Origin of the sequence: Gluconobacter sp. P1D12_c, from assembly GCF_018812105.1 — a bacterium.
GTDB lineage: Bacteria > Pseudomonadota > Alphaproteobacteria > Acetobacterales > Acetobacteraceae > Gluconobacter > Gluconobacter oxydans_A.
In genome coordinates this window covers 229869-275219 of the sequence record NZ_JACSIQ010000006.1, presented here as the reverse complement: position 1 = coordinate 275219, position 45351 = coordinate 229869, and the positions used below count along the sequence as shown (strand labels likewise).

43 protein-coding genes, 2 tRNA genes and 1 pseudogene (1 of these 46 cut by a window edge) are annotated in these 45351 nt (G+C 54.8%); 19 read left to right on the top strand and 27 right to left on the bottom strand.

Annotation, left to right across the window (positions count from 1 at the left end):
* Window positions 1–160: pseudogene (locus KP705_RS20070) on the bottom strand (glycerol dehydrogenase); the annotation flags it as partial.
* A 159-nt stretch (window positions 161–319) separates the two neighbouring features.
* Window positions 320–1447, bottom strand: coding sequence for a hypothetical protein (locus tag KP705_RS09265; RefSeq protein ID WP_198150548.1), 1128 nt, complete (start codon window positions 1445–1447; stop codon window positions 320–322).
* A 231-nt stretch (window positions 1448–1678) separates the two neighbouring features.
* Here KP705_RS09265 and dnaK point away from each other — a divergent pair, with 231 nt between their 5' ends.
* Entirely contained in the window at window positions 1679–3580 is a 1902-nt protein-coding gene (dnaK, locus tag KP705_RS09260; RefSeq protein ID WP_046900582.1) for a molecular chaperone DnaK, read from the top strand.
* A gap of 118 nt (window positions 3581–3698) precedes the next feature.
* Window positions 3699–4841: a molecular chaperone DnaJ gene (gene dnaJ, locus KP705_RS09255; protein ID WP_064275651.1), complete on the top strand. Its 1143-nt coding sequence runs from the start codon at window positions 3699–3701 to the stop codon at window positions 4839–4841.
* A gap of 149 nt (window positions 4842–4990) precedes the next feature.
* On the opposite strand, the gene KP705_RS09250 is transcribed toward dnaJ, so the two are convergent.
* From KP705_RS09250 to KP705_RS09230, 5 genes are all read right to left on the bottom strand, one after another.
* Complete coding sequence (locus KP705_RS09250) at window positions 4991–7786, bottom strand: DUF4132 domain-containing protein (RefSeq protein ID WP_215764349.1); 2796 nt, start codon at window positions 7784–7786, stop codon at window positions 4991–4993.
* Between the two features lie 147 nt (window positions 7787–7933).
* Window positions 7934–9085, bottom strand: a complete 1152-nt coding sequence (gene lldD / locus KP705_RS09245) for an FMN-dependent L-lactate dehydrogenase LldD (protein ID WP_215764348.1) — start codon at window positions 9083–9085, stop codon at window positions 7934–7936.
* A 148-nt stretch (window positions 9086–9233) separates the two neighbouring features.
* Window positions 9234–9797 (bottom strand): histidine phosphatase family protein, encoded by a 564-nt coding sequence (locus KP705_RS09240; RefSeq protein WP_064275653.1) that lies wholly within the window; start codon window positions 9795–9797, stop codon window positions 9234–9236.
* A 124-nt stretch (window positions 9798–9921) separates the two neighbouring features.
* Window positions 9922–10818, bottom strand: a complete 897-nt coding sequence (locus KP705_RS09235) for a fructose bisphosphate aldolase (protein ID WP_215764347.1) — start codon at window positions 10816–10818, stop codon at window positions 9922–9924.
* Window positions 10819–10953: 135 nt separating this feature from the next.
* Complete coding sequence (locus KP705_RS09230) at window positions 10954–11424, bottom strand: Rrf2 family transcriptional regulator (RefSeq protein ID WP_215764346.1); 471 nt, start codon at window positions 11422–11424, stop codon at window positions 10954–10956.
* A 79-nt stretch (window positions 11425–11503) separates the two neighbouring features.
* Between KP705_RS09230 and KP705_RS09225 the strand changes: the two genes are divergently transcribed.
* On the top strand, window positions 11504–12682 hold the full coding sequence (locus KP705_RS09225; protein WP_215764345.1) for an FAD-binding oxidoreductase: 1179 nt from the start codon (window positions 11504–11506) through the stop codon (window positions 12680–12682).
* A gap of 3 nt (window positions 12683–12685) precedes the next feature.
* On the opposite strand, the gene KP705_RS09220 is transcribed toward KP705_RS09225, so the two are convergent.
* Complete coding sequence (locus KP705_RS09220; RefSeq protein ID WP_046900573.1) at window positions 12686–13291, bottom strand: FMN-dependent NADH-azoreductase; 606 nt, start codon at window positions 13289–13291, stop codon at window positions 12686–12688.
* A gap of 93 nt (window positions 13292–13384) precedes the next feature.
* On the opposite strand from KP705_RS09220, the gene KP705_RS09215 reads away from it, so the two are divergent.
* Both KP705_RS09215 and dapB read left to right on the top strand, forming a co-directional pair.
* Window positions 13385–13765 carry a helix-turn-helix domain-containing protein gene (locus KP705_RS09215; protein WP_046900572.1) on the top strand — a complete coding sequence of 127 codons (381 nt, stop codon included), beginning with the start codon at window positions 13385–13387 and terminating at the stop codon, window positions 13763–13765.
* 45 nt (window positions 13766–13810) lie between these two features.
* Window positions 13811–14557 carry a 4-hydroxy-tetrahydrodipicolinate reductase gene (gene dapB / locus KP705_RS09210; RefSeq protein WP_215764344.1) on the top strand — a complete coding sequence of 249 codons (747 nt, stop codon included), beginning with the start codon at window positions 13811–13813 and terminating at the stop codon, window positions 14555–14557.
* Between the two features lie 24 nt (window positions 14558–14581).
* Here dapB and KP705_RS09205 read toward each other — a convergent pair whose 3' ends face one another.
* Entirely contained in the window at window positions 14582–15379 is a 798-nt protein-coding gene (locus tag KP705_RS09205; RefSeq protein ID WP_064275659.1) for an SDR family NAD(P)-dependent oxidoreductase, read from the bottom strand.
* A 287-nt stretch (window positions 15380–15666) separates the two neighbouring features.
* Between KP705_RS09205 and metK the strand changes: the two genes are divergently transcribed.
* From metK to KP705_RS09165, 8 genes are all read left to right on the top strand, one after another.
* Window positions 15667–16851, top strand: a complete 1185-nt coding sequence (gene metK, locus KP705_RS09200; RefSeq protein WP_064275660.1) for a methionine adenosyltransferase — start codon at window positions 15667–15669, stop codon at window positions 16849–16851.
* Window positions 16852–16855: 4 nt separating this feature from the next.
* A complete protein-coding gene (locus KP705_RS09195; RefSeq protein WP_215764359.1) occupies window positions 16856–17551 on the top strand; it encodes a tRNA (guanosine(46)-N(7))-methyltransferase TrmB in 696 nt (231 codons plus the stop codon).
* A gap of 41 nt (window positions 17552–17592) precedes the next feature.
* Window positions 17593–19233: an electron transfer flavoprotein-ubiquinone oxidoreductase gene (locus tag KP705_RS09190; protein WP_046900567.1), complete on the top strand. Its 1641-nt coding sequence runs from the start codon at window positions 17593–17595 to the stop codon at window positions 19231–19233.
* 106 nt (window positions 19234–19339) lie between these two features.
* Window positions 19340–20089, top strand: a complete 750-nt coding sequence (locus KP705_RS09185; protein ID WP_046900566.1) for an electron transfer flavoprotein subunit beta/FixA family protein — start codon at window positions 19340–19342, stop codon at window positions 20087–20089.
* Window positions 20089–20994: an electron transfer flavoprotein subunit alpha/FixB family protein gene (locus KP705_RS09180; RefSeq protein ID WP_215764343.1), complete on the top strand. Its 906-nt coding sequence runs from the start codon at window positions 20089–20091 to the stop codon at window positions 20992–20994. Before KP705_RS09185 ends, KP705_RS09180 begins: the two co-directional genes overlap by 1 nt.
* An 89-nt stretch (window positions 20995–21083) precedes the next feature.
* Window positions 21084–21815 carry a signal peptidase I gene (lepB, locus tag KP705_RS09175; protein ID WP_252348314.1) on the top strand — a complete coding sequence of 244 codons (732 nt, stop codon included), beginning with the start codon at window positions 21084–21086 and terminating at the stop codon, window positions 21813–21815.
* Between the two features lie 59 nt (window positions 21816–21874).
* A tRNA-Pro gene (locus tag KP705_RS09170) sits at window positions 21875–21951 on the top strand.
* A 115-nt stretch (window positions 21952–22066) separates the two neighbouring features.
* Window positions 22067–22438, top strand: coding sequence for an NUDIX domain-containing protein (locus KP705_RS09165; protein WP_215764342.1), 372 nt, complete (start codon window positions 22067–22069; stop codon window positions 22436–22438).
* A gap of 89 nt (window positions 22439–22527) precedes the next feature.
* Here KP705_RS09165 and KP705_RS09160 read toward each other — a convergent pair whose 3' ends face one another.
* The 4 genes from KP705_RS09160 to KP705_RS09145 all read right to left on the bottom strand — a co-directional run bounded on the left by KP705_RS09160 (window position 22528) and on the right by KP705_RS09145 (window position 25792).
* On the bottom strand, window positions 22528–23139 hold the full coding sequence (locus KP705_RS09160; RefSeq protein ID WP_046900564.1) for a hypothetical protein: 612 nt from the start codon (window positions 23137–23139) through the stop codon (window positions 22528–22530).
* Window positions 23136–23888: a hypothetical protein gene (locus tag KP705_RS09155; protein WP_046900563.1), complete on the bottom strand. Its 753-nt coding sequence runs from the start codon at window positions 23886–23888 to the stop codon at window positions 23136–23138. The genes KP705_RS09160 and KP705_RS09155 overlap by 4 nt, the downstream gene beginning before the upstream one ends.
* A gap of 201 nt (window positions 23889–24089) precedes the next feature.
* Complete coding sequence (locus tag KP705_RS09150; protein ID WP_252348313.1) at window positions 24090–25427, bottom strand: glycoside hydrolase family 68 protein; 1338 nt, start codon at window positions 25425–25427, stop codon at window positions 24090–24092.
* Between the two features lie 86 nt (window positions 25428–25513).
* Complete coding sequence (locus KP705_RS09145; RefSeq protein ID WP_308267311.1) at window positions 25514–25792, bottom strand: hypothetical protein; 279 nt, start codon at window positions 25790–25792, stop codon at window positions 25514–25516.
* Between the two features lie 271 nt (window positions 25793–26063).
* On the opposite strand from KP705_RS09145, the gene KP705_RS09140 reads away from it, so the two are divergent.
* Window positions 26064–26435 (top strand): hypothetical protein, encoded by a 372-nt coding sequence (locus tag KP705_RS09140; protein WP_215764340.1) that lies wholly within the window; start codon window positions 26064–26066, stop codon window positions 26433–26435.
* Window positions 26436–26493: 58 nt separating this feature from the next.
* Here KP705_RS09140 and hemH read toward each other — a convergent pair whose 3' ends face one another.
* Complete coding sequence (hemH, locus tag KP705_RS09135) at window positions 26494–27525, bottom strand: ferrochelatase (RefSeq protein ID WP_215764339.1); 1032 nt, start codon at window positions 27523–27525, stop codon at window positions 26494–26496.
* Between the two features lie 466 nt (window positions 27526–27991).
* On the opposite strand from hemH, the gene KP705_RS09130 reads away from it, so the two are divergent.
* Window positions 27992–28414: a host attachment protein gene (locus tag KP705_RS09130; protein ID WP_215764338.1), complete on the top strand. Its 423-nt coding sequence runs from the start codon at window positions 27992–27994 to the stop codon at window positions 28412–28414.
* 24 nt (window positions 28415–28438) lie between these two features.
* Here KP705_RS09130 and KP705_RS09125 read toward each other — a convergent pair whose 3' ends face one another.
* The 5 genes from KP705_RS09125 to KP705_RS09105 all read right to left on the bottom strand — a co-directional run bounded on the left by KP705_RS09125 (window position 28439) and on the right by KP705_RS09105 (window position 32627).
* Window positions 28439–29539 carry an anhydro-N-acetylmuramic acid kinase gene (locus tag KP705_RS09125; RefSeq protein WP_252348312.1) on the bottom strand — a complete coding sequence of 367 codons (1101 nt, stop codon included), beginning with the start codon at window positions 29537–29539 and terminating at the stop codon, window positions 28439–28441.
* Window positions 29540–29552: 13 nt separating this feature from the next.
* Complete coding sequence (locus KP705_RS09120; RefSeq protein WP_215764337.1) at window positions 29553–30440, bottom strand: N-acetylmuramic acid 6-phosphate etherase; 888 nt, start codon at window positions 30438–30440, stop codon at window positions 29553–29555.
* 79 nt (window positions 30441–30519) lie between these two features.
* A complete protein-coding gene (locus tag KP705_RS09115) occupies window positions 30520–31563 on the bottom strand; it encodes an aspartate-semialdehyde dehydrogenase (RefSeq protein ID WP_046900554.1) in 1044 nt (347 codons plus the stop codon).
* Window positions 31564–31590: 27 nt separating this feature from the next.
* Complete coding sequence (locus KP705_RS09110; protein ID WP_086633562.1) at window positions 31591–32229, bottom strand: 2OG-Fe(II) oxygenase; 639 nt, start codon at window positions 32227–32229, stop codon at window positions 31591–31593.
* 80 nt (window positions 32230–32309) lie between these two features.
* The gene (locus KP705_RS09105; protein WP_211509525.1) at window positions 32310–32627 is read right to left on the bottom strand and encodes a hypothetical protein; all 318 of its coding nucleotides are present in this window, start codon (window positions 32625–32627) and stop codon (window positions 32310–32312) included.
* Between the two features lie 204 nt (window positions 32628–32831).
* Here KP705_RS09105 and KP705_RS09100 point away from each other — a divergent pair, with 204 nt between their 5' ends.
* On the top strand, window positions 32832–33806 hold the full coding sequence (locus tag KP705_RS09100; protein WP_215764336.1) for an alpha/beta hydrolase: 975 nt from the start codon (window positions 32832–32834) through the stop codon (window positions 33804–33806).
* An 84-nt stretch (window positions 33807–33890) separates the two neighbouring features.
* Window positions 33891–36536: a 2-oxoglutarate dehydrogenase E1 component gene (locus tag KP705_RS09095; RefSeq protein ID WP_215764335.1), complete on the top strand. Its 2646-nt coding sequence runs from the start codon at window positions 33891–33893 to the stop codon at window positions 36534–36536.
* A 22-nt stretch (window positions 36537–36558) separates the two neighbouring features.
* Here KP705_RS09095 and KP705_RS09090 read toward each other — a convergent pair whose 3' ends face one another.
* From KP705_RS09090 to KP705_RS09070, 5 genes are all read right to left on the bottom strand, one after another.
* A complete protein-coding gene (locus tag KP705_RS09090) occupies window positions 36559–36717 on the bottom strand; it encodes a hypothetical protein (protein WP_167386119.1) in 159 nt (52 codons plus the stop codon).
* Between the two features lie 63 nt (window positions 36718–36780).
* Window positions 36781–38094 carry an ATP-dependent RecD-like DNA helicase gene (locus KP705_RS09085; protein WP_215764334.1) on the bottom strand — a complete coding sequence of 438 codons (1314 nt, stop codon included), beginning with the start codon at window positions 38092–38094 and terminating at the stop codon, window positions 36781–36783.
* A 199-nt stretch (window positions 38095–38293) separates the two neighbouring features.
* Complete coding sequence (locus KP705_RS09080; protein WP_046900547.1) at window positions 38294–39337, bottom strand: Ldh family oxidoreductase; 1044 nt, start codon at window positions 39335–39337, stop codon at window positions 38294–38296.
* The gene (locus tag KP705_RS09075) at window positions 39334–40647 is read right to left on the bottom strand and encodes a cation:dicarboxylate symporter family transporter (protein WP_046900546.1); all 1314 of its coding nucleotides are present in this window, start codon (window positions 40645–40647) and stop codon (window positions 39334–39336) included. The genes KP705_RS09080 and KP705_RS09075 overlap by 4 nt, the downstream gene beginning before the upstream one ends.
* Before the next feature lie 83 nt (window positions 40648–40730).
* Window positions 40731–43067, bottom strand: coding sequence for a TonB-dependent receptor (locus KP705_RS09070; RefSeq protein WP_215764333.1), 2337 nt, complete (start codon window positions 43065–43067; stop codon window positions 40731–40733).
* 53 nt (window positions 43068–43120) lie between these two features.
* Here KP705_RS09070 and KP705_RS09065 point away from each other — a divergent pair, with 53 nt between their 5' ends.
* Entirely contained in the window at window positions 43121–43960 is an 840-nt protein-coding gene (locus KP705_RS09065; protein WP_235271753.1) for a GntR family transcriptional regulator, read from the top strand.
* Window positions 43961–44101: 141 nt separating this feature from the next.
* Here KP705_RS09065 and KP705_RS09060 read toward each other — a convergent pair.
* Window positions 44102–44177 (bottom strand) — tRNA-Lys (locus tag KP705_RS09060).
* Between the two features lie 132 nt (window positions 44178–44309).
* Between KP705_RS09060 and KP705_RS09055 the strand changes: the two genes are divergently transcribed.
* Window positions 44310–44690, top strand: a complete 381-nt coding sequence (locus tag KP705_RS09055; protein ID WP_046900544.1) for a DUF6525 family protein — start codon at window positions 44310–44312, stop codon at window positions 44688–44690.
* Window positions 44691–44726: 36 nt separating this feature from the next.
* Here KP705_RS09055 and KP705_RS09050 read toward each other — a convergent pair whose 3' ends face one another.
* The gene (locus KP705_RS09050; protein ID WP_046900543.1) at window positions 44727–45212 is read right to left on the bottom strand and encodes a peptidylprolyl isomerase; all 486 of its coding nucleotides are present in this window, start codon (window positions 45210–45212) and stop codon (window positions 44727–44729) included.
* A gap of 31 nt (window positions 45213–45243) precedes the next feature.
* Window positions 45244–45351, bottom strand: partial view of a pantetheine-phosphate adenylyltransferase gene (gene coaD / locus KP705_RS09045; RefSeq protein WP_215764355.1) — the end only. It continues 411 nt past the right edge of the window; 108 of the gene's 519 nt are visible here — the last part of the coding sequence; the start codon falls outside the window, past its right edge — the gene reads right to left on this strand; the stop codon is at window positions 45244–45246.

Sequence of the window (45351 nt, the reverse complement as noted above, 5' to 3'; positions counted from 1 at the left end):
CAACCAGCACGATCCCGCAAATGACATAGTAAACAGAGCCGCCCAGCATCGCGAGGTCAGCCCCCATGATGACAAAGATCAGGCCCACAAGAAGAATAACGACCCCCAGAAGCAGCGTCAGCCACTCCGTCAGAGTCTTCGTGCCGTTAATATTCGGCATAACCGGATGCCTCCCAGACTGAATACCCGGGACGGTATGTCGATTATCCAGCGAGGTCCATTAGAGTTATTCTGAATATCCTTTAACAAAGGCGTATTTGCGGTAAAAAAAATGTGCTTGGAACCATTCGACAAATGATAATTTGAGTAAATATCCGCATTATCCAGCTGGAATCGTGACCACTGCGCCACCTGTATGGTTGGTGGCGGCGAGGGCACTGAGGACCTGAACCATTGTGAAGGCAAGCTTGCTCTGGAAGTCTTTCTCATCAATCCAGAACCACATGTCATTATATTCAACCGCCGCATATCGGCGGTCGGGAACCTTGTGTCCTGAATGGATGACGACTTCCGGCCGGTTCTCGATACCCACCTGCCCGATCGTCGGCGGTGTCCGGCCAACCTTGATGTCCTCTTCAGGAACCTCAACCTCATAAGCAAGCTGCGTGAGCATCGCGAGCATCGAGCGCGTCAGAATGGCAATCTGACCGGGGTGCTTGGGATAGGGGCCGTAAACAATTTCCGCCTCTTCAGCCTGGGCATCCAGATGCAGGAGGCGACGCACTTCTGCCTGTGTCGAAAGAAGGCTGCTATCAGATGTCGAAGACAGCACCAGATAGGAATGCTCTTGGCCGTTGCCGTTTTCCGGCTTGGACGAACTCTTCTTGTTATTGTTGTCATCGGTCGGAGGCGGCGCATCGGTCGTAATACGGATTGTCATCGCGCCTGCGATCTGAAGCTGACGCAGATCATGCAGGAGGAGATAAAAGCGGACAGAACCTCCACCAAACGGCCCTGCTCCCAGCCCTCGCACGTTGGACAGTCCATCGATCGACTGCGCTGTCAGGCGCAAGAGGGTGTCAATGGGAAGACCACCGAGACTCAGGGGCATGATAACAGTGGGAGAAATTGGCCGCACGATATTCTCGGCGTATTGCTGCCCTGTCACGGGCTGATAGGTGAAGGTGGGGCTTTCCCCCGCCGTCATCGTCCCTGTTCCAAAGAGATAATTTCCGACCGCCGTAGCGGGATAGGCATAGAACCCGCCGCTGACACTTTTGGATACGCTATATCCGGCAATCACCTGCGTCGTATCCAGAAACGTCGGCGGATCAGCATAACGCAGGCGCACAATATTCAGGAGCATCTCATGCTTCTGGGATTCGCCCAGAGCGCGCGAGTATTCAAGCTCGTCATGCTGAAGCCTGGATGGCCCTATCGGCCCACAGGCAGCAAGACAGATAAGTGCAGCCAGGGGCGTGGCCCGGAATATCAGATTAATTTTCATGACTTATCTCAAAGTGGACCATTCCGTGGCCAAGCGGAAGTCACAACCGTTTCCTGAATGATGCGAACGTATATTTTTCATGAAAGATGTTACCGCCAAGGCTTGAAACACTTTGCTGCCCCGCCTAAATCTGGTCTCGGAAACACGATCCCTTGATGGATCGGATTTTACGTCACAAGGGCTCGCCCCGGTGCCTGACAGGGCCGAAGCGAGCCGCTGAAAGGACATATTATGAGCAAAGTCATCGGTATTGACCTCGGCACGACCAATTCCTGCGTTGCAGTGCGTGAAGGTGACGAGACCCGCGTTATTGAAAACAGCGAAGGCGCCCGTACGACGCCGTCCATGGTTGCCTTCACCGAAAACGGTGAGCGCCTTGTCGGACAGGCCGCGAAGCGTCAGGCTGTTACTAACCCATCCAACACGCTCTATGCCGTCAAACGCCTGATCGGTCGTCGTTACGACGACCCGACCGTCGCCAAGGACAAGGGCATGGTCCCTTACGAAATCGTCAAGGGCGACAACGGCGACGCATGGGTTCGCGCTCGTGGCGAAGATTACGCCCCGTCCCAGATCGCTGCATTCGTTCTTGGCAAGATGAAGGAAACGGCCGAGTCCTACCTCGGTGAAACGGTCACACAGGCTGTCATCACGGTTCCGGCTTACTTCAACGACGCACAGCGTCAGGCAACTCGTGACGCCGGCAAGATTGCTGGCCTTGAAGTCCTGCGTATCATCAACGAGCCGACCGCAGCTGCACTGGCTTATGGCCTTGGTAAGCGCGACTCTGGCACGGTGGCTGTGTATGACCTTGGTGGTGGTACGTTCGACGTTTCCATCCTCGAGATCTCTGACGGCGTGATCGAAGTGAAGTCCACGAACGGTGATACGTTCCTGGGTGGTGAAGACTTCGATAACCGCGTGATCGACTTCCTAGCTGATGAGTTCAAGAAGGACCAGGGCATCGACCTGCGTGGCGACAAGCTTGCCCTGCAGCGTCTGAAGGAAGCCGCTGAAAAGGCCAAGATCGAGCTTTCCTCTTCCAAGGAAACCGAGATCAACCTGCCGTTCATCACGGCTGATGCGTCTGGCCCGAAGCACCTTGTGGTCAAGCTGTCCCGTGCCAAGCTGGAGAGCCTGGTTGACGATCTGGTTCAGCGTACGCTTGGTCCGTGCCGTTCCGCTATCAAGGATGCTGGCGTGTCCACGAGCGAGATTGACGAAGTCATCCTCGTTGGCGGCATGACCCGTATGCCGAAGGTCATCGAGACGGTTAAGGAATTCTTCGGCAAGGATCCGGCACGCAACGTCAACCCTGACGAAGTGGTCGCTATCGGTGCAGCCGTTCAGGGCGCCGTCCTGAAGGGTGATGTAAAGGACGTTCTGCTCCTCGACGTGACGCCGCTGTCGCTGGGTATCGAGACGCTGGGTGGCGTGTTCACCCGTCTGATCGACCGCAACACGACGATCCCGACCAAGAAGAGCCAGACCTTCTCCACGGCTGAAGACAACCAGAACGCCGTGACCATCAAGGTCTATCAGGGCGAGCGTGAGATGGCAGCGGACAACAAGCTGCTTGGCAACTTCGACCTGCAGGGCATTGCTCCGGCACCGCGTGGCGTTCCGCAGATTGAAGTTACGTTCGACATTGATGCCAACGGTATCGTCAACGTGTCCGCCAAGGATAAGGCGACGAACAAGGAACAGCAGATCAAGATCCAGGCTTCTGGTGGTCTGTCCGACGGTGACATCGATCGCATGGTCAAGGAAGCTGAAGCGAACGCTTCCGCTGACAAGGCCAAGCGCGAGCTGGTCGAGCTGCGCAACAGCACCGAGAGCATGATCCACCAGACCGAAAAGTCCCTCACGGAAGGTGGCGACAAGGTTCCGGCTGCAGACAAGTCTGAAGCAGAAGCCGCTATCGCAGCAGCCCGTGAAGCTCTGGGTGGCGAGAACGTCGAAACGCTGAAGAGCGCAAGCGAGCGTCTGACGCAGGCTGCCATGAAGGTTGGTCAGGCCATGTATCAGGCAGATCAGGCCCAGCAGGGTGGTGAAGCTGCGGGTGCGGAAGCCAAGGACGAAAACGTTGTCGACGCCGACTTTGAAGACGTCGACGACAGCAAGAAGCACTGATCGGGTGACTTCCCCAGGTGGGGCTTCCCGCCCCGCCTGACCTGTTTTCCGAAGGGCGCCCGTTCCCGCAAGGGGGTGGGCGCCATTCTTGTTTCCGGCCCTCAGACAAGGACCGATCATGGCCACGAAGATCGATTACTACGAAAGCCTCGAAGTTTCGCGTACTGCTTCCGGAGATGAGCTGAAGAAAGCTTTCCGCAAGCAGGCCATGCGCTATCACCCGGATCGTAACCCTGGGGATGATGCAGCCGAGCAGAAATTCAAGGAAATCAACGAAGCCTATGACGTCCTGAAGGACGAGCAGAAGCGCGCAGCCTACGACCAGTACGGACACGCAGCCTTCGACGGCGGCATGGGTGGAATGGGCGGCGGCGGAGGCTTTGGTGGTTTCGGCGCTGGTGGTCTTGGGGACATCTTTGACCAGATGTTCGGAGACATGATGGGCGGCCGCCGTGGCGGCGGACGTCGTACAGGCGCTGACGTTCAGGTTCAGGTTGAAATCAGTCTGACCGAAGCCTTCTCCGGCGTAACCAAGAGCGTTGAAGTCCGCACGCGCGTTGCCTGTGAATCCTGTCATGGTTCTGGCTCCGCGGATGCCGGTGGTGGCAGCACGACCTGCGCTACCTGCCATGGTGCGGGTAAAGTCCGCGCGCAGCAGGGTTTCTTCCTTGTCGAGCGTCCCTGCCCCACCTGTCATGGGTCAGGCCGTACGGTTCGCAATCCGTGCAAAGTCTGCCAGGGCACAGGCACCCAGGCAAAGACTGAAACCCTTCAGATCGAAATTCCGGCTGGCGTTGAGGATGGCACGCGCATCCGCATGGCAGGCCGCGGTGAAGCCGGGGGAGAAGGTGTACAGCCCGGCGATCTGTATGTGCACGTCTCGGTCCTGTCGCATGACATCTTCCAGCGTGACGGCGCCAATATCTACTGCCGCGTTCCGCTGCGCATGACGCAGGCTGCACTGGGGACGGAGGTTGAGGTTCCTGTCATTGACGGCAGTCGCACCCGTGTCCGCATTCCTGCAGGGACGCAGACAGGTGAAACCTTCCGCCTGCGCGGCAAGGGGTTCTCCGTATTGCGGTCTTCTGCCCGTGGGGACATGTACATTCAGGTCTCGGTGGAAACACCGCATCACCTGACCAAGCGCCAGCGCGAACTTCTTGAAGAGTTCGAGAAAGAAGCAGGTGACGATCACGCCAAGGCAAGCCCTGAAAACAGCGGCTTCTTTGCCAAGGTCCGGGATTTCTTCGAAGGTCGCTGATAACAGAAAAACCCCTCCTGAAACGGAGGGGTTTTTTTATGCTTTTTTCATAGCTGTCCACGACAGTTGTCTTCCATTAAAAAACTAACGGTCGCTTTGAAGAGTTGAAATAATACCGGACCAGTTTCAGATTAAACGCAGTGTCAAATTCAATCCGACAGTGACGCCAACTGGTCCAGAATATCCTGATCACGAATACGATTATCTTTTAAAAGCATCGTGATTCTATTAAGAATTAAATCCAACTGATCGTCATCATGCAGTGGTATATACTCAGAACTTTCATCATATGAAAATTTCCCAATATCAGACCGCAGGACAAGATGACGATTATAGGGAATAACCATTACATCACCGGTTCCGATATTAATTTTATAATTATGCCGAATGCCGTTTATAAATACATAATTTCCGTCAACACTAATCGCGTCCCCAGCTTTGAACGACGGCAATAAAGAGACAATTGCCTCACGGCGACTTTGAGCGAGGCCGCCGAAGTGTGACTCATTTGATATGGAGATGTTCGCCAGACCCGACTGGCGGCGCCATACCCCGAGATCTGGAATGGACGAGATCGTTTCCAAGTCAAAGGAAAGATTGCTCGCAGCCGTGCTGACCATCAGATCAACATCACGCATGATCTCGGAAAACACGACTTGAGAGATATCGCCAAGACGAAGCGGCGTTTTCATCTCAGTCAGTTTACGGCCTCCGTCATAGAGCCAGTTTCCTTGATCTTTCAGAACACAGAACCTGATTCTGTCGGTCATGACGTGAGTAAAAGTCCCGGCACCATGTTCAAGATCGTTGATCCCTACACCTCCGGTTCTTATTTCAGCATAAATACCATGCGCAGGGAGCCCGAACGTCCAGGGAGCGCTTTCGGATGATGGTATATGAGGAGAAAGGTTGCGGATACGCCATCCTCTTTTGCGCCCGACTTCGACCACCTGAGCCTGATTTAAAATTCGTCCAGCATAGCGATAGGATGCCGGAGAGCTTTCACGCTCTGCCTGAGTAAGTGTGTATGTTTCCCGCCAGGCTTGGCGAATTGGCTGGCTGATTTTCAATCGTTCCAGAGTTTCTTTCCAGCGTGCAACAATAGATTTTCCGTCAGCATCTTTTCCTTCACCATGAAGAGGATGCCACAAGCTCAGAAGTACTCCGGCCTTAAGGGGAAGGTGCTTATTTCCATCGGGGTCATATACTTCCCCATTGTCCCCAAACAGGCAGGTGAAAACCACCGTCCCGTCTGGTTCAGCAACAAGCCATATCTGGCGCCGCGCGAGCCATCCGAGAACGGGATGAGAAAGCCAGCGCTCCTGAAACACGGAGTAAAGCCAAGTTTGCCCCGTCAGCCACGACCGCTCCAACCTCAGACGGTGAATGGACATATCGGCTGTCAGCATTTTTGCGTCTGCTCTTGCCGCGCGAAAAATCGCTTCAACTCCCGGGGCTTTACGCACCATAACGGGAAGCCTGCTTAAATGTTTACCTTCTGCATCTTCGTAGTGGATCACACCTTGACCTGAACCCGTTAGGCTCAAAACCACTTTGAGGCCATCAGATAATTCATCCATGCGACAATGAGATTCATTCAACCCATATTGCAGCGCAATAAGTTCCTCTGCTTCAACTGTCGTCAGCCCGGATGCCGACGCCGCATATGCAAGAGCCGCGTTCAACTGACCTAACATCGTCGAATGCCGGACTTGGGATCGAAGTCGTGCAAGTCCACGAATGGCATCAATCGTGGCAAGTTCTCCAACAGTTGCTACAAGGCGATTAAACTTCGCAACATCCTCTTTTTTCAAAGCTTGTGTACACAGAGACAATAACCATGAGACATCGGATAACTCTTTCGCTGCAGCAACCATACAAAGACAGCCAGGAAAGATGGATATTGTAATATCCGGCTTGTCAGAAAAACTCTCACAACATGACGACTTTGCCGGGAGTCGCTTCCTGGCAGGAAGTTTTGTTCGCAGGCGATGGAATTTGCCAAACGACATAACATCCGCATCGTTCGGGTGCCCACGCCGAAAAGTATAAAGATCAGGATTTTGGATAAGTGCTTCAGCCACCTTAATGACTGAACCGGCTTTCGAAAAAACCAGATTAATCAGCCGCACAAAGCGCGGAAAAATAGCGGCACGATAAAGGGGCGGCACACCCAGTAGATTATAATGTACTCGATGAATTTCAGAAATTTTTCCATATTCCTGCAGAAAAAATCTTGCAAAATTGAGCTCTTGATGTCCGTCCGGTTCACTTAATCGAGTAGAAAACCGTGCCAGTGTTTTCTCGGAAGGCTTTGGTGAATCGGGAACCTGAAAAAGCTCAAGCCGACTATTCATATCATTGACTGAAGAAGCCGGATCTTCTCGAATTACTCCCTCACGCGCAACCCACAGAAGATGTGGAAAGTCCCGGCTCATATCTTCAATATCAAGAAGAGCCTGATCGAACCATCGTTCATTAGGAAGGCTACGCCCCGAACTCCTGAACAAACGCATATAACTGGCCATTCCACGCTTCGCCGCATGAAGCGGAGCAGCTTCCGATAATCTATACTTTGAGGGAAATAACCGTGACGTTTCTATTCCAAGCGTATGGCTAGTTTCCTGTTTCGCGTATCGCCGGAACCAGTTTGGAGGACGAGGAAGACTTCCAATTCCCAAGAGTTCTCCCGCCATACATGTTGTTAGGGGAACATGATGAATGGTTATATTATCGAGAAGTGGCTGCTTAATAATTCCGTAATACGATGCGATTTTTGATTTATGGCGTTCGACCCATGCATTATTGAGTTTCCAGAAAATTTGCCCATCAATTTTTTCCATTTCCGTCATCCAGAGGATCAATTGATTTTCGAGAATTCCGACCTCGGTCAGAACCATCCGTGCGAGTGCGACGTCTGTGTCGAGAAGGTCAGTCTGGGGCATTGTCTTTCCCGGGCATGGATTTCAATTAGTATAAATTTTTAAATATATAGAGATCTACTTCGATCCAACTCTTTAATTAGACAGTAATACATATTTATGCATCGTACCAACAACGCCGCAAGTTATGCGGCGCCTGCCAGCAAAAATTCAGCCAAATTCCGGAGCCAAACGCGCCAGGCTTTCTGATGTCAGGTCCGAAACAGCGCTCGCACCCGTGAGGGTCATTGCAACGCGCAGTTCCTTTTCCATGACGTCAAGCACATTCTCCACACCTTTCTGGCCCCCGGCAGCAAGCGCGTAGACGAAGGCGCGCCCCAGCAGAACAGCATCGGCCCCCATCGCAACCATCCGAGCAATGTCGAGGCCGGATCGAATGCCTGAATCTGCCAGGATTTTCAGGTCGCCCTTCACGGCATCCACGATCGGCGGGAGTGCGCGAGCGCTGGAGAGGACACCGTCCAGCTGGCGACCACCATGATTGGAAACAACAATGCCATCCGCACCAAAACGGACAGCATCTTTGGCATCCTCAGGATCGAGAATACCCTTGATAATCATAGGTCCATCCCAGTACTCGCGGATCCATTCCAGATCTTTCCAGCTAATGGACGGATCAAAATTATTAGCGAGCCAGCCGATATAATCTTCCAGCTTGGTTGGATTTCCGCGATAGCGCGAAATATTGCCCAAATCGTGCGGTCTGCCACGAAGACCCACATCCCAAGCCCACATAGGATGGGTCACAGCCTGAAGATAACGCCGAATGTTGGCATGGGAGCCGGACATTCCCGAATGGGCATCGCGATAACGCGCGCCCGGTGTGGGCATATCCACGGTGAACACCAAAGTCGTAATGCCAGCAGCCTTCGCGCGCTCCAAGGCATTCTTCATGAATCCCCTATCTTTGAGAACATAAAGCTGAAACCAGATGGGCACCGGGCTTCTGCCCTGCACTTCCTCGATGGGGCACACCGATACTGTGGACAACGTGAAGGGAATACCTTTACGGGCCGCGGCCCTTGCTGCCTGCACTTCCCCGCGACGAGCATACATGCCTGTCAGCCCCACAGGGGCAAGAACCGCAGGAATATGCAGTTTGCGCCCGAACAACTCTGTCCCAGTCGTCAAACCGGACACGTTTTTCAAGATGCGTTGCCGCAGGGAAATATCTGCAAGGTCCGTAATGTTCCGACGCATTGTCTGCTCTGCGTAGGAACCGCCATCAATGTACTGGAACAGAAAAGGCGGCAGACGGCGTCGGGCTGCCTCACGATAATCAGTGGCTGAAGAAATAATCATCTGGCAGCTTCCATTAGTGTGCTTCGTATTCAACGAACGGGAGACTGCCAGCCTGTTTGATGATAACCAAGGGACTATCGTTTTCCCTGGCACTGTGTTGCACAACACTCCAAACAGGAATTCGGCAATATCTCCTCATTCTAACCAATCAGGCATTGAGTCTGCGCAAAACGCGTACACCTCGGTGAACATCAAGAACAGACACTGATGCTGTATCCAAGGCCAGATTTTCTCCAAGCCGCACATCATTATGAATCCACACACCAATCAAGCTGCGAAGAATATGACCGTGCGCAAACAGGGCAATCGTTCCTCCCTGTGCCGTCAGCCTATCGAGCAAGCCATTGATCCTTTTCTGAACCTGTGCTGCCGTTTCTCCATTTTCCACGTCAGACGTCCACAAAGACCAGTCGGGCTCGGCTTTCAAAATCTCTGGCGTGGTGAGCCCTTCATAAACGCCGTAATTCCATTCCATGAGATCAGGCTCGATCTGAGCCTGCTCGCCCAGCCCGGCAAGAACGCAGGTTTCATGCGCCCGCTGTAGCGGGCTGGTAAACACCCGATCAAAGTTCTGATGTTCTAACCGGCCCTTAAGAGACAGCGCCTGCTTACGTCCATTTTCCGTCAGGGCAATATCCGTACGCCCCGTATGCTGGCCGCTGATGGTCCATTCTGTTTCGCCGTGGCGAATTAGCCAGAGGGTGGTGCTCATGGCGCATGCCTTCCCTATGGGCTTTCAGTAATTGAAAGCCCTTTGCCAGCCCGAAGCTGGATTGCTGAAATTTCTGGATCAGAGGCGAATGATTTGTACGCTCACCCGCCTCTCAAGCCGCTGTTCAGATCTTGTGAACAGAAGCGTCGTAAATCTTGTCCACGACCTTACTCAGGGTTTCGTTGAACGCCTGATCGGACTGTGAAACGCGCAGATCATCCACGAGAGCCCGCGAGAAGCTGGCGATCATGCCATGATTGGCTTTGAGCTTCTGGCACGCTTCATCGAGAGGATAACCGCCTGAAAGCGCGACAACACGCTGCATGCGCGGATGCTTCATCACGCGGGCATACAGGTCCGGCTTTTCAGGCAACGTCACCTTCAGCATAACCGGATAATCTCCCGGTAATGCTTCCAGTCCACTCAGAACAGCGTCTTCAAGGAGCGCTTCAGCCTCAGCCTTTTCCGGGCTCTTCACCAGCACTTCCGGCTCAAGGATGGGGACGAGTCCGTGCGATGCCACCTGCGCTGCAATATCGAACTGCTGCTGAACAAGGCTCTTAATGGCAGCAGGATTGGCCAGACGGATCACTGACCGCTCCTTGGTACCGTAAATACCAAGCTTCGCTGCCCGCTCCAGAAGTTCATCCAGGTCCGGAATGGGCTTCATGAGCTGAACACCGTCCTTTTCGTCTTCCAGACCTTTATCGATCTTCAGAAAGGGGACGATTCCACAGGTTTTCCAGAGATAGGACGGCACTGGCGCACCCTCGACCGTGCCATCCATTGTTTTCTCAAACAGGATTGCAGCAAGGACCTCGTGGCTCTGGAAAGCAGGAGAGGAAATGATGCGAACGCGCATTTCATGCATCAGACGGAACATGTCCGCATCGTTCGAGTAGGCATCCGGCCCGATGCCATAGTGTGCCAGAGCCTTGGGAGTCGATCCGCCGCTTTGATCAAGAGCCGCGATAAATCCGGGAGTTTTTGACACCTGCTCGGCCATTTTTGCATCAGGCATGAACACTACATCCTTTTCTTCAGTCACATGACCAGAAGTAACGACTGACCTTCGCGCGGGATTGGAGACTCTTCCAATCACATTGCACGGATCACCCAAAGGACGCGGTTCAACCCTTCTGGAGCGGCAGGGAAATCAGTTTTTTTCAATATTGGTGGACGGGGGGTCGGCTAATTCTGGAAACAGTCTGGCCAGATCCGCAGGCTGAAGAAGATCTGCCAGAGTGTAGCGATCGAGCACGGCCAGAAATGCGGAAAGGGCCTCTCCCAACACGCCACGCAAGCGGCAGGAGGGAGACAGAACACACGCGCGGCTTCCTGTTGCCCGGCCCTCACAGTCCACAAGCATCATATCGTCTTCCGTAAACCGGACGACCTCTCCCACACCAATGTCCTGTGCCGGGCGACCCAACGTCAGACCACCCCCACGACCTCGTACGGTGGTAATGAAACGCCCCTGCCCCAGACGATGCACAACCTTCACCAGATGGTTTTCCGAGATGCCGTATGCCTCGGCAATTTCGCGGATGGAGACGCGCACAGTTGGGCGTGCCCCGATGTAGAGCAGGGTCCGCAAGGCATAGTCGGTATGCAGGGTCAGGCGCATACGAGTCCTCTGGCAGATTGACAGTCAGAAGTCACGCGCTTAAAGATGTATTTATTATACACCTTTAAGAAGACCCATCATGTCCTCTTCCGACCGCAGCCTCACGCCAGACGTCATTGCCACCATCAAGGCGACCATTCCGGCCCTCGAAGCGCATGGTCTCGACATCACCAGTGAGATGTACCGCCGCCTTCTGGCTGATCCGGTCATTGCTGAGATGTTTGATCCGACCCATCAATCCAAAGGAACGCAGCCACGCGCGCTCGCCATGGCCGTCCTGGCCTATGCCCGGAACATCGATAATCTCGGAGTGATGGGTGGAGCGGTTGAGCGCATTGCCCAGAAGCATGTCAGCCTGGAAATTCTGCCAGAGCATTACCCTCATGTGGCCACTGCCCTGATCGGCGCGATTCAACATGTTCTGGGAGACGCCGCGACACCTGCAATTCTGGATGCATGGGGCCGTGCTTACTGGGCTCTGGCTGACATTCTGATGGGCCGGGAAGGCCAGCTTTATGACGCCAGCACACATGCCGAAGGCGGCTGGACCGGATGGCGCGACTTCACGATCATCAATGCAACGCGCGAATGCGACAATGTCACGACGCTGGAACTGAAGCCTACAGACGGCAAAACCGTCATTCAGGCTATCCCCGGCCAATATCTGGGTGTGGACCTAAATATTCCGGAACATGGGCAGACCCGACGTAACTACAGCATCACATCGCGCCCCAACCACGATTCCTACACCATCAGCGTACGCCACGTTCCGAACGGTATAGTTTCCACATGGCTCAATAGTTCGGCATGCAAGGGCCATCAGGTTCGACTGTCGCCGCCAGCAGGTGAGTTTGTCCTTCCCCAGAAGAGCGACACACCCCTCGCCTTCATCTGTGCGGGCATTGGAATGACACCCATGATCGGGATGATCGAGGCTTTGGCAGCGCAGGCAGGCTCGCCAGCGGTCAGTATTATTCAGATTGCCCATTCTGAAACGGCCGCACCGTTTTCAGGAAAGCTAAGCAGCCTGGCCAAAGAGGCGAAAAGCCCGATTACGCTTCATACACGCCTGACATCCGTTGACGGACGCCCGGATACAGCATGGATCGCTGATCGCATTCCGGAAAACGCCACCTGCTACCTATGCGGCCCAACAGGGTTCATGCGTGACATGATTCAGGGGCTCTCAAAAGCCGGCATTCCGGCCGACCGTCTGCGTTATGAGACGTTCGGACCGGATACCGGCGTGACTGACTAATTGTCAGAGAGCGGCGATGACGCTTTCCGCTTCTGCAAGGATGCGAGGGCGATCATTGCCGCCGTTGACTGCCAAGCCTTCTGCTTCAATGACCTTCACGTCCGTGACGCCAAGGAAGCCAAGAACGGCCTTGAGATAAGTGACCTGATGCTCAAAGGCTGCCTGCGGCGTGCCTTCCGAATAAATGCCACCACGCGCCACGGCGAGAATTACGGTCTTACCGCCAGCAAGTCCTTCGACACCATTCGCACCGTAGCGGAATGTCTGTCCGGCAATGGCAATGCGATCAATCCATGCCTTGAGCTGGCTCGGAATGCCAAAGTTGTACATCGGCACACCGAGTACGAGAATGTCGGCCTCCTTAAAATCGGAGAGGGCTTTCGCGCCCGCGACCAGATCCTTGTTGGAGGCAGCGTCTTCCGTAAGATCCTTGCCCAGAAAAGACAGCGCTTCGCCATCCAAGTGAGGAAGGGGGTTCGCTGCCAGATCAAGGGACGTAACGTCCAGATCCGGATGCTTCTGACGGTAGCGGTCCACAATCGCCACACTCAGCTGGCGTGTTGCGGAATACCCGCCAAGAATGCTGGAATCGATATGAAGCAGTTTCATTGTAATCTCTTTCGGTTCCTGATCGTAACCAGCACATGATAAGAAACCTTTTCCTCACCTCCGCAAGACGGCACATTCAGGGATCATAGGCACATGGATGTTAGTACCCTTCCCCTTCCAGAAGCTCATGAGAGCGATACATGCGCCGTTGTCCGGGCCATTCTGGCGCGCGTGGGAGACAAGTGGAGCATCCTGATCGTGCGGATGCTCGGAGACGGCTCCATGCGTTTTAGTGAACTCCGTCGTTCCATCGAAGGTATTTCACAACGCATGCTCACGCTGACATTGCGCAATCTGGAACGCGATGGGCTGGTTGCCCGCACCGTCACCCCCACCACTCCGCCTCGCGTGGATTATGAATTGACGGATCTCGGGCACTCTCTGCAAAGCATTACCGAAGCCTTCGGACGCTGGGCTGTCACACACCGGGATCAGATTGAAAATGCTCGCCTCCGTTTTGACGCACGCCAATAATCCCTTAGGTTGCGCCCAATAGTTTCTGACGGTCAGGCACGGATTATGACGACTTCTCCCCGCATCGGTATCGCTGGTATTACTGGGCGTCTGGGCGCTCTGTGCGCCGAAGAAGCGGGAGACTCCCTGGCTGGCGGGCTGTCCCGTCACGCAGATGCAGCACGCAGCATCACCAATAACCCGGCAGAATTAGCAACGCACTGCGACGTCATTATCGACGTTAGCCACGCTTCAACCGCAGCAACTCACGCAGAAGCCTTCACAGGAGCAAAGTGCCCGTGGGTTCTGGGAACGACTGGCCTTGACGCTACGGCCCAGGCTGCCGTGAGCGAGGCTGCAAAACATATTCCAGTTTTACAGGCTGCTAATTTTTCCCCGGCGTTGACGCTTTTTCTGGAGCTCGCGAAGCAGCTTGGCGCAGGGCTACCAAGTTATGATGCGGAAATCGTAGAGATTCATCACCGGCAGAAAGTTGATGCACCGTCCGGCACCGCGCTGGCCATTGGACGCGCAGTTGCTGAAGGACGAAACATAGCGTTCGAGGATGTTGCTCGCCTGGATCAGAACGGCCCGCGACCGGATAACGCTATCGGGTTTGCCTCACTGCGTGGTGGGCAGATTATTGGCGAGCATGATCTTCTCTTCATGGCTGCAGATGAACAGATCACCCTGTCTCATCGTGCGCTGGATCGACGGGTTTTCGCCCGCGGTGCACTGATGGCTGCACGCTGGCTGGCCCATCAGCCTCCCGGCCTTTACAGCATGGCAGATGTTCTTCGTCGGAAAGACTGATCTTTCCGACGAAGTGTTCAGTGGTTAGCCGCCCGAGATTTCGAGGTTCACACCCGTCATAAAGCTGGAGTCGTCGCCCAGAAGAAACGCCACCACACCTGGGATTTCGCTGATATCGCCATAACGACGCATCGGCACACTACCGATCATCTGCTTGGAAACTTCTTCAGGATTGGTGGAGAAGTACTGCGTGTTGGCCTTGGCCTGCAGCTCCACCTGTCGATCCCACATGAAACCAGGGCCCATATAACCTGGGCTGATGGCGTTAACGCGGATGTTGTAGGGCGCCAGATCCTGGGCTGCAGTTTCCGTCAGGGCGATGATGGCACCTTTGGATGCCCCGTAAGCCGCCATGTTCGGCGGTCCTTTTACACCGGCCATGCTGGCAGTATTCACGATGCTACCGTAACCGTTCTCGATCATGTGCCGTGAGACAGCCTTCATCACATGGAAGGCGCCTGTGACATTGATGTTCAGAACACGCGGGAAATCTTCGGACGGATAATCCTGAACCGGGGCAAAGGCACCCTGATATCCGGCATTATTGAAGAGGAAATCGATTTTTCCAAACTCTTCGACAACGCGGCCGACGACATCGATCACTGACTGCTCGGATGTGACATCACAGACATAGGACGCAGCTTTCACGCCCTTCTCCCTCACAGCGGCTTCTGCCTTGGCCAGTGCGTCTGGATTCATGTCGAGCAGAGCAATTTCCGTGCCCATTTCTGCCAGCCGAAGTGCAGTCGCGAGGCCAATATTGCCCCCGGCACCCGTAACAAGACAGACTTTACCGCTAAAGAAACTTACGACGTACGCCATTGGTGCCTCATGAAAATACGGTGCTTTCACCTGCGGCCCACAATATCGAGATCAAAGGCGGTCGTCTCCCCCTGATTTCGCACCATGAGAAAACGTGAATACTCCTGTCGGTTTTCCTGATTTTCCAAAGACTTCCCTTCGGATTTCACAGAAAAAATGTCCAAGTTTTCCTAAGCCCCTTGACCCCTGCGTTCAATTCCGCCAAGCCGTGCCTCTCCTGAATGCTGCATCCGTTCGTCATGACGTCTGCAGCCCTTCTCACCACTCATTCCCTGCGAGGTCCCTGAGTGCGCAATCACGGCGATTTCCTGTTCACCTCTGAATCTGTTTCCGAGGGCCATCCCGATAAGGTGGCAGACCGTATCTCCGACACAGTTCTGGACGCTTATCTTGAAGCCGATCCGGAAGCCCGCGTTGCCTGTGAAACGCTGGTCACCACGAACCGTGTCATTCTGGCCGGTGAAGTCCGTGGCCCCGAGGCCGTCGAAGACACGCTGATCGACCGCGTCCGTGAGGCCATCAAGGACATCGGCTACGACCAGGCTGGCTTCTCCTGGAAGACGGCTGACATCACGTCTTACCTTCACGCACAGTCTGCTGACATCGCCCAGGGCGTGGACAGCGGCAGCGACAAGGACGAAGGCGCTGGCGATCAGGGCATCATGTTTGGCTTCGCCACGCGCGAAACCGAAAACCTGATGCCGGCTCCGCTGTTTTACGCCCAGACGATCCTTGAGCGTATCCGCGACTACCGCAAGAACGGCGACGCCCGCGGCGCTGGCCTTCTTCCGGATGCAAAGAGCCAGGTCACGCTGCGTTATGTCGATGGCAAGCCGGTTGGCGTCACGTCTGTTGTGATTTCCACGCAGCACGCTGAAGGCATGAGCCAGAACACGATCCGCGAAACGCTTCGTGGCGTGGTCAATGACGTTCTGCCGAATGGCTGGAGCTGCCCGGAAGACGAGTTCTACGTGAACCCGACCGGCAACTTCGTCATCGGTGGCCCGGATGGCGATGCGGGCCTGACCGGCCGCAAGATCATCGTGGACACCTACGGCGGTGCAGCCCCTCATGGTGGTGGCGCATTCTCCGGCAAGGACCCCACGAAGGTTGACCGTTCGGCTGCGTATGCTGCGCGTTACCTTGCCAAGAACGTTGTGGCTGCTGGCCTTGCAGATCGCTGCACGATCCAGCTCAGCTATGCGATTGGCGTCTCCAAGCCGCTTTCGGTCTATGTGGACCTCGATGGCACAGGCAAGGACATCGACGAAGCACGCCTTGGCCTGCTCCTCAATGAAGTTGTGGATCTGTCCCCGCGCGGCATCCGCAAGCACCTGCGCCTGAACCGCCCGATCTATGTTCCGACGTCTGCCTATGGTCACTTCGGTCGTGTGCCGAATGAGGCTCTGGACAACTTCACGTGGGAAAAGACAGATCTGGTCGACACCCTCCGTAACGCACTGAACAGGTAAGACCCTGACACAGTCTCTCAAACCCCAGCCGGAGCGGCTTTACGGTCGCCAACGCGGCCATCCGCTCCGGGCCCGGCAGCAGCGCCTTCTCGAAGACGTTCTGCCGCGCTTTACATTCGCGTCTGCTGAAAATCCGACAGCCGGATTTTCCACGCCTGTATCGCGCGTTTTTCTCGAAATCGGATTTGGTGGCGGCGAGCATGCCGCTGCCCAGTCTGAAATGAACCCTGATGTCGGGTACATTGCTTCTGAAGTTTTCGAGAACGGCTTGTGCTCGCTTATGTCGCGTCTTGTCCCAGAAGGACAGGACGAGACAGCCGAGCCTCCGCCTCATTTCCGGATCTGGCCAGAAGACGCTCGGCAACTCCTGAAGGATATGCCGGACAATTGCCTGGATCGGGCTTATCTGATGTTTCCGGATCCATGGCCCAAATCACGCCATGCGAAGCGCCGTTTCATCCACCCGGGAAACCTCAAGGAGGTTCACCGCGTTCTGAAACCCGGAGCAATCTGGCGCGTCGCCAGCGATCATCCGGTCTATCAGGAATGGGTGACGGAAGTGATGGGCAAACAGGATCTGTTTGATGCACCGCCTCCGGAAACGGAACGTCCCGAAGGATGGTCCCCAACCCGATATGAGGCCAAAGCCTTCCGGGAAGGTCGACAGCCTTTCTACTGGACATTTACCCGGCGCCCTTGAGGCGCCGTCCCTTTATCTGACTACAGTGAGTTCCTGACATCATGACCCAGATCGAACGCGAAGAAATGGAATTCGATGTCGTGGTGGTCGGTGGTGGCCCCGCCGGTCTGTCCGCGGCAATCCGCCTGCGACAGATTGCTCCGGACGCCTCGGTCTGCCTGATCGAAAAGGGTAGCGAAATCGGTGCGCACATCGTGTCTGGTGCTGTCATCGAACCGCGTTCGCTTGAGGAACTCCTGCCAGACTGGCGCTCACTTGGTGCGCCACTGAATACGGAAGTCACGGAAGAGCGCATGCTTTTCCTGACGGAAAAGCGCGCCATTCAGATTCCCTATCTGGACCGCGTCATGCCCCATATGGCGAACCACGGAAATTATGTGGTGTCCCTTGGGGAAGTCTGTCGCTGGCTGGGTGAACAAGCAGAAGCGCTGGGCGTTGAGATCTACCCCGGCTTTGCGGGCGCTGAGCTGTTCATCGAAAATAATCGCGTTGCTGGCGTCATTACGGGCGACATGGGCATTGAGCGCGATGGCACGCATGGCTCCAACTTCACGCCCGGCATGATCCTGCGTGCCAAACAGACGATTCTGACCGAAGGCGCACGCGGCTCGCTGAGCGCCCACGCCATGAAGCGTTTTGGCCTGCGCAAGGATGTCGATACACAGACTTATGGCCTGGGCATCAAGGAAGTCTGGGAAATCCCGAAGGAAAAGCATCGCCCCGGCCTCGTCCAGCACAGCTTTGGCTGGCCACTGGACGACCACACCTACGGTGGCGCATGGCTCTATCATTTCGGGGAAAATCTGGTCAGCTACGGTTTTGTGACCGGCCTCGACTACAGCAACACCTACCTCTCCCCCTTTGAGGAAATGCAGCGCACGAAGCTGCACCCGGCATTCCGGGAACATTTTGAAGGCGGAAAGCGCCTGATCTACGGTGCCCGTGCGCTCTCGGAAGGTGGGCTTCAGTCCATTCCCCGCCTGACATTCCCCGGCGGCGTTCTGGCGGGCGATTCGGCAGGCTTCCTGAATGTTCCCAAAATCAAGGGGACACATACCGCCATGAAGTCCGGCATGCTGGCCGCCGAGGCTGTAGCCGAAGCGCTCCAGACCGAGCGTACAGAAGCTTCAAGCCTGACAGAGCGCGTCCGCAATTCCTGGCTCTGGTCCGAATTGCGCGATGTCCGCAATATCCGTCCGGCTTTCGCTAAATGGGGTATGAAGGCTGGCGCGCTCTACGCTGGCATCGACAGCATGATCCTGCGCGGCCGCGCACCTTGGACGCTGCATCATCCGCACGCAGACAATGAGACGCTACGTCCAGCAGCGCTGTGCGAGCAGATTGACTATCCGAAGCCAGACAATGTCCTGACCTTTGATCGTGTCAGCTCGGTTTTCCTAAGTGCGACAAATCACGAAGAAAACCAGCCTGTCCATCTGAAGCTGCGTAACGAAGCCATCTGGCGCACGGTCAATCATGACGTGTTTGACTCGCCAGAAAGCCGTTACTGCCCGGCAGGTGTGTATGAGCAGGAAAAGAGCGCAGAAAATGACTGGTCACTGCGCATCAATGCGCAGAACTGCGTCCATTGCAAAACCTGCGATATCAAGGACCCGACGCAGAACATTGAATGGTGCACGCCAGAAGGCAGCGGCGGCCCGAACTACCCTGTCGGGATGTAAATCCTTTAAACAGACGGGCCGCTTCCTGACCGGAATGTGACTTCCTGATCCATTTCCGCTACGGTGGCGGCCGTTTTTCCAGCGGCGTCAGCAGCGAAAGATCACGATGAAAATTCTGGTCCCAGTCAAAAGGGTGGTCGATTACAACGTCAAGGTACGTGTAGCGGCCGATGGTAGTGGTGTCGAAACGCAGGGACTGAAAATGTCTCTGAACCCGTTCGATGAAATTGCGGTGGAAGAAGCCATCCGCCTACGCGAAAAAGGCGTGGCAACCGAAGTGGTCGTGGTGACCATCGGCGTTCAGGCTGCGCAGGATATCCTGCGTACCTCAATGGCGATGGGCGCAGACCGGGCCATTCTGGTCAAAACAGATGAGACTCTTGAGCCCCGCGCCGTCGCCAATGCGCTGAAAGCCATTGTCGAACGCGAACAGCCTGGTCTTGTCTGCATGGGCAAGCAGGCCATCGATGACGATATGAACGCAACAGGCCAAATTTTGGCTGCCAAGCTGGGCTGGCCGCAAGGCACGTTCGCCAGCGCGGTAACCGTTGCGGCCGGCCGCATTGAAGTCGCTCGTGAAATCGACGGCGGTACGGAAGTTGTCTCCCTGGCGCTTCCCGCCGTGGTGACCGCCGATCTGCGCCTTAACGAGCCGCGCTATGCGTCCCTCCCGAACATCATGAAGGCTCGCAAGAAGCCACTTGAAACGCTTGAAGCCGCAGATCTCGGTGTTGACCTTGCCTCCCGCCTGACCATCGTATCTGTCGCAGAGCCAACGGAACGCAAGGAAGGTATCAAGCTGGGCAGTGCGGCCGAACTGGTCGAAAAGCTCAAGACAGAAGCGAAGGTGATCTGATGACCGCTCTTGTTCTGCTCGAAGTCGAGAATGGTGAAGTTCGTCAGGCGTCACGTTCAGCCCTGACAGCCGCCGCACACTTTGGCGATGTAGACGCCATCGTTTTTGGTGAAGGCGCCAGCGCCGCCGCAGCCCTTCCTGGGGTAAAGCGGGTTCTGTCCGTGCCAGCTCTGGCCACGGATCTGGCGGAGCCTGCCGCCGACCTGCTTGCGTCCATTGCAAAGGACTATAGCCACATCGTGGCGTCTGCCTCAGCAAGCGGAAAGAATATCCTGCCACGCTTGGCGGGCCTGCTTGACGTGCAGCCTGTTCCGGATGTTGTGGAGATCAAGGACGCCGAGACGTTCGTGCGTCCCATCTACGCAGGCAATGCACTGGCAACCGTTCGTTCTGCCGACAGCATCAAGGTTCTGACCATTCGCAGTTCCAGCTTTGATCCTGCTCCAAAGGATGGCGGTTCTGCAGCGGTCGAAACACTGGAAGCCCCAGCCAGCGAAAAGTCAGTTTTCGTGAAGGTTGAGTTGTCAGCGTCCGACCGTCCGGAACTGGAATCCGCCCGGGTGGTCATTTCAGGCGGTAAAGGCATGAAGGATGCAGCCAACTTCAAGCTGCTTGAGCCAATTGCCGACAAGCTGAATGCCGCAATTGGTGCGTCCCGTTCGGCGGTGGACTCTGGTTTTGCTCCGAACGAAATGCAGGTCGGGCAGACCGGCAAGATCGTGGCGCCAGAACTCTACATCGCTGTCGGGCTGTCTGGCGCAATCCAGCATTTGGCCGGCATGAAGGACAGCCGCGTGATCGTGGCCATCAACACAGACCCTGAAGCCCCAATCTTCCGCGTTGCCGATTATGGTATCGTGGGCGACCTGTTTGAAGTGCTTCCGGCACTCGAAAAAGCTCTCTAACACATCTTTGCAGGTGACCATTATGACAGGTCACCTGCAATTTTCCTGACATAGCCTGTCCAAGGCTTAAATTGCGGAACGCCTGCCGTATGGCACTCTCCGATCTTGGAGAGACCGCAATGAAACATCTTCAGATTTTCCGAAAACTGCTACCTGCGCTGCCACCTGTTTTGGGTGTACTATTCATTCATACAGCGCTTGGCGCGGCCTACATCGTTCCATCGGCGTCGATGCAACCGACCTTGAAGATCGGTGACGAAATTATCGTTTCTGCACCTTCGTATGGCCTAAGCACAGCCTCTCTACCCTTCGGCTACGCGTTCGCCCAAATAACGCAAAAACGCATCTTTGGGCATTTGCCACACCGAGGCGACATCGCTGTGTTTCGGGCTCCCGCAAATCCTCATGAAACATGGGTCAAACGCGTCATTGGTCTTCCTGGAGACAGAATTGCCCTGATGGATGGTCGAATTCTATTGAATGGGAAAATATTGCCTTGGAAAGATAAGGGTCCGGATCAAGAAGAGAACAGTCGCGAGCATACTTACTCCGCTGAGCGTTACGAAGAAACGCTTCCAGACGGAATTCACCATGACATTGTCAAACTGACGCCCCATGGACCTCTGGATAACGTCCCCGAATTTACGGTCCCAGCAGAAAGATTATTCGTTATGGGAGACAACAGAGACAACTCCGCTGACTCCCGTGTTCCAGTCGCAGAAGGCGGTGTAGGCCTTCTTCCAATCTGGAATCTTCAGGGTCGTGCGATTACCGTTCTGTTCTCTTGGAAAAGTATCAAAAGAATATTGGTTTCCATCTGATTTTTCACCCCATCCTCTTGCCACGAAAGCAAATTCCCGGTAGGAGAAGCGCCGTCGGCCGGAGTGTAGCTCAGCCTGGTAGAGCACTGTGTTCGGGACGCAGGGGCCGGAGGTTCGAATCCTCTCACTCCGACCAGCCGATAAACGGATTATCAGAAAAATCTGATCAGAGCGTAGTTACTTGATGCTCTAACCGTGTCCTAATTTCATATACTAAAATCATGGCCCGAACAGTTCTCGGGAGACTTGCTATGCGTCAACGCCCCGCTGCCCGATTACTGGTTCTGGATCAGCAGGATCGCGTCCTTCTCTTCAGGTTTTTTCACTCCTCAGGCGCATTGGCTGGGCGAAGTTATTGGTCCACGCCTGGCGGAAGCCTGAAGGATGGAGAAAATTTTGTTCAGGCGGCAAAACGCGAACTGCACGAAGAAACAGGATTAAACGCGCCCTTTCTCAGCTCTGAAATTGGTCAGAGAACATTCGTCCTGACGCTCGCCAATGGTGAAACTGTTTTAGCTGACGAGCGCTTTTTTTGCCCTTCGTGCACCAGAGACCACGCTCTCCTCTTCCGGCTGGACGCCCAACGAAAAGAACGTTCTCAAGGGCCATCACTGGTGGTCTAGACGTGAACTGGAACAGACGACCGAAATCATTTTTCCGGAACGTCTGCTTGATCTCCTGACTACGGCGCTGTCAGGACACCCCCCTGATTTCAAAAAGGTTTCAGCCCGACAAAGGGATGCACGGGTTGGTTCGGCTGACACTCCGCTAGAATTTCTGGAGCCTGAAGGCTGTGAATATGCGTGTACAAGGCCTGCCGCGCATTGAGAATTCTGCCTGCCTCTTTATCCCGAACATCGCCAGGTTGCCCGAGCAGAGCACCGGCATAATCGACTTCACGCTGCATCTCCGCATCAGGAAGAGCAGACAATGGCACGAACTGAACAGGCAAACTCAACTGTTGCGTCTTTGAACGGCTGGCATCTGCCGCAATGCCAATGACAGGCACAGTTGTCAGCGCAGACACAGAAAATGAACCAGACTGCGTCAAACTACCATTTAGCTGCATTGTCACTGGCCCGGAAACAAGCGCGACAACCGGGTCCAGAGTATGTTGCGAACATTGTAGCGCACGCACGTTCCCATCAAAGCGATGAGACTGCTCTGCGGACCAGTCCTGAACCTCGGAAACACTCACGACACCAGCTTTAGCCAGATCCTTCTGAACACCGGCCAGCGCTGCACTCACCGAAGTCTGGTCACCAGAACCAAAGACACATCCTGAAAGCATCAACCATAAAGGTAAAAAATATATCGGCTTCATGCTGCGCTCATTTCCGCAACAAGGGCCTGTACATCTTCGGATTTTGGCGAAAGACCTTGCACAGTGAGCCAGTTCTGTCTGCTAACGAGCCCATAGGCCTCATCACAAATCTTCAGGAACGTATTCCACGGCATGAAGGTCCGGCTACCCCACGTATTAAAAAATACACCGTCAGGTGTGTACCCCGTCAGCGCGATAGCATGTCCTCCGACAAAAACGTGGTCCTGCACAGCATCCCAATCCCAATCGGTACCTAAGGGAAGACTCATGAACCCGCGTGGAACCTGCACCCCTGCCAAGACGCCGCCCAGATAGGAAATACCGCGTTTGATACCGCTCACTGAATGGGAATCAATAATACCGTAAGCCGTCAGATAATCTCGGGTCTGCCCCGGCCGAACAAATCCATTACTCTTCCAGTATTGCAGTTGCTCCAGCAAAATCGTGCCATTATCATTCTGACCCGTCACCGGATTAAATCCCGTGACAGCGCCATAGTTCTGAAGAACCTGTTCGCTAGAGAGCAATACCAGCCCCTGGGCCACTTTTGTCCACGTTGCTGTCAAAGCCGCATGAGCTGCAAAAGCACAGCATCCGAACTGATCATTACCCCACATCTGATAGGGCACCCCCTGGGACCAGTCCTGGTGCTCTGGAACGTCTGGAACCCGCGCCGTCAGAACGGGCGAAAGCCGATAGGTTCGTACATCATGGCGCGGAGGCAACTTGCCCAGTCTACGCTCAATCATTCATCAACACTCCACGAACAGAGAATGAAGAAACCAAAGCGGCATGCTGTATTTGCAGGGAGTTCTTCGTTCTGATCGAAGCAAAGCCAAGGCACATGCCAAAACGCTCCGAAAAAAATGAAAGCCACTCCCGTAAAGGAGTGGCTTTCATCAACGCCTTATCAAAAAATCTCAGATCTTTTTAACCTGAGCCTCTGACACTCAGGCTCTGACATCATACGCCAGAGAGGCCGGCCAGGCAGACTGGGCAAAAACCTGCGCGTAATCATGGACTTCTGTCAGGAACGTCCGATCACCATCCAGAACCAGACGAACCGTCGGTGCCAGTGTACCGCCAATCCGGTAAGTATCCGGATTTTCCGCATTCTGACCGGCAGCCGGAATGGTATCGATAAAGGACTGAACATAGCCCTCCGCATCCACAAAGTGCGAATACGTCGAATACGGCTGCGAAGACGGATTACCAAGTACAAGCCCTGAGCTATTCAGGGGCTTGTATGGGCCGAAAATACCCTTCTCGGACACAAAGCCATAAACGCCATCAGGCCCCGTGCTCTTGCCCGTGTACGTGGAATGATGGCTGATCGTGAACAGATAGGTCAGACCGTCCTTGAAAACGAAATGGGGACGTTCGGTCTGATCGTTCACGCCAAGAGCCGTTACCAGAGCAGGCATCAGTTCCCACCGGGAATAATCCCCCTTGCGCCAACCGGAGACACACCGGGCCAGACCGATCGCTGCTGCACCATATTGTGCGCCAGCATCCACCGCATATCCTGGCGGAACAGCACCCATTTCATCCGTGCCGATAACAAACTGACCACGCGCACCCGGGACGTTACCTTCAAACAGCGTATAAAGCTGGCCATCGCCCGGATTGATGAACGGCTGCGGATCACGGAAATCAAAATATGGATCTTCAGACGCATTGGCGTAATGAACACCATCTGCCTTGAACATTTCCGTGCTTGTGGCGAAGCCGTCGAACCAGACACCTTTATCATCTGCATGAATAGTGCCGGAACTGACCGCCGGAACAGAGTTGCCATCAGGCGCACCGACGGACGTGTAGAACATGTCCACCTTGTTCTCGGTGCCCTCACGCATCACCAGAGAACCGGACCATTCCCACGGACGCAGATCGGCAGAGGTCTGGAACAGTCGGCCGCCCCAGGTCCACTCCACACCATCGCGGCTATACCAGTAGCCGATATAAGCGCGGTCATTGCGGGAGTGCCATTCGTCGTAAATCTTGGCGTTGGTCTTATCGATCTTGTCCACGGCAAGCGACCACAGGACAAACCAGCCTTTGAACGTGACGGTACGCATGTGCATGTCACGCAGGGCACCGCTGTCCCAGATCATGACGTCATTGGACATAATGGGAAACTGGTAATCGATCAGCGGCATGGTCGCCGTCGGATCGTCTGTACGAACCTTCAGCGCATCCGCAATCGTCCAGCGAGAGACAGGATATTTGGTTGGAACAGGACGCAAAAAATTTGCCTGCACCAGAGACTGGGAGGAAATAGCATTCATAATTTTACTGATCCATACTGAATAAATATTTGAAAAAATTTCTGGCTCTCAGAAAAAAAATGCCCGTAATTTGGGAGCCAGAGTATTTACGCTTTAGGAGAAACGTCCTTCTTCACGCTTTCTCCACTCCCAGAAGCTGACGTAACTTTACCAACCTGCCGCTCCAGACGATTGGCAGCCCACCCAAAGTTCAGCCCCAGAAGGGTAATGACGCGGTAAATTCCGCCGAACCGTGATGTATTTTGTGGAGGCGGCAAGAAAACCGTTATCAGCTTGCAGCCAATAATCAGCAGAGCCACCCAAAGTTCATAGCGGGCCGGAATGTCAGCAAGCAGACCCGAAAGATCAAAACCCGAAATATCCACAGCCTGAAATCCTAATAGGCTCATAAAAAAAAGAGGCTGCCCCCTCGTGGGGTCAGCCTCTTATGAAAATCATTTTCTGATATTGATGATTAAGCCATCTGCTTAACGATTTATGGCTCAATGCCACAGTTATATGAAAAACCTGGCCGCAACACAACCCTAAAAACCATCTCTACTCGCCAGAGAGTTGAAACCTTTCCCCCACATACCTAGTTTCGACATTCAGAAAGTCTCTTTCTCCCAAGAGACCGATAAGAGAGACGAAACTTCCATGACACGCTCAATGCGTTCTGCTCTGGCTCTGGCCGCCCTTCTTACCGCTACCCCGGCCCTCGCCGAACCGGGCGGCTGCATCAAGTACGGTGCAGCCGGTGCCGTAGGCGGACATCTGGCCAACCACCATGGTGTTATTGGCGCCGTTGGTGGATGCGCCGCTGGCATGTATCGCCGCCATCTGTATCGCAAGGATCTGCGCGAGAAGGCTGCTCTTTGGGACAAGGAGCATCCGGCAGCCCCGAATACCGGCGGCTGGTGGCAGAGCCACCACGATGCGACGTCCGTGAACCAGAAGGCTCAGTGGTACGACGCAGAACACCCCGAGCCAAGCACAAATGCGCCAGCTCCTCAGGCGCCGCAGCACTAAAAACAAAAAAGGCCCGGCTGTTACCAGCCGGGCCTTTTTCATAAGTATCGAAACAGTCTTAAGCCACTCCAAACCCTCTTAGGGCTGTACGAGACAATGCCTCTAGAAGGTCAATCGACTCGTCTGAATCGTTCAGACAGGGCACAAGCGCAAACTCTTCGCCGCCCGCTTCCATGAACTCTTCTCGAAGCTCATTCCCAATTTCATCCAGCGTTTCAATACAGTCCGCCATAAAGCCTGGCATGATAACTGCAATTTTCGTGATGCCCTGCTTCGGGAGAGCACTTACATAAGGGGCCGTATAAGGCTGAATCCATTCAAGCGGCCCAAAGCGCGACTGGAACGTCAACGGCATCTGCTCTTCAGAAAGCCCTAACACCTGACGCAAGGCAGCGATCGTACGAACACATTCGTCCTGATACGAGTCTCCCTTTTCGATGCAGACTTTTGGCAATCCATGAAACGATGCCACAATTCGCTGTGGCTTGAAGGAAAGGCTTTCCAGCGTCTTCAACACAGATGTTTCCAAGGCCCGCACAAATGCCGGATGATCTGGAAAAGACGGAACTGTCAGAACAGCTGGTTGCTTTCTCAGCTTCATCAATGCCCGGAAAAGCTGATCGTTAGCTGTGGCGGTCGTGGCGGAAGAGTATTGCGGATAAAGCGGAATACTGACGATACGGTCGCATCCCTGGTCCATCAGGCTTTCAACAGCCTGCGCAACAGATGGACGGCCATAGCGCATGCCCCACTCAACAGGGACACCGTCTGCTTTTAACCGAAGGCGAAGCTTCTCAGCCTGACGCTGGGTATAGACCCGCAACGGAGAAGCATTCTCTTCCCGATCCCAGATTCGTGCATAGTTTGCGCCGCTGGCGAAAGGTCGTTTGGTAAGGATGATGCCCTGCAGGATGGGCTGCCAGATCAGCGGCGAACTTTCGATAACGCGCCGATCGGAGAGAAACTCACTCAGGTACCGACGAACCGCCAAATAGCTGGTGTCATCAGGTGTACCGAGATTGAGAAGTAGGATGCCTGTCCGTCCATGAGGCGGAGAGGCATGTTGGGGTTTTTTGAAAAAGAAGGCCATAGTACCCTTCAGTGTGAAACAGGGCTACAAATGGCGAAAGAGAAAAAACACATTAACCGAGGGATGCGCGTCCCTTTCGGGACGCTATCGTCGGCGCTTTACACGTGCATAGGAAAGACTTGGCTGTTCAACCCGGCGGGAAGCATTGTAAAAGATCACCGCCATTACAGCACCGATCGATCCGATATACGGCATGAAAGTATTCATCAGAGCCATATTTGCCTCCTTGAACCCTCTGGGAAAGTTTTCCGTGGGCTCAATACTGAGAGTGATCACATCGCCGTCGGTATTCAAGAGAAAAATTCATCCAAACGTCAAAAAAATAACCTTCACTGAAAAATATCCTTTTTTATCATGATCCTAAGCCTTGAAGAATCGAGGTGAGCCCTTCTGGAAGGGCAACCCCAGCGCTCCGCCCACGTTTAGATCCTGACCAATCTGATTGATCGGGAAAGGATCTGATACAATGGCAACCCAAGACCCCGTCATCTACGTCGTCGCTGATGGTGAAAAGGCTCGTTTCCTTCGTCTGGAGGGCTCACAGCTCAGAACCATTGAAAACTTCGATATCCATAAGGGCTCAGACGCAGCCAAGGATGTAGGTTCGCTCAAGGCTGCTCATACAAGCCCGAAGGAGCAGCTCAAGACGCACTTTGCGAAAGATCTGGCGGCTCACATCAACAAGGCTGCACAGGACAGCAATGTTGAGGGAATCCTTCTTATAGCCCCGGCACAGTCTCTTCACGACATCCGTGAAAGCCTGGACAAGCCGACGTTCAAGAAGCTTTTCAAAAGCCTGACAAAGGATCTTACGAACACTCCGGATCATGAACTGCTGAAGCATCTGGATCGTCCGGAAACGGGCTGGCCAGAACTTGCATCAGTCTAAAATCCGAGCAGACAGGCAGACCGCTCAGCGTGCTGGGCGGCCTGCCACACAAGGCTTTTCCGTCCCAGTCGTCTGTGGCCACGACGAAGGAAGACCACGTACATAACGAACGGCCAGAAGCGCAAAGCACTGGGCCTCAAGTGCGTCTCCGTCCCACCCAAGATCATCGACGGACCCCAGACATCCCAAACGTGAGCGCAAACGCTCCATCAAAACTGGATTGTGGCGTCCCCCTCCAGCGACAAACCACTTTGCGGGTTTGACCGGCATGGGTGTTCGAGCAATCGCTTCAACCGTAAACTCCAGCAGTGTCGCCGCGCCGTCTTCAGCAGAAAGCGTTTCAACGGCCTGCATGGCAGAAGCGTGAAAGCTCAAACGGTCCAACGACTTTGGCATTTCACGCTGAAAATACGGCATTGCCAGCAAGCTTTCTAAAACAGCTCGGTCTACCTTTCCTTTTCTCGCTAACGCACCATCGACGTCACACGCAACGCCAGTATGTCGTTCCGCCCAGTCGTCCAGAAGAGCATTTCCCGGCCCGGTATCGCACGCCCAGACCTGACGCTGCCCCTCTGTATTCGGCCCGAGCAAGGTGACATTTGCCACTCCACCAATATTCAGAACAGCAACAGACTGCGTCTCACTTTCCAAAAGCGCAGCATGCAGGACTGGCACCAATGGCGCACCCTCACCACCACATTCCAGATCCCGTGCACGGAAATCATAGACAACCGGGACGCCACACTCCGCCTGAAGAAGCGCCCCATCACCAATCTGCCAGCTTCGCCCTTTTTCGGGTTGATGCAGGACTGTTTGCCCATGAAAGCCAATGATATCAGGGCGAATATCTGGAGCCAGCGTCATAAGCTCCCAAACAGCATCCACATGACGTAGCGTCACGTCCCGTTCGGCAGCCAAAATATCCGGATCATCTTCTGCCAGATGTGCAGCATGATCCAGCAAATGGCGCAGCCGAGCCCGCAAAGTAGGGTCGTAGGGAACCGTCACGGCTGGCCCATACTGAGCAATCCGTTCCCCGTCCGTCTGCACTAGAGCCGCATCCACCCCATCAAGAGACGTGCCACTCATGAGACCAATGGCCCACTGCATATTCTCGAAAGACATCAGGTTTTTACCTTCAGAGAGAGGCCAGGACCGTATGCAGATTGCCGTTATGCGCCTGAAGAAGCGTCTCAATCTTTTCGACAGACACACCCTTCCTCACAAGAACTGCCCGCTTTACACTACCGCCAACCAACCGCAACGCATCACGAACTTCCTCGTCCGTCCCCCCAGCCAATTCGAACACCATGCGCTCGGCACGCAACTGCAACTTGTCATTGCTAATCCGCATATCGACCATACGCCCGCGATAGACATGCCCAAGGCGCGTCATCAAAGCGGTAGAAAACAGGTTAAGCGCAACCTTCTGGGCCGTCCCTGCTGCCATCCGCGTGGAGCCAGCCAAAACTTCAGCGCCCGTCGGAATACTGATCCCGATTTCAGCACTGCGTAAAAGACGTGAATGCGCGTTCCCACTCACCCCAATTGTCAAAGCCCCGACCTCACGCCCAGCTTCAACAACAGCACAGGTGTAAGGCGTATTGCCACTCGCTGCGACACCAATCACCACGTCATTCACTGTGGGCCCATATGCTCCAAGATCAACGCGCGCCTGATCTTCCCTGTCTTCTGCACCTTCGACAGCCTGCGTCCCCGCACCAGCGCCACCAGCCAGTAGCAAAACCAGCCGCTCAGGAGGCAGTCCAAATGTTGGTGTCAGTTCCACCCCGTCCTGAACCCCAATACGACCAGACGTTCCAGCCCCAGCATAAATCAACCTACCGCCAGCCTGAAGACGGGGCACACTCGCCTCAACTGCGGCTTCAATGGACGGGAGTGCTTCTTCGACCCGCTCTAAGGCCTCTTTCTGAGAGTCCAACAGCCGTCCCAGAAGCGAATTCAAAGGCAGAAGTTCAATAGTCTGATTGGCTTCAAGAACCGTTTCTGTGCGGGGAACAGTCACGAATGACCCTTTTCATCTCGACATAAAAAACGCGTCTGAAAGTTTCCCTTCAGACGCGCCAGAACTTCAGAAAACTCCCTTATTCCTTTACAGGAAACAAGGCTCCGTTCTTCAAAAGATCCTGTTCAACCAGACTTTCCGCAATCTGCACGGCATTCAGTGCTGCACCCTTGCGAAGATTGTCCGAGACACACCAGAGTGCCAGACCATTCTCGACTGTCGGATCAATGCGCAGGCGAGACACATACGTTGCATCCTCCCCGACACATTCAATCGGCGTCACATAGCCGCCGTCTTCGCGTACATCGCGCAGAATGACGCCAGGAGCCTTGCGCAGAGCCTCACGAGCTTTCTTCAGGTCAATCGGCTTCTCGCACTCAATGCTGATCGCTTCGGAATGGCCGATAAAAACCGGAACACGGACACAGGTCGCCAGAACCTGAATGTCCGGATCCAGAATTTTGCGGGTTTCGACCGCCATTTTCCACTCTTCCTTGGTCGCTCCATCTTCCATGAAACGATCAATGTGCGGAATGACGTTAAACGCGATCTGCTTGGTAAACTGAGCCACCGTCGGCGGGTCGTTCACGAAGGTGCCCTTGGTCTGCCCAAACAGTTCATCCATTCCATCTTTGCCCGCACCGGACACGGCCTGATAGGTCGAGACGACAATCCGCTTGATCTTGAACAGGTCATGAAGCGGCTTCAGCGCTACAAGCATCTGCGCCGTTGAGCAGTTCGGGTTGGCGATGATGCCACGCCGCGCCTTTTTCAGCGCAGACGCATTCACCTCTGGCACCACCAGAGGAATACCAGGCTCCATACGGAAATGGGACGTGTTGTCGATTACGACACAACCCGCAGCGGCAGCCTTCGGCGCATAAATCGCCGATACTTCTCCGCCCGGCGAAAACAGCGCCAGATCCCACCCCTTGAAATCAAACGTCTCAAGGTTCTGAACCTTCAGCACTGCCTTGTCGCCAAAGGAAATTTCCCGCCCGACAGAGCGCGGCGACGCGAGTGCCACGACCTCGTCCACAGGGAAATTACGTTCTGCCAAAATCCGCAGCAGCTCGCGCCCCACCGCTCCCGTGGCGCCCGCAACCGCAACCCGATAACCCATGATGTTTTCCGTTCCCTTGTAAAAAAATCAGCCCACGAAAGGCAGGCGCTTGACCAGCGCCGAAAGACGATGCCGCCCCAGTTCGTACCGAGCCTTCCGGCCCGTTGCCATATAATTGAGCTGGATCGCATACCGCGTCCCGACAAACTGCCGATGTCCGTGCCACGTTGTTGGACCATTAGGGAACACCAGCAGCGTTCCCTCAGCCGGCGTGACTTCGACGTCATAGTCCTCGACATCATCCGGGCCATTCAACAGGCGCAAACATCCATCCCGCGAAGACCAGTCTTCGCCTCGCGGGTTAAGATACAACAGCACGGTAACCAGCTTGGCTTCGGAATCCCGGTGAATGCGCCCGTCTTTTTCACGCGTCCGACCACGAACCGTCAGCATGGTCGGTGCATCCGCCAAGTCCAGGCCAAACTTCTCCGCAATCAGGTCCTTGAGCAAAGGACCCTGCAATTCCTCGATCATGCTGTTCACACGAGGGGTGAGCTCCAGCGCCTCCGGCGGAAAAGATCCGCCGGACTGCATGTCCGGCAGATCAGCCACAATGGACTGAAGATCATCATTGCTGATGAAATGCGGCACAACCACATGCGGGAAAGGCTTCTCCGCAATCGGCGTATGCGCCAGAGCATCATAATCGAGAGAAATGTTGGACATAGTGGTCGAGGCTAGCCCTGCCCCAACGACCCGGCAAGACCTATTCCACACACGCCAACACCAACTCTTACGAAAGAAACTTACCCGCGAAGTGGCTTCTGCGCCTTTGAAACGCGGCTGGTTGACAGATAGCGGACATATCCAGCCCCAAGCCGGTTAGCGCCGCCCGTGCAAACCTGCGGCTGACGCGGTTCTTTCACGTTCGGAACCCAGACCGTATGCAACAGGCGCGGATTGATGCGACAAACAATCAACCGCCGGTCCACACCAGACATCCCTGCATCTTCAGCAAGTCTCATCCGTACGGACAGCATACCACTTTCCAGACCCTGAGCCGAAGCATCCGGAGTCATAAGGGTCGTGACAGCTAAAAATAGACAGACAAGCAGAGCACGCATGAGCTGAACTCCTCGACATGTCCTTCGCAATTTCCAGAAACTGCCAGAAGGCACTGCCTGTATGACGCTGCGTGCCGCTCAAAAGTTGCGGCAATTTTATGGCAAACTTCGCTCTACCTTAAAACATGATGCCTCAAACCTCCCCTTCAGGCAGACGTTGAAGCCACCAAAAGATCAGGTTTCCCATTTTTCAGGAATGCTCTCATGAATACAGCGCGACTTGTCCTTCCGGAACTCCTTCCGACCCTAAACCAGTTTCCTGCCACTGACCTGACACCAGAAACACTTCCGGACCTGAGAAACGCCCTTGAGAACCGCGCCGCGCAAGCATTTCAGAAAGCTGAAGATTTTCAGGTTACTGTTGAACAACGTCACATCCCTGCAACCCCTGAGGGCGACAGAACCATCCGCCTTCTGACCGTTCAACCTAAAGAGACAAGCTCTACACCCCGTCCGGTTTTGCTGCACTTCCATGGTGGAGGTCACTGCGCTGGACGCCCCGAACAGAACACTGCCGAGCTCTGCCGCTTCGTCCAGGATCTGAACTGCCTTGTCATCTCCCCGGATTACCGCCTCACACCAGAAACACCTTTTCCTGGTGGCATTGAAGATGCCTACGCGACGCTCTGCTGGATTCATGACAACGCTGACGCCCTGAATATCCGCCGCGATCAGATCGCCGTTACCGGAGAAAGCGCAGGCGGGAATCTTGCGGCGGCTGTCTGCCTGCTGGCCAGAGACCGCAATGGGCCAGCCATTCTAGTTCAAAACCTGATTTATCCGATGCTGGATGACCGGACGATCGACAACGAGGCAAACCCCTCTCCCGTCGCAGGCGAATTCGTCTGGACGCGCGCCAGTAACACTTACGCCTGGGGAATTCTTCTCACACCCTCCCTGCCCGGCGCTGACGATATTTCTCCCTATGCCGCGCCCTCCCGCGCCAGCGATCTTTCTGGGCTGCCCCCTGTCATTATGACGATCGGCTCATTGGATCTGTTTCTCGAAGAAGACCTGCTCTACGCCCAACGACTGATCCGAAGCGGGGTCTCCGTGGAACTGGAGATCGTCCCCGGGGCCTTCCATGCCTTTGATGTGACAGAAACTCCTGTGGCAAAACGTACCCTCGACAGACGAATCACTTCCATGAAGCGGTTCTTCACCCCATCTAGAGACTGACACGGAATGCATTATCCAAATGCGTTCCCCCACCTGCTCTGATGGGCTAGAGTTCGCGCCCCTGTGACTGGAGACTGATTTTTCATGGGCGATCACCGCGACGACCGCGATGCCATTAACGGCGCAAACACTGTCTATCTGGCCGAGCTTCATGCCCGCTGGCAGACCGATCCTGCGTCCGTAGACCCAGCGTTCGCCGCCCTGTTCGAAACCCTCGGTGCTGAACGTCCGACGACTGACACGTCGGACAATAGCGCTGAGGCCCTGAAAAACGCCTATCGTCTGCGCGGCCACGCTCTCGCACGCCTGGATCCACTCGGTCTCGCGCCAACACCGCACATCCCTGAGCTTAGCCCACCCGACGCAGACCGTGATCTGCTTGCTCGCCTGCGCCGCGCCTATTCGGGCACCTTGAGTGCCGAATTCATGCACATACAGGACCCGCAGCAGAGACAATGGTGGATTGACCGGCTTGAGACGTCATCCTCGACGCCAGCGATGGAGCCGGAGCGCATTCTTCTGGCCCTGACCCGTGCAGAGGGCTTTGAAGGGTTTTGTCAAAAGCGCTTCATGGGAATGCGCCGCTTTGGTCTGGAAGGTGGAGAGAGCGTTATTGTCGCCCTTCGGACCCTGATCGATGCCGCTGCACGCGATGGCGCAAAGTCTGTATCGCTGGGCATGCCACATCGCGGCCGACTGAACGTTATGGCCAATATCCTGCGGAAGCCCTTTGCAGCAATCTTTAGCGAATTTGCTGGTGCCTCCTTCAAGCCAGATGACATCCAAGGGTCTGGGGACGTCAAATACCATCTCGGCACCGCCACCACGATGGAACACGCAGGCCACACCTTGCGTATTTCCCTCCTGCCAAACCCGTCTCACCTTGAAGCCGTGGACCCTGTTGTTCTCGGTCGCGTCCGGGCTGATCAGGATTGTGAAAAAGACAAGAACCGCGATCGCCATCTTGGTATTCTTGTTCATGGAGACGCTGCGTTCGCCGGGCAGGGCGTTGTTTATGAAACGCTGGGCCTTTCCAAACTTGAAGGCTACCGCACAGGCGGAACCGTCCACGTCATCATCAACAATCAGATCGGCTTCACGACCGTTCAATCCGACGCTCATTCCGGTATCTACAATACGGACATCGCCAAATCCGTTCAGGCCCCCATCCTGCATGTCAATGGCGATGACCCAGACGCTGTCGCGCGGGCAGCCTTGCTGGCACATGAATGGCGCCGCGATTTTCATACGGACGTCGTACTGGATGTCGTCTGCTACCGTCGCCATGGCCACAATGAAACCGACGAACCCGCCTTCACCCAGCCTGCCATGGTCCATGCCATCCAGTCCCGCCCCACGACGCGTCGCCTCTATGCCGATACCCTGATCCGTAAAGGCATTCTGACGTCGGATCAGGTTGATGAAATGTGGCAGCACTTCCAGAGAAGACTGGAAGAACAATTCGCAGCGTCCGAGCATTACCGGCCAAACACAACTGACTGGCTGGACGGACCGCAGGATTCCACTCGCCTCCAGGATGAGCCCGAACGCATCCAACCCATGACCGGCGTTCCGATGGAACGTCTGCGCATGATCGGAGAGGCCATCGGCACTATTCCAGAGGGCCTGAACGTTCACCCCCGCCTTGCACGGCAGATTATCGCCCGCGGTAAGGCCGTCGCGGACGGTGGCCCTCTCGATTGGGCCACAGCCGAAGCCCTTGCGTTTGGCACGCTCTCAATGGACGGGCATCCTGTGCGCCTGTCAGGTCAGGATAGCCGACGCGGCACCTTCAGCCAGCGTCATGCTGTCCTGTTTGATCAGGAAACGGGACGGGAAGAAACGCTCCTCGCCCATATTGCCCCCCATCAGGCCCCGCTGCACCTCTGGAATTCCCCCCTCTCCGAGTTCGGGGTGCTAGGCTTCGAATACGGCTATTCCCTCGGCGACCCGGACACACTGGTTCTCTGGGAAGCCCAGTTCGGAGACTTCGCCAACGGCGCACAGGTCATTCTGGATCAGTTCATCGCCTCAGGGGAAACCAAGTGGCTTCGTACATCCAGCCTGACGCTCCTTCTTCCTCACGGGTATGAAGGTGGCGGCCCTGAACATTCATCCGCGCGACCAGAGCGCATTCTTCAGTTGTGTGCAGAAAACAATCTGCGCGTCTGTAACATCACAAGCCCGGCCAATTACTTCCATGCTCTGCGCCGCCAGATTGCGCGCCGCTGCCGCAAGCCGCTGATCATCTTCACGCCCAAGTCTTTGCTTCGCCATAAGGAAGCCGTTTCTGCTCTTGCTGAGATGGGGCCGCACACGCGTTTCCAACCAGTCCTGGCAGACCCGCAAACCATTACCAACCCCAGAAAAATCATCCTGTGTTCCGGTAAGGTCTTCTACGACCTGACTGCCGAGCGGGCGCGGAAGTCCTGCACGGACGTGGCCATCATCCGGCTGGAGCAGCTCTATCCGTTCCCTCATCATGCCCTGATCCAGCAACTGGAGCTTTATCCGGATGCTGAACAGATTGTCTGGTGTCAGGAAGAGCCCCAGAATAATGGTGCCTGGATTTTTGTTGATCGTCGGATCGAGCGCGCTCTTCGGGAGTGCGGTCACAAGGTGCAGCGCCCTGATTATTTGGGCCGTGAAAGTGCTGCCTCTCCTGCAACCGGTCTTCCTGGTGCACATGCGGCTCAGCAGGAAAAACTGGTGCAGGACGCGCTGGCCTGACGCTCAGGCCAGCAAACGCTTTTCAGGTTGGGCCACCTTGATATCCATAGCTGCTCCGACCTGAACCCGTATTACCGAACCCATCTCCCCGATATTGGCGTGAACCCTGTCCACCATAATCCGGCCCGCAAGCAGCCAGAGCCACCAGAAGTGCCAGAGCCAGACCAACTTTTACCCGCATCGCCCTATTCCTTGTTTCGTTCGAGCTCACCAACGGAAATCTCAGTAAATCAACCGTCAGTCTTCAGTTCGCAGAGCCAGTATTGACGAGAAAGACCATATCCGTCGCGCGGGTCAGGGCTACATAACAAAGCTGCTGGGTCTCAAGAGGGTTTCCTCCTGCCCGACGTCGGATGTCACCCAGATCCACGAAAACATTCCGGAACGTACTGCCCTGAGACGTATGCACCGTCATGGCATAAATGGCCTGCAAATTAAGCAGCGCACTCTGAAACGCAAACCGCTGCTGCCAGCGTTTGCGCTCCTGTTTGGCTTCCTGAACAAGCCGACGATCCACGCTCTGAAGATCCCGCGGATCCTGCACCAGATGCGCGGTAATTTCTTCTCCTGCCAGCGTGAGCACAGTCAGCTCCCAAGCTGGTAAATCCGTTGTCCATGCCGCCAGAGGTCCACAGGCTTCAAAACGGTACGACAAACGAGACGCCTGAATATCCATGACCAGAACTTCTTCATTGGTCGCAATCTGCTGGCGGCTCTTGTCTTCGTTCTGTCGACTGAAAGGCGCACGCGCGACGGCACGTTCCCCCGGCATAAAGGGACGATCAATCGTCTCCCCATACCGCCATTGTCGAACCATCTGGTTCACCTGATGAACCCGGTCATTCGTCCAGCACAGGTAACGAAAGCTATCATTGTCTGCGTCAAATGCATCAGACGTGAAGGCTTTGCGAACCCAGCTTTCCACATCCTTGGGAACGAATAACCCCGAAGAGCCTTTCCGGGCATCCTGAACCCAGCTCCAGTCCACACCGCTCCCCTGACTCTGCCTGATGATCGTAGCAGCCTCCAGAATGGGATTACCCGCCGCCTGCCGAACCACCGTCTCAAGATGCGATGTCGACGGGACAGAAAAAGACGGAGAAGCGTCTTCCCCCACTGGCGGAAGCTGCGCTGGATCACCCACAAACAGCACAAAGCAGTATTTGAGCAGATCCCGGATCCACCCCATCAGCTCACGCGAAATCATGGAACACTCATCCACAATCACCACGCCATCCGGAATGGTTTGCGGGCGCTTCGCGCGGACAAGAGTGGTTTTACCCCCCTGCGATGATGGCTGAAGGCTCAAATGGCTCTGGATGGTCCGACATTCGACCGTCTTGTCCACCTTGCTTCGCAGTACAGCCGTTGCCTTGTGTGTCGGCGCCGTAATCACGGTTACAACATTCAGACGAAGGAAATGCCTGGCCACTTCCTGCATCAGGGTTGTCTTACCGCTTCCGGCATACCCCGTTAGTAAATGCGTAGGCCGCTTTTCAGCATGCGCCTTGATGATTTCATCGAGAGCCGTTTTCTGAGAAGGAGTGAGCGCAACCATGGTGTCTCCTTCTCACAATATCGTCCCCTTCTCCACCAAAAGGACAGATGGACCAGGAAAAAAGCAGCACGGGCGTAAACTAATGACATGGGAAGAGGTGTATGTGCTTCGGTTTGAATGCCTCCTCTCCGACCGCCAAAAAACGGCACATCTTAACCAAGACGTGCCGATCGCTATTTTTGGGGAATGAATTATGCTTTCAAATCAAACCGAGAATTCGCTGTGTGTCGGGATCGACCGGAATCCCTGTCTCGGCACGCTTTCGAGCTTCCTGCCACTCCCGGTCACCCGGCGCCATAACAGGATTATGCGCATTAACGGACGGGCCATCTCTTAAAAGATCGAGATAAGAGCCCATCGCAAGATCATACGCCGCTTGGCCAATAAACCTTGCTGGATCTATGGCAATTGCAAAGTGACCAACGTTCTGTCGCTTCCGGTCGCTCTGCTCTTCATCAGTGCCAACCATAACCGGGTCCAGTGCCGCCCCCGTCAGAACGCCTGCCAGTATGGTAACAAGCCCAGCCAGTGCGGCCCCCTTGAAACCAAACTCTTCCCCACCGAGTGGCTGAAGAAACGCAGCTGACTGTGCATCCCGTGTGGGTAGTCCGTCATCACGCGCAGCCACACCTGATGGTAACGACAAGCCAAGGGAGCGGTAGAGTTTAACGCGATTGAATGGAATTGAGGACGTCGCAATGTCCATAAGCCACGGATCAGAACCACTGGTAGGGGCGGCCATCGCAATAGGGTTTGTTCCGTGAAATGGCCTGGCGCCCCCGAACAGGGATACGGCTGCGTCAGAGTTACTCATGATCAAACCGATCATTCCCTGCCTCGCAGCCTCAACGACATACGCGCCAGCTGCTCCGAAATGCGAGGAATGATGCACTCCAACCGCGCCAATTCCAGCGCCCCGAGCCAGCGACACAGCTTCATCCATGGCGCGATAGGCCGCAGAATGAGCCAGGCCGCCATCAGCATTCAACTGCCCAGTTGCCAGCCCTGTTCTGGTGAAGACAGGAACGGGTAGGGTATTCACCCCACCAGACCGCAGAAGCCGCACATAATGGCCCACCAGCCGAACACCATGACTATCGACCCCGATACGAGACGCATGAAGCAAGGCCCGGGTCGTGGCTTCGGCGTCTGCATCCTGAGCTCCGGCTTCCACCAGACACGCGTGAACACGCTCAGACAGCAACGCTTCCGGATAATACAAAAGCTTTGTCATGCTGCTCATGACGGAAGCTCCATTTTCACATGAGGAGCCAGAATATGTCGGGCCTGCTCACGATCCAGCGCTCCAGTCCAAGCCGCCATAACAACAGGAGCAACACAGTTTCCTGCCAGGTTACCAACAGCCCGGGCAATTCCGATAAACCAGTCTACCGCCAAAAGAAGCACAAGACTGGAGAGCGGAATGGAAGGAGCCGCAGCCAACGTGGCAGCCAGAACGACGATCGCAATCCCCGGAACCCCATGAGCCCCTTTGGACGTAATCAGTGCCGTCGCCAACATGGAGAGCATTTGCGTCAGCGTCAGAGGCGTTCCAGTCACATCGGCCAGAAACACAATGGCAAAGCCAAGATAGATCGATAGTGCATCCAGATTGAGCGAATACCCGGCAGGAACGACCAAGCCAACCACCTGCCTGGAAACGCCCATGGCTTCGAGCTTTGCCATGATGCTTGGCAGAACTGAATCAGAGCTGGTCGTCGCCGTAACAATAAGGATCTCTTCACGGAAATAACGGGCAAAGCGCCACGGATGAATACCGCACGCCAAAAGGCAGCCCCCCAGAAGCACAACGATAAAAACGGCAATAGCTGCGAAATAGAGCACGACGAACGACGCAAGCCGACCGATAGCATCCAGTCCGTACTCTGCTACCGTCGTCGCAACAGCCCCGAAAACTCCTAGCGGTGCCAGAGCGATAATCAGGCGCATCATTCTTGAAAAAAGCGTCGAGAGACTTTCGATCAGGCGTGTAACAGGTACGCCAGCGTCCCCAATCCGGCTCAGGCAACATCCTGTCAGAATGGCGAAAAACAGGATCTGGAGAATGTTCCCTTCGGCGAAAGCCGCAACTGGAGACCGTGGGACAAGACTCAGGATGAACCCGGTAAAACCCTGCCCGTGCAGAAGGTGAGCATTCGCAGCGTAGGATGCCACGATATGGGCATCCTCAGGGCTGGGCGTAAAAGTCAGCCCTTGTCCGGGCCGGATAAGCATGGCTGCCCCAACCGACAGCAGCAGGACGAGCGTGGTCATACCCTCGAAATAAATCAGGGACCGAAAACCCAGTCGTCCCACAGCACCTAGCGATCCCGCACCCGTAATACCTGTCACCACAATACAGAACAGCAGCGGGCCGACCGCCATCAGAATCAGACGAAGGAACAGATCGGTGAGCCATCGGAATTGCCCTGCAACATGCGGGGCGAACAGACCAACCAGAACCCCGATCAGAGTTGCAACCACAACCTGAGAGAAAATCCCTGGACGAAACCTGCGTTTCGCATCTTTCGAAAGGCTCGTATTGCTCGTCATCCAGACCTTCTTCCCGTCGTTCCTTCAGGAAACCTAACGCCGGCTAGAGGTTCTGCTCTCCGGCTCAGGTCCTGATTATTCGTTCAGTACGTTACGTTCATTTTTGCGCCTACGAAACGTGGCAGACCCGGCATGACACCATAGAAAGTGGCCTGCGTCCCGCCAGAAAGCCAGTAGCGGCGATCAGCAAGATTTTGCCCATAAACCGATACAGACCAATGCTGTTTCGGTGCCGCAAACGTCAGAAACGAGTTCACAAGGAAATAGGCCGGAGCACGGTAGATCCCGCCATCTCCAATATGCTGCGGCTGCGTCTGTGCGCCACGATAATTATAATCAACGTCAAAAGTCATTTTGTAGTCATGGAACATGGACCAGGTGTAGGTAGCCGCTCCTGAAAGAGTCAGATTGGCGAGCCCCATGTTGTAGCCATTATAGTTCGTATTCACAGGCGACCAGACACCCGTTGAGGCAAACTGGGCAGTTGTGGCACTGCGATTCAGGCTCTGGAACTGAGAGTAAGAGCCGTTCTGGTATCCAAAATTCTGTGTCAGCACGAGCCCATGAAACGGATGTGCTTCCATATCGAACTCAGCGCCATAAATGTTGGAGCGCGGTGCATTCACGTAGCCGCCCAACACACCATACGGTGGCACAAGGATGGTCCCGAGCAGCTGCTGGTCCCGATAATCATAATAGAAACCGGCTGCATTGAAGCGCAGACGCCGGTTGAACAGCATCGTTTTAAAACCACCCTCATACGTCAGAACCTGCTCGGCCTTGAACGGCTTTAGCTGGCTGGCCTGCTGGGTGATGTTGGCCGAAAATCCCCCTGGCTTGAAGCCACGCGAAAACATGACATAGCCCATCACGCTGGGATTGAACTGGTATTGTGCCCCGACACGTCCAGCGAACTGATTTGTCAGTGCCCCTGAATTGCCGAAGTTCTGCACATGCGTTCTGGCACCCGTATTCAGATCGTAATCAGCACTGACAACATTCAGCATCTGCCGGTCGTCCGACTCATGGCTGATCGCCCCGATCAGGGTCAGCTTCGGCAGAATGCGATATGAAAGCTGAACATACTGATTGAAGTTCTGCTGATTCTGACGATAGGACGTCTCATTCAGCGGTGTCGTCCCAGGCCGGTCTGATGAATCATACCAGAAATTCTGCGCCATCCGTGCACGGCTGTAATACATGCCGACTTCCCAGTGGAAGCGAGCATGCGGATCCCGGGACTCCAGCTTAACTTCCTGCGAGAAGACATTCGTCTGGTTATTGCGGAACATATTGCCATAGGACGCAACCGAGTTCGTCTGGTTGGTCAGTTCATGCTCGTCAACGGCTTCAAAAGCACTCAGCGTCCATAACCGGCCCCAGCTGAAGTCCTTCGTATAGCGGACATTCGCCCCCCAGAAGATATTGTCTTCCCTTGGCTTCTGATTGGCTCCGTTGATACCGATAATTTTCGCAAATCGCGGATCAAGTCCCCATTCGGTCTGCATGATATCCGACGTCACAGGAACGCCGTAGCTGTTATAGAAATTATGGCCCGAAGACGTCTCGGACTGGTCCGTCGTCCAGTGCCCACCAATGTCCAGCGTCGATGTTGCGTCGATTTTCCAGCGCAGCTTGCCACGAAGAGCTCCAATATTGGAGTTGCCGTACCCTTCGCCCTGCGAATTGTGCTGGAAACCGCCCCCCGTCATGGACTGCCCTGCCAAACGGAACGAAACCGACTTGGAAATTGGCCCGGAGACAAACCCCTCAACCCGGTTGCGACCATAGCTGGCAATATCTTCCGTCAGGCCCGCATGAAACTCGGGGGTAGGATCACCGGTATGGAAATTAATCTCACCACCGGTGGTGGACTGTCCATGCGTGAAACCCGACGCACCAGGCGCGACAGAAATGTCATCCATGTCAAACAGCATACCCGACGTCATAATACTCACCGGATAGGCCACACCATCGACATACGGCATGACGGACGGAGTGTTATTTTGGGTAAAATCCATCAGCCCGACACCGCGCAATGCAAAGTTCAGTGCAGAGCTTCCAAAAGACGGCTGAATAGTCAGATTTGGCGCAACACGAACGATGTCTGTCAGCTGGCGGACATTGCGGTTCTGCAACTCTTGACGGGAGAGTACCGTTTCAGAATGAGCCTCGTGCTGACCTGCGCCAGTTACCCCGCGTCGGGCACTAACGTGAACGACTTCATTACTCGCCGCGGATGCATCAACTGTACGATGCCGTACTGCTCCAGCCCCATGCTTAGCAAGCGGATGCACGCTCCGCTTCGCTGCCATTACAGCAGCATCCGCGCTTCCTACACAGGACAGAAGAGCTGTGGACAGAAGCGTTACGCGGAATGAGAGAACAGAACGGGAGCGGCAGGGCGAAACAAGGGACATCGGGCATTTCCAGATCGGCGATGTGAAGCAGTCAGGATGTGTCGCAATTCACCATGTCGGCGAATCTTGTATACCAGATAGAATACAAACCCTTTTTGTTCCACATTAAAAATGATCGAATCCGGAATATTCCTTTTCCGGATCTTCTGTTGTGCTTGTTCCCTCAAAAAAGGAGGCGCATAAAAGCTGCCATGGAAGCCCGGAAAAAATCGATGCAGCCAGCCAGCAACAACGTCATCGAGAACAGAATCATACAGGCCGTTCTTTCTGAAGAGATTTCACCAGGAGAGCGGCTGGGAGAAAAAGACCTAGGCGAGATCTTCGGCGTCTCGCGAACACTGGTGCGAGAAGCAATGATGCGCCTCAGTAGCCGAGGCATTGTGGCAGTCTCACCGAGGAGAGGCTGGTTCGTTATTGAACCTTCCGTCGAAGAAGCCCGGGAAACAATCGAAGCGCGCCGATCTGTTGAAATCGGTCTTCTCATGACTCAGAAGAATATTAGTGCAGAGACGATCAAACAGCTCGAAGCACATGTCCTAGAGCAGCAGCGCGCCATCGACGAGAATGACCTGGGTCGTCGGAGCTACCTTCTAGGTCACTTCCACGTTCACCTTGCCGCAGCGCTTGGCAATTCTATTCTGGCCAACATTCTTGAAGAACTGACAACCCGGATCGTGCTGATCGCCACCTTGTATCAATCCAAGGCAGACGCGCAGCAATCCTGCGACAACCACCGTCGACTTGTAAGCGCACTCCGCAAGAACAAGGTAAAAGATGCCGTAAAGATCATGGATGCCCATCTGACGCATCTTGATAAAGCACTCAGCATCCGGAAAAAAATGAAACCACGCTCTGCGGACCCACTCCGTGGCAAAACTTCTTTCGTCCCATAAGGCTGGTAGCACATATCGGCCTGGGCCGAAGTCATTAGCTCAAAGCGTTGCTTGCTAATGGCGCAGGGCTGACGGAGCCCATCATCAAATATGCTTCGCCCTAGGCGAAGTTTTCCAAACATATTTGATCTAACAGGAAAATGGTGAACCGGCTGGGACTCGAACCCAGGACCATTCGATTAAAAGTCGAATGCTCTACCAACTGAGCTACCGGTTCATCCGAGCGGATGGCTACCCCACAACCACTATGGAGGTCAACCTCCAGCAGCCGGAAAACAGCACTAGAATTTTTTTAGTTATGTTATAACATATTAAATAGTACCGATTCAGAGCCTGAAAAAGCCCCCGTATGCGCTCCAAAAATAACAATCTGACCAATCACTCCGCCGTAAACGATCGCACTGTACGGCATGAAATCTGGCAACGCTTTGAGGGGAACGAGTGGGATGCATTCGACCAGCTTCCAGCATCCATTCGCAGACGCCTGAACGAACACGTCTATGATGCCTGGTCCGTCAACGCCTTGGTTCTGTGGAAGCACTACAAGCGTATTTACGGCCGCACTCCGCGTGCCGAGCGCGCCCTGATCAAATATCTGGATTATTGTGAACGCCTCGAACGCAAGGCTTTTTCAGAGCGCTACACCGCTCAATGCGGCGCACCCTACCCTCATGATGCCGCAGGAGTGACAGTCCTGCGAACACCAGAGAACAAGCAGCAAGCCGCCTGAGCATCCCGTAAGACACTCAGAACAGCCAAAATAGCTTCAGGCCTCTACATACGCCTTAACGATGGTGTCCGGATCCTTGACGAGGCCCGACGAGCCAGCGCCACGCTTGATCTGATCGACATACTCCATGCCTTCAACAACCTTGCCAGCAATCGTGTACTGACCGTTCAGGGACGGCACGTCCTGGAACATGATGAAAAACTGGCTGTTTGCAGAGTGCGGAGCCATCGTACGGGCCATGCCAAGTGTGCCACGCTCAAACTTTGCCTTATCCGTGAACTCGGCCTTCAGGTCCGGGTAGCTGCTACCGCTGGTGCCTGTGCCAGTCGGATCACCGCCCTGTGCCATGAAGCCTTCGATCACACGATGGAACTTCACACCGTCATAAAAACCTTCGCTCGCCAGAAGCTTCAGACGCTCCACAGCCAGCGGCGCCAGATCAGGGCGCAGCTCAATGACGACCTTGCCGTTCTTGAGTTCGAAAACCAGCTTGTTGCCGTCGGGTACTGCGGTCTCAGACATCTTGGAACCTTCCAGAAATCAATGAAGGTTCCTATGTCGCCCTTCGACCCAGTTTCGACAAGACGAGACTTGCAACATCTTCGCTGACAAAGGAGGAAATATCGCCATCAAGACGAGCAATTTCCTTCACAATCCGACT

What these genes read in the sequence shown, in the direction of transcription:
- KP705_RS09265 (WP_198150548.1), bottom strand. Translation starts at nt 1,447, where the DNA reads ATGAAAATTAATCTGATATTCCGGGCCACGCCCCTGGCTGCACTTATC.
- dnaK (WP_046900582.1), top strand. Translation starts at nt 1,679, where the DNA reads ATGAGCAAAGTCATCGGTATTGACCTCGGCACGACCAATTCCTGCGTT.
- dnaJ (WP_064275651.1), top strand. Translation starts at nt 3,699, where the DNA reads ATGGCCACGAAGATCGATTACTACGAAAGCCTCGAAGTTTCGCGTACT.
- KP705_RS09250 (WP_215764349.1), bottom strand. Translation starts at nt 7,786, where the DNA reads ATGCCCCAGACTGACCTTCTCGACACAGACGTCGCACTCGCACGGATG.
- lldD (WP_215764348.1), bottom strand. Translation starts at nt 9,085, where the DNA reads ATGATTATTTCTTCAGCCACTGATTATCGTGAGGCAGCCCGACGCCGT.
- KP705_RS09240 (WP_064275653.1), bottom strand. Translation starts at nt 9,797, where the DNA reads ATGAGCACCACCCTCTGGCTAATTCGCCACGGCGAAACAGAATGGACC.
- KP705_RS09235 (WP_215764347.1), bottom strand. Translation starts at nt 10,818, where the DNA reads ATGCCTGATGCAAAAATGGCCGAGCAGGTGTCAAAAACTCCCGGATTT.
- KP705_RS09230 (WP_215764346.1), bottom strand. Translation starts at nt 11,424, where the DNA reads ATGCGCCTGACCCTGCATACCGACTATGCCTTGCGGACCCTGCTCTAC.
- KP705_RS09225 (WP_215764345.1), top strand. Translation starts at nt 11,504, where the DNA reads ATGTCCTCTTCCGACCGCAGCCTCACGCCAGACGTCATTGCCACCATC.
- KP705_RS09220 (WP_046900573.1), bottom strand. Translation starts at nt 13,291, where the DNA reads ATGAAACTGCTTCATATCGATTCCAGCATTCTTGGCGGGTATTCCGCA.
- KP705_RS09215 (WP_046900572.1), top strand. Translation starts at nt 13,385, where the DNA reads ATGGATGTTAGTACCCTTCCCCTTCCAGAAGCTCATGAGAGCGATACA.
- dapB (WP_215764344.1), top strand. Translation starts at nt 13,811, where the DNA reads ATGACGACTTCTCCCCGCATCGGTATCGCTGGTATTACTGGGCGTCTG.
- KP705_RS09205 (WP_064275659.1), bottom strand. Translation starts at nt 15,379, where the DNA reads ATGGCGTACGTCGTAAGTTTCTTTAGCGGTAAAGTCTGTCTTGTTACG.
- KP705_RS09190 (WP_046900567.1), top strand. Translation starts at nt 17,593, where the DNA reads ATGACCCAGATCGAACGCGAAGAAATGGAATTCGATGTCGTGGTGGTC.
- KP705_RS09185 (WP_046900566.1), top strand. Translation starts at nt 19,340, where the DNA reads ATGAAAATTCTGGTCCCAGTCAAAAGGGTGGTCGATTACAACGTCAAG.
- KP705_RS09180 (WP_215764343.1), top strand. Translation starts at nt 20,089, where the DNA reads ATGACCGCTCTTGTTCTGCTCGAAGTCGAGAATGGTGAAGTTCGTCAG.
- lepB (WP_252348314.1), top strand. Translation starts at nt 21,084, where the DNA reads ATGGCACTCTCCGATCTTGGAGAGACCGCAATGAAACATCTTCAGATT.
- KP705_RS09165 (WP_215764342.1), top strand. Translation starts at nt 22,067, where the DNA reads ATGCGTCAACGCCCCGCTGCCCGATTACTGGTTCTGGATCAGCAGGAT.
- KP705_RS09160 (WP_046900564.1), bottom strand. Translation starts at nt 23,139, where the DNA reads ATGAAGCCGATATATTTTTTACCTTTATGGTTGATGCTTTCAGGATGT.
- KP705_RS09155 (WP_046900563.1), bottom strand. Translation starts at nt 23,888, where the DNA reads ATGATTGAGCGTAGACTGGGCAAGTTGCCTCCGCGCCATGATGTACGA.
- KP705_RS09150 (WP_252348313.1), bottom strand. Translation starts at nt 25,427, where the DNA reads ATGAATGCTATTTCCTCCCAGTCTCTGGTGCAGGCAAATTTTTTGCGT.
- KP705_RS09140 (WP_215764340.1), top strand. Translation starts at nt 26,064, where the DNA reads ATGACACGCTCAATGCGTTCTGCTCTGGCTCTGGCCGCCCTTCTTACC.
- hemH (WP_215764339.1), bottom strand. Translation starts at nt 27,525, where the DNA reads ATGGCCTTCTTTTTCAAAAAACCCCAACATGCCTCTCCGCCTCATGGA.
- KP705_RS09130 (WP_215764338.1), top strand. Translation starts at nt 27,992, where the DNA reads ATGGCAACCCAAGACCCCGTCATCTACGTCGTCGCTGATGGTGAAAAG.
- KP705_RS09125 (WP_252348312.1), bottom strand. Translation starts at nt 29,539, where the DNA reads ATGTCTTTCGAGAATATGCAGTGGGCCATTGGTCTCATGAGTGGCACG.
- KP705_RS09115 (WP_046900554.1), bottom strand. Translation starts at nt 31,563, where the DNA reads ATGGGTTATCGGGTTGCGGTTGCGGGCGCCACGGGAGCGGTGGGGCGC.
- KP705_RS09110 (WP_086633562.1), bottom strand. Translation starts at nt 32,229, where the DNA reads ATGTCCAACATTTCTCTCGATTATGATGCTCTGGCGCATACGCCGATT.
- KP705_RS09105 (WP_211509525.1), bottom strand. Translation starts at nt 32,627, where the DNA reads ATGCGTGCTCTGCTTGTCTGTCTATTTTTAGCTGTCACGACCCTTATG.
- KP705_RS09100 (WP_215764336.1), top strand. Translation starts at nt 32,832, where the DNA reads ATGAATACAGCGCGACTTGTCCTTCCGGAACTCCTTCCGACCCTAAAC.
- KP705_RS09095 (WP_215764335.1), top strand. Translation starts at nt 33,891, where the DNA reads ATGGGCGATCACCGCGACGACCGCGATGCCATTAACGGCGCAAACACT.
- KP705_RS09090 (WP_167386119.1), bottom strand. Translation starts at nt 36,717, where the DNA reads ATGCGGGTAAAAGTTGGTCTGGCTCTGGCACTTCTGGTGGCTCTGGCT.
- KP705_RS09085 (WP_215764334.1), bottom strand. Translation starts at nt 38,094, where the DNA reads ATGGTTGCGCTCACTCCTTCTCAGAAAACGGCTCTCGATGAAATCATC.
- KP705_RS09080 (WP_046900547.1), bottom strand. Translation starts at nt 39,337, where the DNA reads ATGAGCAGCATGACAAAGCTTTTGTATTATCCGGAAGCGTTGCTGTCT.
- KP705_RS09075 (WP_046900546.1), bottom strand. Translation starts at nt 40,647, where the DNA reads ATGACGAGCAATACGAGCCTTTCGAAAGATGCGAAACGCAGGTTTCGT.
- KP705_RS09070 (WP_215764333.1), bottom strand. Translation starts at nt 43,067, where the DNA reads ATGTCCCTTGTTTCGCCCTGCCGCTCCCGTTCTGTTCTCTCATTCCGC.
- KP705_RS09065 (WP_235271753.1), top strand. Translation starts at nt 43,121, where the DNA reads ATGTCGGCGAATCTTGTATACCAGATAGAATACAAACCCTTTTTGTTC.
- KP705_RS09055 (WP_046900544.1), top strand. Translation starts at nt 44,310, where the DNA reads ATGCGCTCCAAAAATAACAATCTGACCAATCACTCCGCCGTAAACGAT.
- KP705_RS09050 (WP_046900543.1), bottom strand. Translation starts at nt 45,212, where the DNA reads ATGTCTGAGACCGCAGTACCCGACGGCAACAAGCTGGTTTTCGAACTC.